The sequence below is a fragment of the Streptomyces sp. NPDC056580 genome (assembly GCF_042793175.1).
Taxonomy (GTDB): domain Bacteria; phylum Actinomycetota; class Actinomycetes; order Streptomycetales; family Streptomycetaceae; genus Streptomyces.
Genome location: NZ_JBHTVE010000006.1, coordinates 55,728 through 109,496, shown reverse-complemented (window position 1 = coordinate 109,496; position 53,769 = coordinate 55,728). Strand labels below are relative to the sequence as shown.

The following is a 53,769-nucleotide window of genomic DNA, read 5'->3' as shown; positions in this document are numbered from 1 at the left end:
CTTCCCCCCCCAGGAGACCAAAATGGCGGTACAGCTCAATACGCTGGCGCGGGAGACGCGCGAACAGGTCTTCGCGCTGCCGCCCTTCGCCGGGGCCGTCTCGGCCGTGCGCCGGCGGGTGAACGCCGTCCTCGCGGACTGGGAGGTCTCCCCGTCGGTCGTCGAGGACGCGCTGCTGGTGGTGTCGGAACTGCTGACCAACGCCATCGTGCACGCGCTGCCACCGGCGGTGCTGCGGCTCTCCTGGACGCCCGGCGGCGGGCCCGGCGTGCTGCGGGTGGAGGTCACCGACGCGGGACCGGTCCGGCCCGCGGGGCAGTCGCCCGCGTGGGCCGACCCGGACGAGCACGGGCGGGGCGAGGGCATCGTGCACGCCCTGGCCACCCGGCACGGCATGGACGTCCGTCCCGGCCGCTTCACGCGCTGGGCCGACCTCGTGGCGGCCTGACCACCGCCGTCAGCGCGATCCGCCGCGGCAGCCGGCGGCCACGGGCCGGGCGCCGGACCTCTCGCTGACATCGGCGCCCTCCGCGGCCGGCGCGCGCCCGCCGTCCGCCCGCCCGCTCCCGTCGGCCTGATCGGCGCACCGCCTGCGGAGCAGCAGCAGAGCCGCGTCGTCGTGCAGTCGGCCGCCTACGTGGCTCAGCAGGTCGTCGTGGACCGCCGAGAGGGTGCGGGCCGGATCCTCGGACACGTGCCGCGCCACCCCTTCGGCCAGCGGGTAGAACTCACGCGCGTGATCGCGGGCCTCGGTGACCCCGTCGGTGTAGAGCAGCAGCTGGTCGCCGTCCGCGAAGGGCAGCAGGTGCAGTTCAGGGTGCTCGCCGGACAGCGCGCGCAGCCCGAGGGGCGGCGCGGGGCGGGCGGGCTCCACCGGCTCCACTCCCCCGGACGCGGGGATCAGCAGCGGCGGCGCGTGCCCGCAGTTGACGACCTCGAGTTGCCCGGGCCGCCGGCAGCCCACGACCACGGCGGTGACGAAGTCGTCCGGCCCGAGGTTGCGCGCCAGGCTGCGCTCGATCCTGCCGACGACGGCCAGCAGCCCGGGCTCGTCGCAGGCGGCCTCGCGGAAGACACCGAGGACCAGGGCGGCGGTGCTCACCGCGGGCAGCCCCTTGCCGCGCACGTCGCCGACGATCAGCCGGACCCTGCTGAGCAGCCGTGTCGGCCGGTGGCCGCCGCCGTGCCCCCGGCGCCGGCTCGGGTTCTGTCCGGATTCGCTCACCTGTCGCGCAGTCCTCACCTGTACGGGTTGCTTCCCAGCCCTGTTCTCGCCTTCCAGGAGAACGGGCGCGGCGGGGCGGCCACAAGGAGCGGATTTTCAGATAGTGAGCGACAGGCCGCGAGTGACGTGGTCCGCGGCCGGCATCAGCCGGGCCCCGATCTCCGGCAGCCGGGGGAGCCGCTCCGCCGGCAGGGAGACGCCGAGTGAGCCGAGGACGTCCCCGCTGTAGACGGGCACGGCGACGCACACGGTGCCCAGCGCGTACTCCTCGCGGTCGGTGACGGCCGGGGCGAGCGGGGAGGAGTCGAGCTGTCTGAGCAGTTCGGCCAGGCTGGTGACGGTCCGCGGCGTAAGGTCCGCGAGGCCGTGCCGGGAGAGGTACTCGCGGCGGGCGTCGTCGTCCAGTTCACGCAGTACGCACTTGCCCAGGGCGGTGGCGTGGCCCGCGTCCTCGAAGCCCACCCACAGCTCGGCCCGGGGCGCGCGCGGGCCGTCGACAATCTCGGCGACCCTGATCTCGCCGTCCTCGTAGAAGGTGAGGTAGGCGGCGCCCGCGAGTTCGTCGCGCAGCGCGGCCAGGGTCGGCCGGACCCGGTTGAGCAGCGCCTGTGCGCGGCCGGTGGCGTGCAGCGTCTGCAGTCTGTCGCCCAGCACGAAGCCGCCGTCGTCGAGCTTGCGCAGGTACCCGTCGTGCACCAGCGTCCTCAGCAGGTGGTAGGCGGTGGCGAGGGGCAGGCCGGTCTCCCGGGCCAGTTGCTTGGCGGGCGCGCCGTTCTGGTGCGCGCCGACCGCCTCGAGGAGCCGGAACGCGCGCTGCACGGACGTGATCAGGGTGGGGCTGTCGGGGGCGCGCATAGCACCAGCGTGCGCCGGGCGCCCGGCACGGGCAAGACTCGCCCCGGGCGCCGGGCGGTCAGCCGGCCGCGGCCACGCGGATGGACAGATCGTTGTCGAGTGTGTAATAGGCCCGCAGTGCGGTGGAGCCCGCCCGTGCGGCAGGGTGGACGAACGAGGCCTTGCGGTCCGCCACGTCGTCCAGCAACCGGGCGACCCGGACCGCGGGCGCGTCGGCGTCCGGGTGGACGAAGACGTCCCAGACGCCGCCCTCGGCCGGGGTTCCGGCGGCCAGGTCCGCATGGTCCACGGTGAAGCCGAAGCCCCGGCGGTCGCCGTCGGCCACCGGCCGGACGTCCCGCTCGGGGCCGCCGCTCCCCCGCATCCGCAGGCGGACGACGGCGCCGTCCAGGAGCGTGGCGCCGTGCAGCCGGGCGGTGACCGTCGTCGAACGGTCGCCGACGTCGATCCGGCCGGCCTCCGCGTGGGCCGGACGCAGCCAGGCCCGTACCGCGAGATACCCCTCCTTGGTCGCGTACGGGATCCGCACCGCCACCGGCGACGGCCGGTCCCTGAGGTGCCCGTCGACGAGGGCCCGCAGGTCGCGCAGGCCGGACCGCAGCCGTACCGGTGCGTCGTCGTCGGGATCGCGCAGCAGGAAGGCGTCCCAGCGTCCCTCCTCCAGGGCGGGCATCGGCTCCAGGACGGCACGCGACGGCCCGTCGGCCACGGCTTCGAGGGCGAGGACGCGCCGGGCGGTGACGGGTTCGCCGTTCCTGGGCCGCAGCCGCAGCAGGAGGTGCGGACGGGGGGCCGCCGCGGGCGGCGGCAGTTCGAGGACGATGCGGCCCTCGGCGTCCACGACGCAGTTCACGCGCGCTCCGGCGCCGCTTCCCGTGGTCACCGCTGCCCCCCGCGCAGAGTCCGCAGCATCCGCCCGGAGGCGGTGCTGGCGATGTCGCGAGCCGCGAACCCGTGGCTCACCATGCTCCGCCGCACGTCCCGCCGCGTCCCCCTGCGGCTGCGCCCCGCGGCCCGGGCCGCCACGGCCTCCGCCAGCAGGCCCTCCGCACGCGCCACCACGCTCCCGGGAGCGAAGCGCCGGGCGTTCTCGGCGGCCGCCCGTCCCATGGCCCGGCGGCGTTCGTCGTCGCGGACCAGCTCCAGCAGCGCCGAGCCCAGCCGGTCCCGGTCCCCGACCGGCACCAGCCGGCCGTCCACCCCGTCCTGGATGATCTCGGCCGGACCGTAGGGGCAGTCGGTGCTCACGACCGGCAGGCCGCAGCGCATGGCCTCCACGATGGTCATGCCGAACGGTTCGAAGGAGGACGTGGACACCCCGATGGACGCCTTCACCCACTCCGCCTCCATGGGCGCGGCGGGGCCCATCAGGAAGGCGTTGTTGCTGAGCCCGAGCCGCTCGATGCGGGCCCGCAGCGCGTCCCGCTGCTCGCCCGCCCCGTAGATGCGCAGGTGCCAGTCGGGGTGCTCGCTGGCGACCCGGGCGAACGCCTGGATGAGCAGGTCGTAGCGCTTCACCGGGACCAGCCGGCCGGCCGCCACGATCATCTTCGCGCGTCCGTCGGCGGGCGCGAGCACCGGATCGGGCACGCTGTTCGGCAGGGCCTCGACGCGGACGCCGGGCAGGTGCATCCGGCGCCGGTAGTCGCGGGCGTCCGCCTCGGTGACCGTGGTGAGGACGTCGAGACGCCGGTAGGCCCGGCGCAGCGCGGTGCGCAGCCGTGGCGGGTGGTTGTCCAGCGTGAGGTGTTCCTGGCCGACGCGCAGCACCCGCTCGGGCGCCTGCAGCGCGAGGTGCACGTTGAGTCCCGGCCGGGTGCCGATGACCACGTCGGCGTCGGTGGCCGCCAGGCACTCGGCGATCCGCTCGTCCGTCAGGCGGCTGTACTGGCGGTAGCGGTACTCGGCGGCGGGGAACACCTTCGCGGGTGTCCGGTGCGACGCGTGGTCCTTCTCCTGCCGCAGATCGACCAGCGGCCGCAGCCTCACCCGGGGGTCGGGGGTGAGCTGGGGGCGCTTGCGGTGCCGCAACACGGAGACGATCTCCACGTCGTGCCGCTCGGCCAGTGCCTGGGCCAGGTTGAACGTCGTGGTGATCGTCCCCCCGATCCCGTAGGCGTTGTGGAGCAGGAAAGAGATCTTCATGCCGGTGCAGACGTCGGCGACTCCCCGGCAGTTGTGCGCTGTTACCAGTTCGTGTCTCCGGGAGCGGGGCGGCGCGCCCGATGGCCGAGGGGGTGGAACATGCCGCTGTGTGGAGCAATCACCGGTGCGCCGCGGCCCGGCACACCAGGCTGGGCCGTCGGGATCGTGTGACGGGAGTGGCGAGTGCGCGGGGTGAAGCACGGACGTGCCGGTCACAGGCCGGGGGACGGCACCGTCTCGCGGATCGGGCCACCGGTGGCCCCGGCGTGGATGCGCTGGCTGCCGGTCATGTTCGTCGCGGCCGTGCTGCTGCTCGAGCCCTTCACCCCCGTGCAGTGGCCGGTGAGTTTCGTGCTGATCGCCCTGCCGTTGGCGACCGCGTTCGCCCACCGGCCCGCCGGCGTGGTCGCCGCCGCCGCGTTCGCCGTGTTCCTGGAGGCGGTGCTGGCCGGCACCCCGTGCTGCGCGGGCCGGGACGTGGGCTACCTGTGGGAGCGGCACTACGTGGCCGCGTACGTGTGCACCGCTCTGGTCGGCGCCCTCGGCACGATCCTGGCCGCGCACCGCGTCCGCCGTGAGCGCACCCTGGCGGACGTGCGCTTCGTGGCCGACATCGCGCAGCGGGTGCTGCTCCGGCCGGTGCCGCACCGGATCGGCGACCTGTGCCTGGAGAGCCTGTACCTCTCCGCGGCGGCGGAGGCGCGCATCGGCGGCGACCTGTACGAGGCCGTGCCCACCCGGTTCGGTGTCCGGCTGATCGTCGGCGACGTCCGCGGCAAGGGGCTGCTGGCCGTGGAGACCGCGGCCGCCCTGCTCGGCGCGTTCCGCGAGGCGGCGCACGACGAGCCCGATCTGCCCGCCCTGGCGGCCCGGGTGGAGACGAGCATGAGCCGCAGGGCGACGCAGCTCGGCGGCGGCGAGGCCGGCGAGCGGTTCGTCACGGCCGTGTTCGCCGAGGTGCCGCAGGGGGGCCGGGTCGTCCGCGTCGTCAACTGCGGCCACCCTCCGCCGCTGCTCATCCTTCCCGGTGAGGTGCGCGAGCTGGACCGGGGGCGGTCGGCGCCGCCGCTGAACCTCGGCGTGCTGGTCGGGGACGCGTACCACGTCGACGCCTACCGGTTCCGGCCCGGTGACCAGCTCCTGCTGTACACGGACGGCGTCACGGAGACGCGGAACGCGGACGGCTCCTTCTACCCGCTGACCGAGCGCCTGAGCCAGTGGGGCCCGCTGCCGCCCCGGGAGCTGCTGGACCGGCTCCATCACGACCTGCTGGCCTACAGCGACAACCGGCTGCAGGACGACACCGCGGCGCTGGCCGCGTGTCTGCTCGCCGGCGAGCCGCCCGCGGGCGGACCCGGGGCGGGCGAGCCGGGGGCGGGCGAGCCGGGGGCGGAGGAGCCGGGGGCGGAGGAGCCGGGGGCGGGCGAGCCGTAGGGAGCGGCGGCGGCCGGGCGGGGCCGGTGGTGCGGTCAGAACGCCGTGTGGGCGAACCAGTGGTCGAGGAGAGCGGTCTCGCCCGTGACGGCGAAGGCGGGATCCTTGCGGGACGTGCGGCCGTACAGCAGGAGCAGCAGATCCGCCGCCCGCCCCTGTACGGCCGCCGTGCACGGGCCGGGCCGCGCGGCGCCGCCGTCCGCGGGCGGCAGCGGACACAAGCCGTCCGGGCCGAGCCGCACCCGCCATTCCTCGCCGGAGTCCGCGCACCGGAACGCGACGGTCTCGCCGTCGCCGCGCAACTCCCGCACGCCGGGGGCGAAGAGGCCCGCGTGGGGCAGGTTGACGAGGAACTCGTCGACCCCGTCCGCCGCCGGCACGCGGCCGATGTCCGGCTCCCGGCCGACGGCGCGCTCCGCGTCCACCCGGTGCACGAGTGTCTCGAACAGCATCCGGCGGGCCCAGAACCGGGCGTGCGGGTCCGCGCCCCAGGTCCACATCGGCGCCTCGGGGTCGGTGTCGCGCAGCACGGCCGCCACCGCGGGCACCCCGGCCGCCACCCAGCCGGGATACGCGGCCGGGCTGTCCGGCAGCCCAAGCTCCACGTCCCGGGAGCGTGGCGGCTCCTGGACCAGCCGGGTCAGCAACGCGCAGAACCAGCGCTGCAGCCCGCCCACGTGCCGGGCGAGGTCGGCCAGGGTCCAGCCGGGGCACGAGGGCACCGCGCTCGTGGGGTCGGCGCCGTCGACCGCCTCGGCGAAGCGCAGCGTCTCGCGCGCGATCTCCTCGACGTAGGTGTCGTACGGCAGCGGGTGCCCCGCCCTGCTCGTGATCTCCATCGGCCGCGCCCGTCGTCGTTGCGGAATCCGTCGCGTCCAGTGTGGACGCTGGAGTCCGCTCGAAGGCAAGCCGGGCGGACGGCCGCCGGTCAGCCGAGTCCGAGCACGCTCATGGTGCGCTCGGCCATGCGCTGTTCGCCCAGGGCGTTGGGGTGCACCGGGACGATGTTCTGCCCGAACAGCAGGGGTTCGATCCACCGGGTGCCGGCGGCCTGGCAGGCGTCGTGGCCCGTGGACGCCTGCGCGAAGTCCACGTACACGGCCCCCGTCTCCTCGGCGGCGCGCCGTACGACGGCGTTGAGGTGGGCCTGTATGGCGTGCAGGTAGGGCACGTCCCCCGAGGCGAGCGGCAGTCTGTCGAAGCAGGACGGATCGGCGGTGGCGGGCGTGATCCAGGGGTAGCCGAGCACCGCCACCCGGGCCCCCGGCGCCTTGGCACGGACGCTGCCCAGGGCCTGCTTCAGGGCGGGGTAGGTGTTCGCGTCGATCGCGTCGTCGAAGGAGGTCCCGTACTTGTCCTTGCAGGGGCTGCCCTGTCCGCCGCTGAGGACGCCGGCGGTGCCGCAGGACACGATGGCGTTGATGAAGGTGCCGTTGTCGTTGCCGCCGATCGTCAGGGTCACCAGGTCGGTGTCGGTGGTGACCGCGTTCGCCTGCGGCGCGACCCAGGGGTACTGGGAGGCGGTGAAGTCCTTGGTCTGGGCGGCGCCGCAGGTGACGTCGGTGAGGCGGGCGCCCGTGCGGGACGCGAGGACGTGCGGGTAGTTGGCGGTGGAGCGCAGGCAGAGCGGGCTGGAGAGGTCGACCGGGAGGACGCCCGAGGCGGCGCTGTAACTGTCGCCGAGGGCCGCGTACTTCAGCGGCGTGGCGGCCTGGGCGGTGGTACCGGTGAGGCCGAGCGCCAGAGCACCGGCGGCGGCTGTTGTCGCGGTCATGACACGGCGCAGTGCGGACATGGGCATCTGCTCCCTCTTCTCGGTGGGGGCGCGTGGGGCGCGAGGGGAGCGCGCGGGCACAGCGGTGCCCCGCGGGCTTGGTTCACGAGAACGGTGCGGCTCGAGCAGGGCGAAGCGCCGGCCGGCGGAGCGCGGGCTCGAACGCGCACGTCGACGGCCGTGCAGAACCGGTCACAGGATTACCTGATGGTTCTACTGATAGGTAATGTGCGGGCGCCGCAGCGGCGAGTCAACTATGTTGACGGAACTTCTTGAAACACTCACGTATCCCGATCATCCAGCCGGTCAGCGGCCGTTTCACGCCCTGTCGGCGCAGCGGTCGCCGAGAGCCCGGGAAGCCGGACGGGGCGCCGCCTAAGCTGTGCCGCATGCTGCAGACCGGTTCCGGTTCCACCACCCGTGACGCCATCCACGAGGCAGCCGCCCGGCTGTTCCGGGACCAGGGGTTCGCCAGGACCACCGTCCGCCGGATCGCCGCGGCCGCCGGGACCGACCCGGCGCTGGTGATCCGTCACTTCAAGAGCAAGGAACTGCTGTTCCTGGAGACGATGCACCTGGCCATCGACAACGAGCCGCTGTTCGACGTGCCGCTGGAGCAGCTCGGCGAACGGCTCGCCGAACTCCTCCTCGACCTGGACGGCACCGCCCGCGGCATCTTCCTGGCCCTGGTGCACGGCAGCGGTGAGCCGCAGATCCTCGACCGGCTGCGCGAGACCCACGAGAAGACGCTCATCGCACCCCTGCGCGACCGGCTGCGCGGACCCGACGCCGACCTGCGCGCCCGGCTGGCGGCGGCGATGTCGGGCGGCCTGCTCTACGGCCTGTGGGTGGCCCGGGACGAGGGCCTGCTGCGCACCGACCGCAAGGAACTCATCAGGCGCTACGGCGCGCTCCTGCAGGAGGTCCTGACCCCGCGCGAATGAACCGCCCCCCGTACACGCTGCCCCACACGTACACCGCAGGCATAAGCCCGCACGCATAAGCCCGCACCCGTACGCCCGCACGTCTGCGCCCGCACGTCTGCGCCCGGCGAGCGGTGCTCAGTTGCCCGCGGGCCCTGCCGCACCGGGCGTGTAGTCGCTTATCTCGTATTGGACCTCGTCGTCGACGGCGTCGGCCGACCAGTCCACGGTGATGCGGCGCGGGTACCCGGCGGAGGCGTACTGTGCGTCGGCCCGGTCCGCGCCCTCGCGCCGCGCCCGCTCCAGTTCCCGCAGCAGCGTGCCGATCGTGGGCACGAGCGTGGGCGAGCGCCGGACGGCGGCGCGGCTCTCCGCGTCCAGACCGGCCGCGCGCACCACCTTCCCCGCCCGCACACTCACGCGGAACGAGCCGGTCAGCGCCCGTTCCCCACCGGTCGAGCGCAGCGTGTAGGTGTAGGCGGACGGCTCCCGCCAGGCGTTGGTCAGCGCCGGATGGGTGGACACGGTGTGCCCCTGGCAGGCGGCGACCGCGCAGACCAGGCCCGCGATCGACGCGAGGCGCGGCAGCGGGTAGCGGGATGTGGGGCGTACGGATGTCATGGGACACCTCTCACTTCGTCGGCTGTCCCTCCTTCGACGCCGGTGGGGGGCCGGACGTTCGCCCGAGGTCCGCAACGTCCTCGTCACCGGTCGGAGGCCCGGGAGAGGATGCGGCTCACCCGGGCGCCCGCGGCCGCGACGAGCAGGACCGCGCACCCGGCGAACACCAGCCCGGCGTCGCGCAGTCCCAGCGCCGACGTCAGCGCGCCCACCCCGACGACCGGCAGGGAGATGCCCACGTAGGCGACGACGAAGAACGCCGAGATGGTGGCGCCCTGGTGGGCCTCCGGCGCCGCCGAGCTGACCTCGCTCAGGCCCGCCCGGAACGCCATGCCCTGGCCGGCGCCGCCGGTCAGCGCGCCGGCGAGCAGCAACGGGAAGGAGGTCAGCAGCAGGGACAGCGCGATCAGGACGAGTCCGGCGACGAGCACCGCGCAGCCCCAGGGCAGGGCGCGGCGGGCGCCGATCCGGCCCATGAGCAGCTGTCCGCCGGTGGAGGCGCAGAACACGCAGAAGACGACGGCGCCGGCGACGGCCAGGTTGCGCTCCCCCAGCGTCTGGCTGAGAAAGGCCGGGGCGACCGCGGTGAACAGCCCGAGCATGGAGAAGCCCGCGAACGCGGCGAGGGCGCACGGCGCGAACACTCCGCGCACCTCCGGCGGCACGGTCATCCCCTGCGGCCGCAGCGACCCTCTCGGGTGGGTGCGGTGCACGGTCTCCGGAAGCACGCAGACGACAGCGGCCGCCGCCGCGAGCAGCACCAGGTGGACCGCGAACGGCAGCTTCAGCGGCTGCGGCGCGTACTCGGCCAGGATGCCGGACAGCAGGGGCCCGAGCCCCAGCCCGCCCATGTTGGCGGCGGTCGCCGCGAACCCGGCCCGGGCCTGCCGTCCCTTCGGCGCCAGTTCGAGGACGGCCGCGGTGCCCGTGCCGCTCAGCAGACCGGCCGAGAAGCCCGACAGCACCCGGCCCGCGTACAGCAGCGGCAGCCCGTCCTCGGTGAGGAAGCACACCGCGCTGAGCGCCGCCAGGCCCAGCGCCGCCAGCAGCACCGGCCGCCGCCCCAGCACGTCGGAGAAGCCGCCGGCGATCAGCAGGGCGGCGATGACGCCCACCGCGTAGGCGGCGAACACCACCGTCACGACGAGTTCGGAGAAGCCGAGCTGCTGCCGGTACAGCCCGTACAGCGGTGTGGGCAGGGTGGTGCCGAGCATTCCGACGGCGAAGACGGCCGCCGCGGCCAGGTAACCCGGCCGCCGCCGGCCCGTCCGCCGGTCCTGCCCGCGGCCTTCTGTGGCGTCACTGATCACACTCAACCTTAGGCGCCCGGCGCCCGGCGGCCGCGTACCGGGGACCGTCCGTCGGGCACGAGGCGCTTTTCCGGCCACCGGGACCGGCCGGGCGCGCAGGTCCTGCGGGCCCTAGGCGGAGTCCCGGACCACCAGTTCGGGGTCGAAGACGACCGAGGTGGGGGTGGTGCGGGTGCCGTGGATGTGCTCGTCGAGCAGCCGGGCCATGTCGGCCGCCATGTCCTCCACCGGCTGGCGGACGGTGGTGAGCGCGGGCCGGCAGGTGGCGGCGACGGTGGAGTCGTCGAAGCCGACCACCGCGACGTCCCCGGGCACCCGGCGGCCGTGCTCGCGCAGCACCTGGCAGGCGCCCTGGGCCATCAGGTCGTTCGCCGCGAACACTCCGTCCAGGTCGGGGTGTTCGGCCAGCAGGTCGGTCATCGCGGCGACTCCGCTGTCCAGCGTGAAGCCGCCCTCGGCCACGGGCACGTAGGGGTGGCCGTGGCGGGCCAGGGTGTCGCGGAAGCCGGCCAGCCGCTCCTGGCTGGCCGCGACCGCCAGCGGGCCGCAGATCGTGGCCAGTCTGCGCCGGCCGCGGGAGAGCAGGTGCTCCGCGGCGAGCCGGCCGCCGTCCCGGTGGGCCAGGTCGACATAGCTGAGCGGGACCGGGCGCGAGGGGCGGGCGAAGAGCACCGCGGGCAGCCGGGCCTCGGCCAGCAGGGCGGGCAGCGGGTCGTCGGCGTGGCTGGAGACGACCAGGGCGCCGTCGGCCCGGCCCTGCCGCAGATAGGTCAGCACCTCCTGGCGGGCCTCGGCGGACTCGGCGAACATCAGCACCGGGTGCACCGAGCGGGGCCGCAGCCTGCCCACGATCCCGGCGACCACCCGCCCGAAGAAGGGGTCGGCGAACACCCGGGCGGCGAAGGCCGCCTGGGCCTCGCCGGAGGTCTCCCCGGCGCCGGACACGACCAGGGCGACGGTCTCCGCCCGCCGGGTGACGAGGGAGCGGGCGGCCCGGTTGGGCGCGTACCCGGTCCGTTCGATGGCGCGGCGGACCGTCTCCTGGATCGCCGGGTCCACGTTGCGCACGCCGTTGACGACCCGGGAGACGGTCGCCCGGGAGACGCCGGCCTCCCGGGCGACGTCCTCGAGCGTCGGGGCCTGTCTGCTCATCCCCGCACCCTAACGGGCCGGCGGCCCGCGCGGATAGAGCGCTCTCCGCCGCCGCCCGGCACTCAGGCCCGGCCGGCCACGGCCACCTCCAGGCTCAGCGGCAGGTCGCCGGCCGAGCGTCCCGCGAGCACCAGGCAGGGCCCGGGTTCCGTCCGCCAGCCTCCCGCGGCGGCGTCCCAGTGGCACAGGGCGCGCGCCGGGACGCGCACCTGGGCGGCCACGGTCTCCCCGGGCCGGGCCCGCACCGCCGCCCAGCCGGCGAGCCACCGCTGCGGGTGGTCGACCTCGGTCGGGCGGGGGCGGGCGAGGTAGATCTGCACGACCTCCCGCCCGGCTCGTGTGCCGGTGTTGCGCAGCCGCACCCGTACCGTGAGGTCGTCCCCCGCCACCGTCCGGACCGGGCCGGACAGATCCTCGTACGCCCAGGTGGTGTAGCCCAGTCCGTGCCCGAACCAGTACGCGGGTGTGCGCCCGGCGCGGAGCCAGCCGCGGTGGCCGACGTGCACGCCCTCGTCGTAGCGGAGCCGGCCCGAGTGCGGCCCGGTGCGGGCGACGGGGGCGTCGGCGAGCACGGCGGGCCAGGTGGTGGGCAGCCGCCCGCCGGGCTCGGTCCGGCCCAGCAGCACGTCGGCCAGGCCGCCGCCGCCCTCCTGGCCGGGGAACCAGGCGAGCAGCAGGGCGCCGACCTCGTCCCGCCAGGGCAGTTCCACCGGTCCGCCGCTGTTGACCACTGCGACGGTGCGCGGGTTGGCCCGGGCGACCGCGCGGACCAGGGCGTCCTGTTCGGGGCCGAGCGAGAGGTGTGTGCGGTCGCGTCCCTCGGACTCGTGCTGCTCTCCGGTGCCGACCACCACCACCGCCGCGTCCGCCTCGCGCGCCGCCCGGGTCGCGGCCGCGAGGGCCGCGGCTGCGCCGGGCGCGGGGGGCTCGGCGCCGACGACGGTGGCCCGGCCGGTGCCGGGGGCGAGTTCCCGGCGGGCGACCAGCAGCGGAGTGGTGCCGGCGGTCAGCCCGGCCGTGACCACCTGGGTGGGCGGGCTCACGTGGACGACGGCCGGGTCGTCGGTCGCCGGGGCGAACACGCCGTCCAGCAGCGGCAGTCCGTCCAGGCGCAGGCCGAGACGCCCGAATCCGGCGATGCCGATGCGCCAGGTCCCGGAGGTGCGGGGGTGCAGTCGCGCGCTGATCTCCACGGTGTGCGCACCGGGCGGCAGCGGGGGTTCCAACTGCCGTCCGCCGCGCCGGTGTTCCGCGTACAGCTCGGCGCCTGCGGAGTCCAGGACGCGGAGCAGCACACCGGGGGCGGCGGTGCGCGGATCGCTGCACAGGGTCATGTCCAGGGGCGGTGGCGGGCCGTCCGGAGCCGGACCGGGTACGTGGACGACCCGGGCCCGGCCGCGCAGGCCGGCCCGCACACCGTCCAGCAGCGAGACCTCGTCCTGCGGGAAGACGCCGGCGCTGCCGCCACCCTGGGTGCGGGTGCGGGCGGCGGGAGCGCCGATGACGGCGACCGTGCCGAGGCGTCCGGGATCGAGCGGCAGGACGCCCCGGTTGGTCAGCAGTACGGCTCCGGCCGCGACCGCCCGGCGGGCCAGGACCCGCGCCTGCCGGGACCGCAGCAACGGCCGGGCCTGGCGGTCCGGGCGGTCCGGGCCGCCGAGGACGCCGCACCACGCGGCCAGCCGCAGCAGCCGGCGCACCTTTCCGGTCACGTCCCGCTCCTCGACCTCCCCCGCCTCCACGGCCCGCGCCAGCGACTCGCCCCACTCCCCCGCCGGGCCGGGCATCTGGAGGTCGAGTCCGGCGCGTGCGGTGTCCCGGGTGCCGCGTACGGCGCCCCAGTCGGAGACGACGACGCCGTCGAACCCCCACTCGTCCTTCAGCGGCGTGGTCAGCAGTTCGTGGGCGGTCATGGTGGTGCCGTTCACCCGGTTGTACCCGGCCATGACCAGCCGGACGCCGGCCGCCACCGCCGCCTCGAACGGCGCGAGGTGCACCTCGCGCAGCGTCCGCTCGCCGATCGAGGCGTCGGCGGTCAGCCGGTCCGTCTCGGCGTCGTTCGCCACGTAGTGCTTGGCCGTGGCGGCGACGCCGTGCGCCTGGATGCCCCGGACGAGGGCGGCCCCGGTCCGTGCGGTCAGCAGCGGGTCCTCCGAGAAGCACTCGAAGTGCCGCCCGGCCAGGGGGCTGCGGTGCAGATTGAGGTTCGGCGCGAGGACCACGTGCACGCCCTTGCGCCGGGCCTCGGAGGCGAGGAGGCCGCCGAGTTCCTCGACCAGTGGTTCGTCCCAGGTGGCGGCGAGCGCGGTGGCCGAGGGCAGCAGGACGGAGGTGTCGCGTTCGTCCCACCCCTCCCCGCGCACGCCCGCCGGGCCGTCCGACATCACCAACTGGCCCAGTGCGACCGATGGTTCGGCCACCGTGCGCCAGGTGGTGGCGCCGGTCAGCAGGCGGACCGCGGCCCGCAGGGTCAGCTTGCCGAGCAGCCGGTCGAGTTCGTCCTCGTCGGCCATCCTCACCCCTTCGTGTCGCCGACCGTCGCGGTCAGCCGTAGACGCCGAACTCGTACAGCGAGTAGCCCCAGCCGGTGCCGCGCGCCGTGCCGTCGACGCGGACGTAGCGGCCGGTTCCGGTGACGTCGAGGTCGTCGACGCCGCCGTTGCCGTCCGCCACGGTGCGCACGGTGCGCCAGTTCTGCCCGTCGTCCGAGGTCCGCACGGTGTACGCCTTGGCGTACGAGGCCTCCCAGAGCAACTGGACGTGCCGGAAGGCGGTGCGGGCGCCGAGGTCGACCTGGATCCACTGCGGATCGCTCCAGTCGCTGGCCCAGCGGGTCTTCTGGTCACCGTCGCCCGCGTTGCCGGCCGGGCACGGGCAGTCCCCGTAACCCGCCTGGTAGGAGGAGGCGGTGGCGGGCTTGCCGAGGGCGAGGTTCGTGCCGTCCGGGGTGGGCGGCACGACCCGTACGGACCGGGTCTCGACTCCGACGTTGCCGTGGCCGTCGGTCACCTTGACGTACATCTTCCAGACGCCGGGCCGGTCGGGCGCGGTGACCCTGAGGCGGCCGCCGCCGAGGTCGGTGAAGGGCAGCGGGGTGAGTTCCTTGCTCTTGTCGATGTACATGCTGTTGTCCAGCACCTCGTAGGAGAGCGGGTCCCCGTCCGGGTCGGCGGCCCGCACGGCGAGGGTCAGGTCCCGGCCCGCCGGCACCCGGCCGGCGTCGCCCTCGACGGTGAACCCGGAGACCACCGGCGGGGTGTTGTCGTGGGAGGTGTCGCCGCCGTACGCCTTCTTCACCGCGTAGTACGACAGCCGCCTCTGGCCGGCGGGCAGCAGGTTGAACCAGATGCCGCCGAAGTCGTACTCGGTGCCGTAGTGGAACATGGTGGCGCCGAGGGCGACTCCCCGGTGTCCCGTGACGCAGTCCCAGGCCCGGGTGTACCCGTCGGCCTTGGCCCGGTCGCCGGGCTCCAGGGGCACGCCGTTCGCGTCGTCCGGCACCTCCCACTCACCGGCCGGACCGGTCTCGGTGACGATGTACGGCTTGGTGTAACCGCCCTGCTCCCACGCGGACTTCACGTCGCAGACGGCGTTGTAGGAGTTGACGGCGTACAGGTCGAGGTCGGGCGCGTTCCTCTTGAAGTACGGCCAGGCGCCGACCCAGGCGTCGGTGGAGGTGACCGGGTGAGCCGGGTCGACGGCGTGGATCCGCTTCGCCACGTCGTTCACGAAGGCCGTGTAGGCGTCGCGCTGGCGTTCCAGTTCGGTTCCGCTGTAGCAGTTCTGCAGTCCGAGCACCGACTCGTTGCCGACGTCCCACATGAGGACGCCGGGGTTGTCCTTGTAGGTCTGCACCCACTTGGGGAACTCGTCGAGCATCTGGTTCTTGTACGCGGTGTCGGTGAGGTAGTTCACGCAGCCGCCGCTGCCCGGTCCGCCGCCAGGCTGCAGCCAGAACCCGGCGATGACCTTGATGCCGTGCGCGGCGGCCGAGTCGAACAGCGGCTTGCTGCCGGCATCGGTCCCCCAGGTGCGGATGGTGTTGACGCCCATGGACTTCAGGTCGGGCAGGTACCGGTCGGCGTCGGCGATGGACGGCCCCCAGGTCAGGCCCTTGATCTGGTACGGCTTTCCGTCCACGGTCAGCTGCCAGGCGCCCTGGCCGCCGGTCACCTTCACGACGCTGCCGGCCGCGTGGGCCTGCGCGGCCGGCAGGGCGGTGAGGGCGCCGGCGGCCAGCAGGCCGGCGGTGAGGGGCGCGGCGAGTCGGCGCGCGCGGGTGCGGGGTGGTGGGGTCATGGTGGTGGGGTCTTCCGGTGTGGGGGGTCAGGGAAGGCGGTAGTCGGCGCCTAGGGCCGCGCCCGCTTCCGGGTGCGTCTCGTCGTAGCCGCGGGCGTCGCACTGGAGTCCGCCGACGACGCAGTGGTCGACCAGCGCCTTGAGCGTGCGGTCGTCCCAGGCGTTGAAGAAGTCGTAGTGGAAGCTGTGGCCCGGCCCGCTGGCCAGCCGCACCTTCGACATGTCTCCGTTGACCGGGAACGCCATCTTGAACTCGATCATCGGCAGCGCCACCGGGTGGTCGGCGGGGCAGACGTTGTCGTTCGTGCCGGGCTTCACCACCGGGTAGGCCATGTGGCTCTTGTGGTCGGGGGTGTCCAGGTACCGGCCGTCCCAGCAACTGGGCGCCTGGAAACGGATGTTGAGCTGGACGTCGGGCCGGGCGGGGCAGTTCGCCGGGAACTCGGTGTTGAAGAAGCTGTCGCCGCACTCCCAGCCCTCGACGAAGCCCGGGTGGTGGCGGAACTCGTCGGCGCTCTGCATGGGGCTGCCGACGACGAACCTCAGCCCCTTGGGGAAGGGCCGGACGCTGGTGTAGTCGGTGACGCCGGCCTTGTAGTAGATGACCTGCGGGCCGACCGGCAGGACGGGCTTGTCCCCGTTGTAGAGGGTGGGCATCCAGTACCCGGAGAGGTCACCGGGGGCCTTGCAGGTGGTGCCGCCCGCGCTCAGGGTCGCGGTCGTGCTGCCGGCGTTCGTGGTGGTGTTGCCCATGAACGTGTGGTCGTGGGACTTGCCGGGCTGCTGCGGATAGACGATCGGGTCGTCGGGCCGGGTGTGGCTGACCGCGCAGTTCGCCTGGAACTCGTGGAAGTAGCGGTGCGGTGGGTTCTGCGTCGACGGGGTGACGCCGGTGACCGGCGGGTCGGCGGGGATGTAGCCGTCGCCGTCGGGGTCCTCGGGTGAGGACGCGGTGGACAGCGCCATGGTGTGGCCGGTGTGGACGACGGTCGCGGACGGCGTGGACGACGCCGCGACGCCGCTGAGTCCGAGCGGGGTCAGCAGCAGGGCGGAGGTGACGAGCGCGCCCGAGAGGATCTTCGATCTCCGTGACATGCGGGCTCCTCGGAGGGAGGTGGGGGCTGAGGCCGTGCGGAGCGGGAGAGCGCTCTCCCACCGCTGGAGTGTTGGGGCGGCGGGGGAAGGTGTCAAGGGAACCGGCCAAAGGATCAGCAGCGGGCTTTCGCTCACTTCTCGAAGGCGCGGGTGAGCATGTGACGGTCACTCAGAGGGCTTGTGGGGAAATCCCGTCACAACTCTTGACGCACCGTTCACGCCAATGAAGCATCCAACGTCGAGAGAGCGCTCCCAAGCCCCACTTCGTTCACTTCCTGAACCAGGAGAGCCGCGCATGCCCCCCGCCACCCCCGACATCCCCTCCTCCCCCTCCTCCCCGGTCGGCCGCCGGGCCGTGCTCGGCGCCGCGGCGGCGGCCGTGCCCGTGCTGGCCGGCGCCGCCGCCCCGGCCGGCGCCGCCGCCCGCGGGCGCCGGTCCCCGCGCGCCCTTCCCGGTGGCGGCGACCTCGGTCCGAACGTGCTCGTCTTCGACCCGGCGACGCCCGGCATCCAGGCCAAGCTGGACGAGGTCTTCGCGAAGCAGGAGTCCGCCCAGTTCGGCGACGGCCGCTACGCGCTGCTGTTCAAGCCCGGCACCTACCACGGCCTGAACGCCCAGATCGGCTTCTACACCTCCGTCGCGGGCCTCGGCCTCTCCCCCGACGACACGACCATCAACGGCGACGTGACAGTCGACGCCGGCTGGTTCGACGGCAACGCGACGCAGAACTTCTGGCGTTCGGCGGAGAACCTCGCCCTCGTCCCCGCGAACGGCACCAACCGGTGGGCGGTCGCCCAGGCGGCGCCGTTCCGCCGGATGCACGTACGGGGCGGGCTGAACCTGGCGCCGTCCGGCTACGGCTGGGCGAGCGGCGGCTACATCGCCGACAGCCGGATCGACGGCCAGGTCGGGCCCTACTCGCAGCAGCAGTGGTACACCCGGGACAGCGTCGTCGGCAGCTGGCTCAACGGCGTGTGGAACATGGTGTTCTCGGGTGTCCAGGGCGCCCCGGCACAGGGCTTCCCCAACCCGGTGTACACCACGCTGGACACCACCCCGGTCTCCCGCGAGAAGCCGTTCCTGTACGTCGGCGACGGCGAGTTCCGGGTCTTCGTGCCGGAGAAGCGCACCAACGCCCGCGGGGTGACCTGGGGCAACGGCACACCGAGGGGCACCTCCCTGCCGCTGTCCCGGTTCTACGTGGCCAAGCCGGGCGTCAGCGCGGCCACCCTCAACCAGGCGCTCGCGCAGGGCCTGCACCTGCTGCTCACGCCGGGCGTCTACCACGTGGACCGGCCGATCCAGGTCGACCGCCCCAACACCGTGGTACTGGGCCTGGGTTACGCCACCCTGGTGCCCGACAACGGGGCCACGGCGGTGAAGGTCGCCGACGTCGACGGCGTGCGGCTCGCCGGCTTCCTCGTCGACGCGGGACCGGTCAACTCCCGCACCCTGCTGGAGATAGGCCCGGCGGGCGCCGCCAAGGACCACTCGGCCAATCCGACCACGGTGCAGGACGTCTTCGTGCGCATCGGCGGCGCGGGCGCCGGCAAGGCGACCACCAGCATGGTGATCAACAGCAGGCACACCATCGTCGACCACACCTGGGTGTGGCGCGCGGACCACGGCACCGGCGTCGGCTGGGAGACCAACCGGGCCGACTACGGGGTGGTGGTCAACGGCGACGACGTGCTCTGCACCGGCCTGTTCGTGGAGCACTTCAACAAGTACGACGTGCAGTGGAACGGCCAGCGGGGCCGCACGATCTTCTTCCAGAACGAGAAGGCGTACGACGCCCCGAACCAGGCCGCCGTACAGAACGGCGCCGTCAAGGGATACGCGGCCTACAAGGTCGGCGACGACGTCACCGCGCACGAGGGCTGGGGCCTGGGCAGCTACTGCTACTACAACGTCGACCCGGGCATCGTCCAGCACCACGGCTTCTCCGCGCCGAACCGTCCTGGCGTCAAGTTCCACGACCTGCTGGTGGTCTCGCTCGGCGGCAACGGGCAGTACGAGCACGTGATCAACGAGACGGGGGCCCCGACCTCGGGCACGTCGACGACGCCGTCCACGGTGGTGTCGTACCCGTAGGACCGCGGCGCGCGGGGGCCGTGGCGCTACAGGTCGAACTCCACGTGTTCGAGGTCGGTGAACTCCACCTCAAGGCCGTGGGCGCGGCGGCCGCTGTCGCGGAAGTAGACCTCGCCCAGGGCCTCGGCGGCGATCTGCCGCAGCCGGTCCTCGCCGGCCCCCGCGTCCCGCGCCTCGAAGAGCCGGGCCGCGTGGTGCGGGGGCAGGGCGAGGGTGAGGTGGCGCAGCCGGGCGTCGTCCGTCGAGCCGGGCGCGGCCGTGTAGCCGAACCGCGCGCGGGTGTCGATGACGATGCCGGTGCTGGTGGTCGCGGCCCGCTTCGCCCTGGCCCGGACCTGCGGCTGCCAGCGCCTGGCGACCTCGCGTTCCAGGCGCTGCGCCAGGTCCGGCCGCGGCCGCCTGATCTGGTCCTTGACATAGCGTTCCACGGTGCGCCGGGTGACGCCGAGCAGTTGGGCGACCCGCGCGGTGCTGCCCCTGTGCTGCCTGACCAGGTAGCGCATCCTCGCCCCCGCGGACCTGGGGAGGGGGCGGGTGAACGCCCCCCGCACCGCCTTGTCGAGCCCTTCGCCGACCGTGTCCATCGGTCCCCCCGCCCCTACTGTCCGTCGTCGTGGGCGGTGACCATGGTGCCGGCGCAGGCGCCGCGGAGCCGCTCGCACCGGGCGTCCGGATACCTGCCCTTGTGCCGGCGCACCCAGGCCTCCGGCGGGGCGACGGCGTCGAGCAGCTCGGTCATGCGGCACCTCCTGCCCCGAACCCTAGCGTCAACCGCACGTTCGGCGTACCTATCGCGTCCATGGCGCGTTCAACGGGACGGCGCGGCCGGTCCGGGCGTACGCCACACGAACACCTCGTTGCCCGGTACGCGCGCCGAGAAGCGGCCCTCCGGCGAGCGGGACCGCAACAGCTCGCGCAGGTCGGCCTCGAAGGCCCCGAGGTGTTCGCCGAAGAGCCCGGGAGCGGAGGACGACATCGACAAGACCCAGGCGACGACGTCGTCCACGTCCCGTTCCAGCGCCTGCCCGCCGGGCACCACGTGCCGCTCGGGCCCGAGGAACCCGGCGCGGGCCAGCACCGCCGCCTCGCCGCTGGGCGTCCCGCGCGGCAGCACCCCGCGCCCGGCACGGCGTACCGGGCCCAGGTACTCCTTGACCAGTTCGACGACGGCCGGGTGGGGCACCGCCGGGTACGGCAGGCCCTCGACGCCGCGCCGCTCGCCCTTCAGGTCCGACACGTGCACCAGCGCCCCGCCGGGCTCCAGCATCCGGTGCACGGTGGCGGCCACCAGGTCGCGGTCCATCCAGTGGAAGGACTGGGCGAAGACGGCGACGCCGAACGTCCCGAGCCCCGCAGGGAGGTCCTCCGCCCGCAGCCGCACCCACCGTGCCCGGCCGGCCGCCTCCCCGCAGGCGGCCCGGCGTGCGGCCTCGGCGATCATCCCGGGGTCGGGATCGACCCCGACCACCTCGGCGAACAGGTGCGACAGGGGCAGCGTCAGGGTGCCGGGTCCGCAGCCCACGTCCAGGAGCCGTCCGGTCCCGTCCGGGGCGAGCAGCTCGGCCAGCCGCGGCACCAGGGCAGGGGCGTAGGGCGGCCGGCCCCGCCCGTAGTGGACCGCGGTTCCCGCGAACAGGGTCTCGTCCCAGGTCCAGCCCTCGGCCACGGCGGCCTCCTCTCCCCCGCCGGCTCCGTCCGGAGCCGATCATGTCAGGGCACGCGTTCGGGTAGGGTTCGTCATGAGGCCGGAGGTCCGTGTCGCGGCGGACGCCGGCGAGGACACCGGGCGTCCAGGCGGACCCTTCCGCGCGCCGGGGCGCCGCTCGACGGTAGGTTGATCGCCATGAGTGACAACGTGTACTTCGACATCACGATCGACGACGAGCCGGCCGGCCGGATCGTCTTCAAGCTGTTCGACGACGTGGTCCCCAAGACCACCAGGAACTTCCGCGAGCTGGCCACCGGCCAGAACGGTTTCGGTTACGCCGGCTCCTCCTTCCACCGCATCATCCCGCAGTTCATGCTGCAGGGCGGCGACTTCACCCGGGGCAACGGCACCGGCGGCAAGAGCATCTACGGCGAGAAGTTCGAGGACGAGAACTTCGACCTCAAGCACGACCGTCCTTACCTGCTGAGCATGGCGAACGCGGGCCGGAACACGAACGGTTCGCAGTTCTTCGTCACGACGATCGTCACCGACTGGCTCGACGGCAAGCACGTCGTCTTCGGCGAGGTCGTCGAGGGCCAGGACCTGGTGAAGCGCATCGAGTCGCTCGGCAGCCGCAGCGGCACGCCGAGCGCGAAGGTCACGATCGCCGAGAGCGGAACGGTCTAGCGGGCGCCCCGGGCGGACACGCCGGTGACACCGCCCCCGTCCGGCCCGGGCCGATGAGCGGCCGTGCCCGGTCGCGGGCCCGGCCCGCTCCGCTGCGCTTCGACGGCTGGATCGCGGGAGCCGGGACGTCGTCCGGCACTCGGCTGGTGCTCGGGCACTGGCTCCGCTCGCCCTTCGGCCCGTTCAGCGACGTGATGCTCGAACGGGCCGACGGCCACCGCCTGCTGCTGGCCCCCACCCCGGAGACGGCCCGGTTCATCGGCGGCACCTACACCTTCGACGAGGTGCGGGTCGTGTCCGTACGGGTGCGTGCGGACGATCGCTGCTGGACCGTGGACGCGGAGCCGCTGCTCCGGATGAGTCTCACCGTCGGGCGGCGCGGTGCGACGGGGCTGCTGCTCAGGGCGGTCCCTGGCGCGCTGGCCGCGTCGCCCGCGTGGACCGCCGTGACGGATCCGCTCGCCCGCCTGCTGCTGGGGGTGCGCACGCGCGGGAGCGCCGGCGGGGGCAGGCGCGAATGGTACGGAGCGCGTGATCAGCGGGCCCTGACCGCGGCGACGGCCACCTTCGAGGGACGGGACCTCGGTGCGCTCGCGCCGGTCGCACCGCCCGTGCGCTTCGGTTTCGGCTCCACGCCCCGCCGGCCGTCCCTCGTCCGCGTGACCACCACGGTCCGCGAGACGGCGCGGCCCACCGCCCCGTGACGGTGCACGACCGGGCGGGGCGGGCGCCTCCCGGCGCCGCCCTGCGGTGTGTACTCCCGTACGCGGCGGGGACCCGGCAGCCGGACCCGGGCAGCAGCCCACCGGAGGGGGTCCGTGCGGACCGGCTCGTTCCGTCGGATCATGGCAGACCAGGGGCTCGGCAGGTGCCGTCCGTCGAGGGCGGGCGCAGGGCCGCCGGACGGCGGAGAGCCCGGGTGCGCGAGCACGGGAGGGACCCGTGAGGCAGTGGCGGCGCGGCCTCCACCGCGCTTGGGAGTGGCTCGGCGTGCGCGCGCTGTTCCGGCGCGGGCGGGACCTGGAGCTGATGCACCGGGCGATGGGGTTCGCCACGCTGGCCCTGGTGACGCTCGCCCCGCTGCTGATCGTGGTCGCCGCCGGCGATCCGCTGGTCCGGGGCGGCTTCGCCTCGTGGCTCACCGACGGCATGGGCCTGTCCGGGCCGTCCGCCGACGCCCTCACCGGCATCATCAGTCCGCCGCGCAAGGTCATCGGCACCACCAGCGTGCTGAGCCTGGTGCTGCTTGCGGTGTTCGGGGTGTCGTTCGCCGGCAGTGTGCAGAACGGTTACGAGCGGATCTGGAGTCTCGCGTCCGGCCCCTGGCACCGGGTCTGGCGGCAGGCGACCTGGCTCGTGGTGATGACCGGCTACCTCTACCAGGAGGTGCAGACCCGGCCCGCGCTGCACGGGGTGCCACGGGTCCTGACGTCCGTGCTGAGCGGCGTGCTGTTCTTCTGGTGGGGCCAGCGGTTCCTGCTGGGCGGCCAGGTCACCTGGCGCCGCCTGCTGCCGGGCGCGATCGGCACCGTGGTCGGTCTGGCCGGGCTGCGCGCCTTCTCGCACCTGGTGTTCACCCCGCTCATCGTCACCAACGCGCTGACCTACGGGGCGATGGGGACGGTGCTGGTGGTCGAGTCATGGCTGATCGGGGTGGGCTTCGTGGTGTACGGGGGCGCGCTGTTCGGCCGCTGGTTCTGCGAGCACCACTGGATGCCGTCCCACGACGAGTGAGGGCCCCGCCCATCAGCGCCGGGGCTCCGCGGCGAGCAGGTCCGGCCAGTCCTGGGCCGCCGCCCAGTCGGCGAAGGTGTGCCAGCCGACCTCGGGGTGGGCCCGGCGCAGGGCGGTGACGTCGACGTCGAGGCCGGTGGTGCCGAAGTACCCGAACATCGCCGCGAGGTCGTGCGAATGCGTGCGGACCTGGGACAGGGGCACCTCGCGGTGCGCGACCGGGAGACCGGCGGCCGTGGTCAGCACCGCGGCGATGCCGGCGGCGGTGAGTTCGTCGGAGGCGATGTCGACGCGGCGGCCGGTGAACTCGGCGGGGCGCGTGAGGGCCAGGGCCGCGAAGACGCCGATGTCCTCGGCGGGGATCAGTGTCAGGGGGCGGTCGGCCGGCATGGGCCAGGCGAAGGTGTTCTCGCGCAGGCCCTCCAGCGTCCAGCCGGAAGCGAAGTTGTCCATGAAGGCCGCCGGCGCCACGACGGTCCAGGGAACGCCCGTCGTGCGCAGGTGACGCTCGATCTCGGCCTTGCTGTCGTAGTGCGGTATGCCCGTGCGGCGGTCGGCGTGCGCCGCCGAGGTGAACACGACGTGCCCGAGCCGGGCGTCCGCGGCCGCGTCCAGCAGGGTCCTGCCCTGGCGCACCTCGGTCGCGGTGTCGGTGCCGAACGGGGTGGTCACCGCGAAGAGGGAGTCGGCGCCCGCGAGGGCCGCGTCCAGGGAGGGGCGGTCGTCGAGGTCGGCGCGGCGTACGTCGGCGCCGAGCCGGTGCAGGGCCCGGGCCGCCGGTGCGGCCGGGGTGCGGGTGAGGGCGCGGACGTGGTGTCCGGCCGCGAGCAGCGCGCGGGCGGTGGCACCGCCCTGGGCGCCGGTCGCGCCGGTGACGGCGATGGTGAGCATGGCTGGGCTCCTTGGGTGAGTCGGGGTCGTGGGGCGCGCGGAGGGGCGCACGGGAAGGCCGGGAGGCGCGGAGAGACCGAGCGGCGCATGGTGAGCGGCGCGGCGCAGTGGCTGCGCCACGCAGAAAGATACCTTGAATTCGCTGCGCCGTGCAGCCGATTTGGCCGAGGGCCACCGCCTCCGGCTGCCGGGTCCGGCCTTCAGGGTTCGCGGTGTTCGTGCGCCGCCCGCTCCAGGGCCTCCGCCTCGGCCTCGGCGATGCGGGTCTCGGCGGCCACGTCCACGGAGCGCGTCAGCCACCAGTACAGCAGCGCGGACACGGGCAGCCCGACGAACAGCGAGATGTCGGCGCCGCCCAGCGCCTCGGCGGCGGGGCCGACGTACAGCTTGCCGACGGAGAAGAACGGGATCATGACGGCGAAGCCGACGAGGTAGGCGATGATGCCGTGCCAGCCCCAGCGGCCGTAGATACCGTGCGGGTTGAAGATCTCGGCGATGGCGTAGTGGCCGCGGCGCACGACGTAGTAGTCCATGAGGTTCACCGCGGTCCACGGGATGAACAGGTAGAGCACCACCAGCAGGAAGTCGTTGAAGTTCTGCAGGAAGTTGGCGGTCGCGGCGAGCGCACCGACCAGCGAGAGCGCCGCGGTCAGCCCGATGGTCAGCAGCCGCACGCCGAGGGTGGGCCGCACCCGCCGGAACGAGTCAATGGCGCTGATCAGAGTCAGTGAACCGCCGTACATGTTCAGCGCGGTGACGGAGATCAAGCCCAGCGAGGCGAAGAGCAGCACGATCGCGCCGAATCCGTCGAAGATCTTGTCGCCGGCGGCGTTGATGGACCGGATGGTCTCGAAGTCCTTGCCGGCCCAGGCTGCCAGCAGCGCGCCGAGCACCATCAGCCAGATGCCGCCGAGCGCGGAGCCGAAGTAGGTCCAGTAGAAGGTCTTGCGGACGGTCACGTCCGGCGGCAGGTACCGGGAGTAGTCCGAGACGTAGATGGCCCAGCTGATCTGGTAGCCGGCGACCACGCCGAACTGCGCCAGGAACGGGGTCCACCGGAAGCCGCCGAGGTCGAAGGAGCCGGGCGGGTAGTGCAGGGTGACCAGGACGCCGACGGTGAAGACGCCGAAGACGACGAGGAAGGTGTAGGTCAGGAAGCGCTCCGCCTTGTGGATGATGTCGTAGCCCACCAGCGCGATCACGAGCGCCACCACGGTGACCACGACCACCCACAGCCGGACGCCGCCGTGCAGCGTGGTGTGCAGGGCGTCGGCGGCGAGGCTGCTGTTGAAGACGTTGAACCCCGCGTACTGCACATAGGCGAAGAGCCACACCAGCAGGGCGCCGCGGTAGCCGAACTGGGGCCGCGACTGGATCATCTGCGGCAGTCCGAGCTGGGGCCCCTGGGCCGAGTGGAAGGCCATGAAGAAGGTGCCGATGACGGTGCCCACGACGATGGCCAGCAGCGACCAGATCAGGTTGCCGCCCTGGGTGATGCTGATCAGCCCCACCGCCAGGGTGGCGATCTGCGCGTTGGACATGAACCACAGCGGACCCAGGTGCCAGAGCCTGCCGTGGCGCTCGTCCAGGGGGACGTAGTCGATCGAACGGACCTCGAGACCGGACACCCTGGACTCGCCTGATGTGCTCATGACGCCTCCCGGACCAGGCACGCCTCCTGGTCTCATTCTGCGCCCATCACGATCTGTTGCCCTGCTCACAAATCGCCCCGAAAGGGCCTTTTCGTGGCATCGGTCACTTCACCGGACCGTCCTTCTGACTACGTTCACACCGTCGTGTCCCTGTCCCCCGCACCGCCGAGGCCCCTCACCATGCCGTTCCGATCCTTCCTCTCGCCGCGCCCGGGCAAGCGCGCGGCCGCCTGCGGCGCGCTCACCGTGGCCGCCGCGACGCTGCTTGCCTCCGGCGTCCTCGCCCCGGCGTCCGCCGCCGCGGCCACCCCGGCCGCCGCCGGCCCGGCGGACTTCCCCGCCTCGGTCGGCGCGCACGGCAAGGCACGGGTGACCGCCGCGGTCCTCGACCTCGACCTGCCGGGCCGCGCGCCCACCGTGTTCGGCGAGGAGACCCCCTACGACACGGCCAGCATCATCAAGGTCGACATCCTGGCCGCGCTGCTGCTCAAGGCGCAGGACTCGGGGCGCGCGCTGTCCGACGGGGAACGCGCGCAGACCAAGAAGATGATCGAGCACAGCGACAACGCGGCGGCCAACGCCCTGTGGCGGAGCATCGGCCTCGCCCCGGGCCTGAAGGCGGCGAACAAGCGGCTCGGGCTCACCGAGACCGTGGGCGGCCCCGGCGGCAAGTGGGGCCTGACCCGGACCACGTCCGCCGACCAGATACGGCTGCTGCGCGCGGTGTTCGACACCGGGCAGGCCACGAAGCCGGGTTCCGCCCCGGCGCTCGACGCCGCGTCCCGCGCCTACGTACGCGGCCTGATGAGCAACGTCGCCGACGACCAGTCCTGGGGCGTGTCGGCGGCCGGCGGCGCCGGAACGGCCCTGAAGAACGGCTGGCTCCAGCGCGACACGACCGACCTGTGGGACGTCAACAGCGTCGGCCGGATCACGGCGGGCGGACACCACTACCTGGTCGCGGTCCTGTCGGACGGCAACAAGACCATGAAGGACGGCGTCTCGCTGGTGGAACGGGCGGCCCGGGCCGCTGTGTCCACCGCGACGGCCGGCGCTTCCTGACCGCACGACGCGGCGGCGGGAGGGAGGCGGGGGCGCCGTCAGGCGTCGCGAGTGCCGCGAGTGCCGTGGCCGGAGCCGCCGCGGGTCCTGGGGCCGTTGGCCGGGGCCGCCTCCAGGCGCCGCGAGTGCCGTGACCGGGGCCGCCGTCAGGCGCTGCGAGTGCCGTGGCCGGAGCCGCCTCCAGGCGCCGCGAGTGCCGTGGCCAGGGCCGCCGCGCCGTGCCGGTGCGCATGGCCCGGCGGGCGCCGCGAGCACCGCGGGTCCCGTGGCCGGAGCCGCCTCCAGGCACCGCGAGTGCCGTGACCGGGGCCGCCGCGCCGTGCCGGTGCGCATGGCCCGGCGCGGCGCCCGCCGGGCCGCGGCGGCGGACCGGCGCCCGCCGTCACAGGTCCCGCCGGGGCTCCGCGCACGCGCCGCGGCCAGGGCTACGCCGGGTCCGCGGCCGGTGCGTCGACGGGGACGCCCAGCCGGTCGGCCACCGAGGTGAGCGCCGCGCCCAGGGGCAGCGCGACGCGGGTGCGGGCATGGCGGTCGCCCCGGGTGGGGTCCCGGTTGACGATCAGCACCGGCTTCTCCGCCTGGGCCGCCTGGCGGACGAACCGCAGCCCGGACATCACCGTCAGGGAGGAGCCCAGGACCAGCAGCGAGGAGGCCTCGCGGACCAGGGCGCGGCAGTGCTCGACCCGCAGCGGCGGGACGGCCTCGCCGAAGAACACGACGTCCGGTTTGAGGATGCCGCCGCAGACCGTGCAGGGCAGCACCCGGAAGTCGCCGACCTGGTCGTCGGTGAGGTCGGCGTCGCCGTCCGGGTTGATGCCCGCGGCCACCGGATCGAAGCCCGGGTTGGCCTCCTCCAGCCGCCGGGCGAGTTCGCGGCGGGGACTGAAGGCGCCGCAGGAGAGGCAGACGACCCGGTCCAGGCTGCCGTGGAGTTCCACCACGTCCTCGGTGCCGGCGGCCTGGTGCAGGCGGTCGACGTTCTGGGTGATGACGCCCGAGAGCAGCCCGTGCCGTTCGAACGCGGCCACCGCCCGGTGCCCGGCATTGGGCCGGGCGCGGCCGAAGGTGCGCCAGCCGAGGTGGCTGCGCGCCCAGTACCGGCGCCTGGCCCGGGGGTCCGCGGTGAACTCCTGGTAGGTCATGGGGGTGTGCCGGGTCAGGCTGCCGCCCTCGCCCCGGTAGTCGGGGATGCCCGATTCGGTGGAGATGCCCGCCCCGCTGAGCACCAGCACACCGCCGGCGCTCAGCGCGTCGGCGACCGGCTCCAGGTCCGTGGTGCCCGGCGGCAGGTCGTCCGCGGGGGTCCAGCTCAGGGTGGGGCGCATGCGCATGCCGTCAGGGTACGGAACCGGCCCGGCGCGCCACCGCGTCAGCCGTCCGGCGTTCACCTCCTCCGTCGCGGCGACCATGCCGGGTCCGTTCCAGCCGGTGTACAACGCCCCGCCTTCGTGCAGTCCAGGCGGTCGTCCTCGGCGTTGGTCAGCGGGTCGTAGCCGTTCTCCGCGAACTGCCTGGCCAGTGCGTATCCGATTCCGCTGGAAGCCCCGGTCACCAGGGCGAGTGGCCTGTTCTCGTTCATGCCGGTGCGGGTGACCACGCCGGTCGCCGCCCAACCGCCGGAGGCGCCCGGAGGCGCCCCGGATGGGCCCTCCTCCGGCGGCCCCGCCCGGGACGCGGGCGCCGGACCGGGTTCCCGTGGTCCCGTACTCGTGGCCCGGGGAGCGGCGGGCGTCGGATCGGCTCGGTCAGGCGTGCGCCGGACCCGTGACGAGGGCGCGGCGAGGGGCGGCGGGACACGGCCGGGCGGCGCGGGAGGTGCCGGCCGGGATTCCCGGCGAGGATGGACTCCGGGGCCAACCGGCTGGGAGGCGGGTATGACGGTGAACCGTGTCGGTCTGGTCGTGCACGGCGGACGGGCGGAGGCCGTGGCCGCCGCGAGCGCCGTGCGCGAATGGTGCGCCGAGCACGCGGTGGCCTGCGCCGACATCGACGTGTGGCGGGAAGGCGAGCGGCACAGCGCCCGGGAGGAGGTCGACGCGGCCGGCGATCCGGACCTGATCGTCACCCTGGGCGGCGACGGGACGTTCCTGCGCGGCGCCCGGCTGGCGGCCGAGAACGACGCCCTCGTCCTGGGCGTGGACCTCGGGCGGGTGGGCTTCCTGACCGAGGTGCCCGCGCCCGCGGTGCGAGCCGCGCTGGAGGCCGTGCGGGAGGAGAGGATCACGGTCGAGAACCGGATGCTGCTCACCATGCGGGCGTCGTGCCGGCTGGAGGTGCCCGCGCACATGGAGGCGCTGGTGCGCTACGGCCGCGGCCCGATGCTGCCGCCGCCACGGGTGCGCTCGGAGTGCGAGACCGGTGACGACTGGGGGATCGCCCTGAACGTCATGGCCCTGAACGACGTGGTGCTGGAGAAGCTGACCCGGGACCGGCAGGTGTCGGTCGGCGTCTACCTCGCGGGCCGGCTGCTGGCCGCCTACTCCGCCGACGCACTGCTGGTCGCCACGCCGACGGGCTCGACCGCGTACAGCTTCGCCGCGGGCGGCCCGGTGGTGTCGCCCCGCGCGGAGGGTCTGATCTTCACTCCGGTCGCCCCGCACATGACGTTCAACCGGTCGGTCGTGGCGGCCCCGGACGAGCCCATCGCGCTGCGCGTGCTGGAACGGTCCGGGCAGGCCGCCGTCAGCATCGACGGCCAGGTCCGCGGGGTGCTCGACCCCGGGGACTGGATCGGCGTGTACGCCGCTCCACGCCGGCTCAAGGCGGTCCGGCTGGGCCCGATGGACTTCTACGGCCGGCTGCGGGAGCGCATGAGGCTCACAGACGCCCCGGCAGCGCTCGCCGACGGCGACGCCGCGCCGCTGTGGCCGGTGCGCACACCGCCGCCGGGCGACCTCGCGCACCTCGCCATGCCCACCGCCCCGCACCGGGCGCCGCCCCTGACCTGACGCTCTGGGCCGGCCCGCGCGGTCTCCCCGCCCCGTCGTGCAACCATTCGCCATATCCGCATGTCTCACCCCATAACAGCATGGCGTGACCAAGGGGGACATCATGCGGAGAACAGGAATCATCGCGACAGTTCTCGTCCTGGCGGGCGCCGGACTGGGCGGCGCGGCGACGGCGGCGGACGCGGCTCCGGCGGCCGCCGCGCGGGCCACGGCCTGTCCGACCGGCTGGGGCAGCGGAGCCAAGGGCGGCCCGGCCACCGGGGCGGTGCCGCTGAAGAACGTCAGGACGGGGCGGCACGACTGCTACGACCGCATCGTGTTCGACGTGCCCGGCGGCGGCCGGGCCGTCCGCTACCACGTCGCGTACGTCGAACGGCTGCGGCAGAGCACCACCGGGCGCACCATCCCGGTCGCCGGCGGGGCCGTGCTCGACATCCGTGTCGGCGCGCCGAGCTACGACCCGGCGACCGGCGCGGTCACGTACCCGGGGCGTGTGGGCCGCACCCTGCCGGGCGTCGACGTGCGCGGGTACCGCACCTTCCGGGACACCCGGTTCGCCGGGAGCTTCGAGGGCGAGACGCAGGTGGGTCTCGGCGTGCGGGCCCGGCTGCCGTTCCGGGTCCAGCAGGCGGCGGGCCGGCTCGTGGTCGACGTGGCCCACAACTGGACGGGCGCCCGCTGAGCGGGTCCTGCGGGTCCCGGCCCGTGTCACATCTGGGAGCGGGTGGCGCCGAAGTGCGTCTCGTGGTTCCAGACGTGGCGGCAGGACGGGCACTGCAGGTGCAGCAGGCTGCCGGTGTTGGAGAGCAGGTAGCGCCAGTGCCCGCGGCACGGGCGCCCCTGCTCGCAGGTGGCGCAGCCGCGGCGGTCGTCGCAGTTGGGGCAGGCCACCCAGGCACGGCGGCCGATGTCGGCCTGCGGATCAAGCGGCAGCATCGCCGCCACCGCGCCGGGGCAGCACACCGGCCGCGATCAGCTCCTCGTAGAGGCGCTGCTGCTCGGCGTCGAGGCCGGAGTACAGCAGGTCGTACGCCTCCTGCTCGCCGTGCAGGGCCGCCACCGGGTCCCAGCCGGCGCCCAGTGCGGCCACGGTGTGGGTGCGCCGGAGCATCTCGTGGGAGCTGAGGTCGACGGTGAACTCGACGAGCCGGGCGGCGCCGGGCCGGTCCGCCGGGGGCCGGCCGGCCCCCGCGGACTCGTCCGGTTCGGACTTTTCGAGAGGTTCGCCGGGTTCGCCGGGAAGGATGGGGCCATGGGGGGACATGTGTCCGAACGTAGATACGCCCGGGCCGCCGGGGCAAGAGCGGGTGGGAAGCGGGTGGGAGAAGTCACAGGGTCAGCGGGCGATGAGACCGGTGAACCGCTCGGTGTCGATGTTGCCGCCCGAGGCGATGACGCCGATCCGTCGCGGCGGGTCGTCGACGCGCCCGGCCATGAGAGCCGCGAGGGCGCTCGCGCCGCTCGGTTCGAGGACGATCTTCAGGCGTTCGAAGGCGAACCGCATGGCGTGGACGATCTCCTCGTCGCTGACGACGGAGACGGCGTCGACCAGGCGCTGGTTGATGGGGAAGGTGATCTCGCCGGGCGTGGCCAGGGCCTGGCCGTCGGCGATGGTGCGGGGCACGGGGATGGTGACGCGCGCGCCGCCGGCCAGGGAGAGCCTGGTGTCGTCGCCCGCTTCGGGCTCCACGCCGACCACGCGGATGCCCGGGTGCAGCGCCTTGGCCGCGGTGGCGCTGCCCGCGATGAGGCCGCCGCCGCCGACCGGCACCACCAGCGCGTCGAGCGCCCCGGTGTCCTGGAGGAGTTCGAGGGCCGCGGTGCCCTGGCCGGCGATGACGTGCGGGTGGTCGTAGGGCGGGATCAGGGTCAGGCCCCGGTCCTCGGCCAGGGCCTCGCCGAGGGCGGTGCGGTCCTGGGTGTAGCGGTCGTAGGTGACGACCTCGGCGCCGTACCCGGCGGTGGCCGCCAGTTTGGAGCGGGGGGCGTCCTCGGGCATCAGGATGACGGCGGTGGTCCCCAGCTCGCGGGCGGCCAGCGCGGTGGCCTGGGCGTGGTTGCCCGACGAGTAGGCGGCGATGCCCTTGGCCAGTTGCCCGGGCGAGAGCCGGGCGGCGGCGTTGTAGGCGCCGCGGAACTTAAAGGCGCCGACCCGCTGGAAGTTCTCGCACTTGACGAACACCTCGGCGCCGACGACCGAGTTCAGCGTGCGGGAGGTGAGCACGGGGGTGCGATGGGCGATGCCCTGGAGGCGTGCGGCGGCCTCCCGGACGTCGTCGAACGATACGGGCGATGCGTCGGCCATGTCGGGTCCTTGTGACGGGAGGGGCGGGGCGGCGGGTCGCCGGCCGGCGGGCCGGCGGGGTGCGGTCACCAGCCGGTGACGCGGTTCCAGACGGCCTGGATCCCGGGCGCGGGACCGGCGGTCCGGCTGCTGTCGACGACGTGGTAGCCGCGGTGCTGGGCGGCGGTTGCGCAGGCGTGGTTGGGCAGGACGCGCAGGCGGGTGCCGACGGGCAGGTCGGGCAGGGGGGCGCCGTCGCGGGCGGTGAGGGTGCCGTGCTCCTGGCTGGCGGCGGTCATGACGAGCCCGGGCACGAGCCGTCCGTCGAGGCCGGCGACCAGGCCGTAGCCCTGGTCCTGGGGCTGTGCGGAGGTGCCGCGGTCCCGGGACATGGCCATCCAGCCGCCGTCGGTGATGATCCAGCCGTACTCGGGGCGGTGGCCGATGACGGTGACGACGACCGACAGGGCGAGGTCGTCCAGTTCGCAGACGCCGAGGCCGGCCATGACGAGGTCGAAGAAGACGTAGTTCCCGGCGCGCAGTTCGGTGACGCCGGTGAGGTCCTCGGCGGCGTGGGCGGTGGGAGTGGAGCCGACACTGACGACGGGCACGGGCAGGCCGGCGGCGCGCAGCCGGCCGGCCGCCGCGACGGCGGCGTCGCGTTCCCGCCCGGCGGCCAGGCGCCGCTCCTCGGGGGTGTGGGCGAAGTACGACTCGCCCGCGTGGGTCAGCACCCCGTCGAGGCAGCCCGCGTCGTGCAGGGCACGGCCGATGCCGACCAGTTCCGGGGCGTCGGGCCGCAGGCCGCCGCGGTGGCCGTCGCAGTCGATCTCGATCTGGGCGGGAAGGCCGATGCCGGTCTCCCGGGCGGCATCGACCACGGCCCTCGCCTGTCCGGCGCTGTCGAGCAGGACGCGCAGGGTGACGCCGCGCCGCCGCAGCGCGAAGGCCCGGGGCAGCTTGTGGGGGTCGATGCCTACGGCGTAGGTGATGTCGGTGTGGCCGCCGTCTGCGAACGCCTCGGCCTCGGCGAGGGTGGAGACGGTGACGGGGCCGGGCGTGCCCGGGTGCGCGAGCGCGGCGACGTCCAGGCTCTTGGCCGTCTTGACGTGCGGGCGCAGGGCCACGCCGAGGCGTTCGGCGTGCCGGGCGAGCCGCTCGATGTTGCGCCGCACCCGGTGCACGTCGACGACCGCGAACGGGGTGTCGGGGTCGGCCAGCGTCCGGGCGGGCGGGGCGGTGGGCGCCGGAGCCGTCTGCGGCCCCGGGGCCCCGTCGGCGAGCGCGGCGGTCCGCTCCTCGGTGCTGTGCGGCAGACGGCGGTCCGCGGCGGTCATGGGCGGCCTCTCACCTGGTGTAGTTGTAGACGGTGGCGCGGGAGACGCCGAGCAGGTCGGCGATGCTCTGGGCGGCGTCGCGCGAGTCGAAGTAGCCCTCGGCGTGCAGGTGCCGCACGAGTTCCCTCTTGGCGTCCCGGCTCAGCGAACGCGGGGTCCCGCCGCGCTCGGCGGCGAGTGACTCGACCGCCCCGCGCAGCTCGCGGGCGTTGCGGTCGCGCAGTGTCTCCAGCGGGGGGTCGCGGTGGTCGGTGTCGGTGGCGACGAGCCTGGACAGGGCCAGCGTGACGGGTGACAGCACGGAGACGTCGAGGTTCAGGCAGAGGGCGGCGATGTAGTCGCCGGCGCTGTTCTTGATGCCGATCGAGGTGCTCTTCGCCGGGCGGCCGTCGGGGAACCGGTTGGGGTAGTTCTGGATGACGCCGGGGTAGTCCGGGTCGGCGATCCGGGCCAGGCCCAGCTCGGTCGCGGAGTCCCCGGTCCGGCGGCCGGAGAGGTTGTTCTCGATCGTCCTGATGGCGTGCCGGGGGTCGCGCAGGTCGTGCAGGACCACTTCGCACAGGCCCGGGAACATGCGCCCGAGGGCGACGGCGATCTTCTCGGCCTCCCGGATGAGGTGTTCGTCCGGGTCGGCGGCCGCGGACGCCGCCGACCCGGCACGGCGCACCGGCTCCGCGCCGTCCGTCACGTGATCCATCGGCCCCTCCCCGTATATGGACTCGAAATCCAACTCTGGACGGAAAGGCTAACCCGGGAGCCCGCCGGCGTCCAGAGCCGGATCGCCGGGACGGGCCGCGGGGACGGGCGCCCGAGGTGGCCGGGGTGGAGCGGCGGCCGGACACTACTGGTGGACGGGCCTTTCCCGTGGTCTGCTGGAGGTAGCGGGAAGGACTCCTTGGAGACGCGGGGAAGCGGCTCGCGGCCGTGCACCGCGCAATCAGGATCCACGAGAAGCGGATGGCGTCCTTCCCGCCCTCATGCGCCCTTCCCGGCCCCCGCGGCCGGGCCGAAGGGCCCACGGGCGGGGCCCGAGCGGCCCGTGGTGCCGAGGCCCCGGGAGGCCCACGCTGGCACCAGACGCCACGAAGGGAGCCGGGGCCATGACCTCCGCCACCACCACCTTGAACGCCGCTCTGCCCGCCGAGCACCGTGAATCCCTGATGCGGGCGGCCCGCGAGGTCTCGTTCGCGAGCGGTGCCCGCCTGTTCGAGGAAGGCCGGCGGGCCGACCGCTTCTGGATCGTGCGCACCGGCACCGTGGCCCTGGACCTGAGGGTGCCCGGCCGCCGTCCCGCCGTCATCGAGTCGCTCGGCCACGGCGACCTGGTCGGCTGGTCCTGGCACTTCCCGCCGCACATCTGGCAGTTGGGCGCCGAGGCGCTGAGTCCCGTGCGGGCCTGGGAGTTCGACGCCGGGACCGTCCTGGACATGTGCGCCGAGGACCCGGAGTTCGGCCGGGCGATCGCGGTCTGGGTGGGGCGGGTGGTCGCGCAGCGGCTGCACGCGTCCCGGATCCGGCTGCTCGACCTCTACGCCCCCTACGGCAGCGGCGGCCTGGTCTGACCGCCCGGCCCGGCGGGGAGGACCCCGAGGAGGACACCATGACAGGCAGCCCGTACCGGGTAAGCGACGTGATGACGCGGGCGGTCGTCGCGGTCGGCCGCAGGGCACCGTTCAGGGAGATCGTCGAGCGCATGGAGGAGTGGAAGGTCAGCGCGCTGCCCGTGCTGGAGGGGGACGGCCGGGTGATCGGCCTGGTCTCCGAGGCCGATCTGCTGCCCAAGGAGGAGTTCCGGGACAGCGACCCGGACCGGCTCACCCAGCTGCGCCGCCTGCCCGACCTGGCCAAGGCCGGAGGGGTGACGGCGGACGAGGTGATGAGCGCCCCGGCGGTCACCGTCCACGCCGACGCCACGCTCGCCGAGGCGGCGCGGATCATGGCCCTGCGGCACGTCAAGCGGCTGCCCGTGGTGAACGCCGAGGGAGTACTCGAGGGCGTCGTCAGCCGCTCGGACCTGCTGAAGGTGTTCCTGCGCCCGGACGACGACCTCGCCGACGAGATCCGGCGCGACGTCGTCGACGTCCTCTTCCCGGCCCCGGTCGAGCCGGTGCACATCACGGTCTCGGACGGCGTCGCCATCCTGACCGGCCGGGTCGCCGACGCGGCCCGCATCCCCCTGGCGATCGGCATGGTCCGGGCCGTCGAGGGCGTGGTGAGCGTGGAGTCCCACCTCACCGCGGCCGAGGGCTGACGCCAGGCCGCTCCGACAGGGCCCCGCCCCCGAGCCGTGGTGAGCGTGGAGTCCCACCTCACCGCGGCCGAGGGCTGACATCAGGCGGGTCCGACAGGGCCCCCGAGCGGCCACGCCTCCAGGCGCCTCTCCCCCGCCCTCACCCCCGTCCCCCGCTGAACTTGCGCCACTCCGGGCCGACGCGCTTCCACTCCTCGTCCCATTCGGCCAGCCGCCGGCGCAGCAGGGCCGCCTGGAGCAGCCGGCCGCCGCCCCAGACCGCCGCGCCGAAGAGCGGACCGACGAGGATGCCGGTCAGGGCCGCCTGCAGGACCGCCTCCGTCCTGCTCAGGGGCTCCGGGACCACCCGGCCGGCGGTGTCCGCCCACACCGTGAGCCGGGTGCCCGCCAGGGCGTTCGGCAGGACCCTGGCCGTGGCCCGGTGCACCGATCCGCCTGCGTCGGTCCAGCGCACCGTGGCCCGCACCCGGCCGTCGTCGTGTCCGTTCGCGGCGGACGGCGTCTCCGGCTCGACGCCGGTGACCACGGCGGCGACCGGGTGTGCGCGGGCCCGCCGTGCGGCGAGGTCCGAGTCCACCGAGTGCGCCGCCAGCAGCCCCGCGAAGGCGCCGCCGACCAGGACCAGGAACCAGACGCCGAGCACGATCCAGGCCTCGACGGCGTCGCTGTGCCGGCGCAGCGCGTTGTGCCGCCAGCGCCACAGCCGGACGGGGGACTCGTTCGGTCGGGATGGTTTCGCGGGCATCGGGGACGGCCTCCTCTCGGCTCCGCCTGCCGTCGCCGCCGTCAGGCGGGGGCCGCCGGCCGCAGCTCCGGAAGACCGGGGCCCGCGTGCGGGTGGCGGCGCGGGCCGGTCAGGGCGCAGCGCACGTCGACGACACCGGGCACCGAGCGCGCCAGCAGGGTGGCGAGCGGCACCAGCGCGGTGTCGTGCACGCGCCCGGTGAGGGTGACCACCCCGTCGCGCACCTCGACCCGCACCGGCGCCTGCCGGGTGCCGAACAGCCGCACGACCACCTCGCGGGCGACGTCCTCGGCGATGTCCTCGTCGGTGCGCAGGAACACCTTCAGCAGGTCGGAGCGGCTGACGACCCCCCTGAGGGTCCCGTCGGGACCGACGACCGGCAGGTGTTTGACCCTGCGGCGGGCCATGACGCGCGCCGCGTGCGCGAGGGTGGCCCCGGGCGGCACGGTGACGGCCGGGGCGGTCATCAGCTCCGCCGCGGTCACCGCGTCCGCCTTGCGGAGGTCGGCGAGGTGCCGCAGCTGCGCGGACCGGTCCGGGTCGCCCTCGCGGTACTCCTCCTTGGGCAGCAGATCGGCCTCGGAGACCACGCCCACCACCCGGCCGTCGGCGTCCAGCACCGGAAGGGCGCTCACCTGCCACTCCCGCATCGCCTGCGCGATCTCCTTGAAGCCGGCGCCGGTGCGCAGCGCGACGACCGGACAGGTCATCACGTCGTTCACGACCGTCGGAGTGCCGTTCATGGCGCCCTCCGGGGGCTCGGATGCCTTCCTGGGACTTCTTCAGCGTGCGCCCGCGACCCCGCCCGGGGCATGGGCCGAGTGGCCCGTTCCCGCGGCCGGAGCGTCCCTCACGACGGCCGGTCACACGATCGCGAGGGACCTGTGGCCCCCGGTACGGGTCCATCGGCACTACGGACGCCGGCGCGGCATGGGCCACAGTGGTCGCAGGAGCGGCACCGATCCCCCGCGGTGTCGCTCCGTCGTCCGCGCCCGGCGCCCGGCCGCGGTCGCGGGGGCGTCGCCGGCCCGCCTCACACGGTGATCCGGCGTCCGGTGATGGTGAACGGGTCGATGCGCACCCACACGCTCCGGACGCCTCCCGCCCAGGGCAGGCTGTACGCCCGCTCCGCCAGCCGGAGCTGCTCGTGCCGGTCGGTGACCGCGTGGGCGGGCCCGCGCACCAGGACGCTCCAGCCCTGGCTGAACGCCTCGTCGATGCGGTCCACTTCGAACGCCACCTGGAGTCCGGCGGCCAGCGAGGGGGTCGCGCCGCGCGCGGTCCGGAAGACGATCGCGCCGTCCACGACGGTGTAGTTCACCGGCACGATCAGCGGGCCCGACGCCGTGGGCACCGCGAGCCGCCCGACGCCGTGCATGGCCAGCAGGGTGCGGCACTCGCTCGGGCGCAGTCTGCTGAACTCCGGTGCGCGTGCGGCCCGTCCGGTGCCGGGCGGCAGGTCGACGCCGCCGCCAGTGAGTTCGTTGACGGTGGTCTCCAGCGCCTCGGCCAGGTTCATCAGGGCGCCGGTGCCCGGCGCGGCGCCGGGGTGCTCCTCCAGGTACCTGAGATAGCTGGCCGCCATTCCGGCGCGGGCCGCGGCCTGCCGCCGGGTCAGGCCGAGCTGCAGCCGCCGGGCGGCCAGCCGCCGGCCGAGGTCGCCCAGCGCCGTACGGGTCTCCGCCTCCGGGGCGTCGGTGACCGCTCCCGCGGAGAGGCCCGCCGCCGTGCCCGCCCTTGTCCTGCCGGTCATGGTCCCTCGCCTCCGTCTCGCTTCGTGCTCAGGCCGCGGGGACGGCCAGTTCCGCGTGCTGCTCCCCGCCGAGCACCACCTTGAGCGCGCCGGTCTCGGCGGCCCGGGAGAAGATGTCGTAGGCCTCCTCCATCTGCTGCAACGGGAAGGTGTGGGTGACCAGTCCACCGGTCGGCAGCCGGCCGGCCGCGGCCATCCGCAGCAGCGTCGGGGTGGAACGGGTGTCCACCAGGCCGGTGGTGATGGTCACGTTCCTGATCCACAGGTCCTCGAGGTGCAGGGTCGCGGGCCGTCCGTGCACGCCGACGTTGGCGACGTGCCCGCCCGGACGGACGACGCGGGTGCACAGCTCGAAGCTCTCCGGGACGCCGACCGCCTCGACCGCCACGTCCGCGCCCAGCCCGTCGGTCAGGTCGTCCACCAGTTGCCGGGGCGCCTCCCGCGCGTCGGCCACCGCGTCGGCGCCGAACCGCCTGGCCGCCTCGAGCCGGGCCGGCGCCAGGTCGACGGCGATGATCCGCTCCGGCGAGAACAGGCGTGCCGTGGTGATCGTCGCGAGGCCGATGGGGCCGGCGCCGACGACCACGACGGTGTCTCCAGGGCGGACCCGCCCGTTGAGGACGCCGACCTCGTAGGAGGTCGGGAAGATGTCCGCCAGCAGTACGGCGTCCTCGCTGCGTACGGCGCCGGGCAGCGGGTGCACGGACAGGTCGGCGTGGGGCACGCGGACGTACTCCGCCTGGGTGCCGTCGATCAGGTGGCCGAGGATCCAGCCCCCGCCGTCGCGGCACTGGCCGTAGCAGCCGTCCCGGCAGAAGCGGCACCGGCCGCAGGAGGTGATGCAGGAGATCAGCACCCGGTCGCCTGGCCGCACGGTGTTCACGTCGCTGCCGGTCTCGACGACCTCGCCGACCGCCTCGTGGCCGAGCACCGTGCCGGGGCGCACCTCGGGCACGTCGCCCCTGAGGATGTGCAGGTCCGTCCCGCAGATGGTCACGGCGCCGACCCGCACGATCACGTCGGTCGGCTCCTTGATCGCCGGGTCCGGCACGTCCTGCCAGGAGGCCTGCCCGGGACCGTGGAAGACGTAGCCCTTCATGACGCTCCTCACCTCTTCGGTCTGCCGCGGCGCCAGGGCGTCCGGCGGGTGCGCGGGCGTGGGCCTGACTCCGGCGCGGCGCCGGAAGTGCCCCGCATGTTCAGCTTGTGCGGTGGGCGGGGGTCACGCTTGGGCCGACCGGCCCTCGCCACCGGCCGGAAGGCGTCCGTCCGGATCCCGCGCGGGCCCGCCGGCACGCCGACCCATACCGGCCCCGTCCGCGCCCACGCCGGTCCCTGTCCGGGCCCCGCCCCGCCCGGCCCCGCACGGTGCCGTCTCCTGCCGTCGCCCGACCCTGTCGTGCCCGCGCCGGGCCCGTTCCCCGCCCCGTGGGCCCCGTCGGCCCCGGGATGGGGCCGACCGGCCCTACCGCCCACGCCCCGGAAGGCGTTTGTCTCGTTGCATGCCCGAGAACCGCACGACGTCCGGCCCGCGCCCCGCGCCCAGCGAGGGCGGCGGCACGACCGTCGTGGCCCTGGACGGGGAGATAGACGTGTTGTCCGTGGACGCGCTGGCGCAGCGGCTCGACGCGCTCACCGCGGGCCCGCGCCCCGATCTGGTGCTCGATCTGCGCCCGGCCACCTTCATCGACTGCGCCGGGCTGGGCGTCCTGTGCCGGGCGCGGAACCGGGCTCTGGCCCGCCGGGGCCGGCTGCGGCTGGTCGCCGAGAGCACGAGCTTCACGCGCCTGCTGCGCCTGTCCGGCCTGGGCGGAGTCTTCGAGGTGCACCGGGGGCTGCCCTAGCCGCCCCCGGCCCGCCGCCGCGCCCGGGGCACGGAACCGGGGCACGGAACCGAGTCCCTCCTGGAGTCACCATGTACGGCACCCCGCACATCGTCAGCGACGTCATGACGCACACGGTCGCCGCCGTCGGCCGCCGGGCCCCGTTCAAGGAGATCGTGGAGATGATGCAGGACTGGCGGGTCAGCGCCCTTCCGGTGATCGAGGGCGAGGGCCGGGTCGTCGGTGTCGTCTCCGAGGCCGACCTGCTGCCCACGGAGGAACTCCGGGACGATCCCGCGGAGGAGTACACCCGGCTGCGCCGCCCCGCCGACATGGCCAAGGCAGGCGCGCTCAGCGCCGGTGACCTGATGACCGAGCCGGCCGTGACCGTGCGCGCCGACGCCACCCTGGCCGAGGCCGCCCGGGCGATGGCGCGGACCGGGGTCAAGCGGCTGCCGGTGGTCGACGAACTCGGGCTGCTGCAGGGCGTGGTGAGCCGCGCCGACCTGCTCAAGGTCTTCCTGCGCGGGGACGAGGAGATCGCCGAGCAGGTCCGGAGGGAGATCGTGTCCTACCTGTTCCCGCCGCCTTCGTCGTCCCTGCACGTGGTGGTCGAGGACGGCGTCGTGACGCTCGTCGGCCGGGTGCGCGACAGGGCCCTGGTGCCGGTGGCCGCCCGGCTGATCAGGGCCGTGGAGGGGGTGGTCGACGTACGGTTCGACCTGCCGCCGGGAGGCCGGGACGCGGTGGCCGGGCAGGGCGCCGCCACCGAGTGACCGCGTGGGCGGGGCCTACTTGGGCCCGGGGCCCACCAGCACGACCGGACAGTCGCGTGCTGCGGCACGTGCCGGCTGACGGAGCCGGGCGGGGCCCGGGCGAAGCCGCCCTGCCCCGGCTGCCGACGACCAGCGCCTCGGCTCCCTCGGCGGCCCGCAGCAGCACCTCGGCGGGGTTGCCGTGCGCCACGTGGGTCAGCACCGAGCGGGCCACGTCCGCGCCGAGCACGTCGGTGACTTCCCGCCGCATCCGGTCACGGGCCTCGTCCCGGTCGATGTCCATGTCCACCACCGGCCCCGACCAGCCTGACCTCCACGGTGCGCGAGAGGCACCGCACCGCCAGAGGTGAGCGCCCTACCGGATGGCGGTAGGCGGCAGTTGCGCGGGGCTGACCAGCTCGCCCAGGACCTCGGCCATGAACTGGACCAGCCAGCGCTGCGAAGGACTGCGGGACGCCTCGTGGCGGGCGTAGAGCGCGATCTCGATCGGCTCGGTGTCGAACGGCAGCCGGACCAGCCGCAGCCGGTGGGAGGCGGTGAACACCTCGCCGACGTACTCGGGGACGATCGCGATCAGGTCGGTCCGCTCCAGCAGGTACGGCAGCACCGAGAAGCGGGTGGCGTCCACGGCCAGGCGGTCCAGCAGCCCGTGGGCGGCGAGCAGCGACCTGGGCGCGACGTGCCCGCTGGGCCCGTACACCGACGCGTGCTGCTCGGCGGCCAGTTGGGCCAGGGTGACGCCGGCGCCGCGGATGCGCGGATGGTCGGCGGCGACCACGCCGACGTAGCGCTCGTGGAACAGCGGGATGCGCACGGTGCGGTGCGAGGTCAGCACCGGTGTGGCCACGAAGGCGTCGAGTTCGCCGCGGCGGAGCTGGCTCTCGGCGTCGTCCACGTCAAGGGAGCGCACGGCGAACGACACCCGGGGCGCGCGCTCGCGCGCGGCCGCCACCAGGCGCGGCAGCAGCGTCACCTCGCCCAGGTCGGAGAAGGAGACGGTGAAGCGGCCGCCCATGGCCGCGGGGTCGAAGTCGTCGGACTGGCGGATCGCCCCGTCGATGTCGGCGAGGGCGCGCTGCAGCGGCTCGTACAGGCGGCGGGCGCCGGCGGTGGGGGTGAGGCCGCGGCCGGTGCGGCGGAAGAGCTCGTCGCCGAAGTGGCGGCGCAGCTTGCCCAGGCTGTAGCTGACGGTCGGCTGGGTGACGTGCAGGGTCTCGGCGGTGGCCGTGACGCTGCCGGTCTCGTAGAGCAGCACGAAGACGCGGGCGAGGTTCAGGTCGAAGCTGCTCATATCGACGGAGTCTATATCGCGGCCGGGCAACATCTATTGGTGACCATGTCGCCAGCTCCTTAGCGTGTGCTGCGTCACTTCCGAAGGGAACAGCACCCGTGCCATCCGTGCGTCATGTCGCCCATGAGTTCCTGCGTCGTCAGGGGCTCACCACCGTCTTCGGCAACCCCGGCTCCAACGAGCTGCCCTTCCTCGCCGACCTCCCGGACGGGTTCCGCTACGTCCTGGGCCTGCACGAGGGGGCCGTGGTGGGCATGGCCGACGGCTACGCCCAGGCGACCGGCCGTCCCGTCCTGGTCAACCTGCACGCCGCGTCCGGCTCCGGCAACGCCATGGGCGCGCTGACGAACGCGGTGGCCTCGCGCACGCCCCTGGTGGTCGTGGCCGGCCAGCAGGTGCGGCCGGCCATCGGGCCGGAGGCCAACCTCGCCAACGTCGACGCCTCCGCGCTGATGCGGCCGCTGGTCGGCTGGGCCGCCGAGCCGGCGTGCGCGCAGGACGTGCCGCGCGCGCTCGCCCAGGCGGTCTTCGAGGCTGGACTGCAGCGGCGGCCCACCTACCTCTCCGTGCCGTACGACGACTGGGCGGCCGACGCGGGCGAGAACTCCCTGGCGGTGCTGGACCGCCGGGTGGAGCGGGCGGGCGTGCCCGGCGGGGAGCAGGGCCGCCGGCTGGCCGAGGCGGTCGCGGCGGCGCGGCGGCCGGCACTGGTGCTGGGCGGCGACATCGACTCGGCCGGGCTCTTCCACGACGCGGTGCGCCTCGCCGAGCGGCTGGGCGGTCCGGTGTGGGCGGCGCCGTCGCAGTTCCGGCTGCCGTTCCCCAACCGCCACCCGCTGTTCCGCGGGGTGCTGCCGGCCGGCATCGAGCCGGTGTCCCGGGCCTTCGAGGGCCACGACCTGGTGCTGGTGCTCGGCGCCCCGGTGTTCCGGTACCACGAGTACCTTCCCGGACGGTACCTGCCGGAGGGCACCCGGCTGATCCAGGTGACCGAGGACGCCCCGGCCGCGGCGCGGGCGCCGATGGGCGAGGCGCTGGTGGCCGATCCGGCTGCGGTGATCGAGCTGCTGCTGAAGGCGCTGGACGCGCCCGCGGCGCCCACGGGCGCGTTCCGTCCGGCGCCCGAGCCGGCGTCCGCCGAAGGGCCGCGCCTGCACCCCGAGCAGGTGTTCGCGGCCCTGCGGGACGAGCTGCCCGGCGACACCGCCTACGTCGTGGAGTCGACGTCGACGAACGCCGCGTGGTGGCGCCAGATGGACCTGCGCGAGCCCGGCTCGTACTACTTCCCGGCGGCCGGCGGCCTCGGCTTCGGGCTGCCCGGCGCGGTCGGGGTCGCCATGGCCCAGCCCGGCCGCCCGGTCGTCGGTGTGATCGGGGACGGCTCGGCCAACTACGGCATCACCGCCCTGTGGACCGCCGCGCGGCACCGGGTCCCGCTCACCGTGGTGCTGCTGCGCAACGGGACGTACGGGGCGCTGCGCTGGTTCAGCGGTCTGCTCGGCGTGCCGGACGCGCCGGGCCTGGACATCCCGGGCCTGGACTTCACCCGCATCGCGGAGGGCTACGGGGTGCCGGCCCGGCACGTCGGCGGCGCGGACGAGCTGCGGGCCGTGCTGGCCGAGCGGCCGGACGGACCCCGGCTCGTCCAGGTCGACACCGCGCTGACGACGCCCTCCTGACCACCCCCCGCCCGAACGCCCGAACCCCTCTCAGAGAACTCGCCGCCCGACAGGCGGCGGAAGGGAAACCGATGACATTCCTGGACAGCGCCGTCTGGGGCGAGAAGTTCCACAGCGACGGCTGGCGGGACGCCGCCGCCGGGCGGCCGGTGACCGAGCCCGCGACCGGGGACCGGCTCGGCACCGTGGGCCTGGCCACCGCCGAGGACGTAGCCCGGGCCGCGGCCCGGGCCGCCGAGGCCCAGCGGACCTGGGCGGCCACCCCGGCCGCGGAACGGGCGGCCGTGCTGCGCCGCGCCGGCGAGCTGTTCACCGAGCACGCCGCCGAGATCGAGGACTGGCTGGTGCGCGAGGCCGGTTCGGTGCGCTCCAAGGCGTCGTTCGAAGTGGGGCTGGCCCTGGGCGAGTGCTTCGAGTGCGCGGCGCTGCCGACGCACCCGCAGGGCGAGGTGCTGGCCTCCGAGGAGGCCCGCTGGTCGTTCGCCCGGCGCCGGCCGGCCGGTGTCGTCAGCGTGATCGCGCCGTTCAACTTCCCGCTCATCCTCGGGCTGCGCTCGGTGGCGCCCGCGCTGGCCCTGGGCAACGCGGTCCTGCTGAAGCCGGACCCGCGCACCGCGGTGAGCGGCGGCGTCGTCATCGCCCGCGTCTTCGAGGAGGCCGGGCTGCCCCCGGGCCTGCTGCATCTGCTCCCGGGCGACGCGTCGGTCGGCCGGGCCGTCGTCGAGGCGCCCGAGGTGCGGGTCGTCTCCTTCACCGGCTCCACCCCGGTCGGCCGGGCGATCGGCGAGCAGGCGGGCCGGCTGCTCAAGCGGGCCCACCTCGAACTCGGCGGCAACAACGCCCTGGTGGTGCTGCCGGGCGCGGACGTGCGCAAGGCGGCCGCGGCCGGCGCGTTCGGCTCGTACCTGCACCAGGGGCAGATCTGCATGACGACCGGCCGCCACATCGTGCACGAGTCGCTGCTCGAGGAGTACGCGGCGGTGCTTGCCGCGAAGGCGGACGCGCTGCCCGTGGGCGACCCGGCCCGGGAGGACGTGGCGCTGGGCCCGATCATCGACCGGCGGCAGCTCGAGCGGGTGCACGGCATCGTCACCGAGAGCGTGGCGGCGGGCGCGAAGCTGGCCGCGGGCGGCGAGATCGTGGGCGCCGGGTACCGCGCCACCGTGCTGACCGGCCTCACCCCGGACATGCCGGCCTGGCGCGAGGAGATCTTCGGTCCGGTTGCGCCCGTCATCGGCTTCTCCACGCCCGAGGAGGCCGCGCGGATCGTCAACGACTGCGAGTACGGGCTCTCCGTCGGCATCCTCGGTGACGTGGGCACGGCGATGAAGCTCGCCGACCGGATCGACTCCGGCAAGATCCACATCAACGAGCAGACGGTCGCCGACGAGCCGCACGCCCCGTTCGGCGGGGTCAAGGCGTCCGGCACCGGGTCCCGGTTCGGCGGAGCCGCCGCCAACATCGAGGCCTTCACCGAGACCCAGTGGGTCACCGTACGGCCGGACATAGCCGACTACCCGTTCTGATCCCCGTGTGCCGGTCCCGCCGGACCTCCGCGCCGGCGCACCGGCCTCCGCTCGCCCACCTCCGTCTCCCGTAGCCGCTCTGGGGGGAATGTCTCCATGACATCCGTCGTCTCTTCCGACGCGTCCGACGCGTCCAACACCTCCGCGGGCACCGGCGCCGCCGGCCGCAACGTCTGGACGGTGGTCCTGTGCTGGATCACCGTCATGCTCGAGGGGTACGACCTCGTCGTCCTCGGCGCCATCATCCCGACCCTGATCAAGACCAAGCACCTCGGCATCACCGCCGGGGACGCCACCACCATCGCCACGCTCTCGCTGGTCGGCGTCGCCATCGGCGCGGTGCTGGTCGGTCCGCTCGCCGACCGGCTCGGACGGCGTCTGCTGCTCATCGGGTCCGTGGTGCTGTTCTCCGTCTTCACCCTGCTGGTCCCGCTCGCCTCCTCGGTGGCGATGTTCGCCGTGCTGCGGCTGATCGCCGGGGTGGGTCTCGGCGCCTGCATGCCGGTGTCGCTGACGATGATGGCCGAGCACATGCCCGCCAGACGCCGGGCACGCGCCAGCACGCTGACGATGACCGGCTACCACACCGGCGCCGTGATCACCTCGCTGCTGGCACTGCAGGTGACCGACAACTGGCAGGTGCTCTTCTACGTCCTCGGCGCGGCCGGGCTCGTGGTGGCGGTCGTCCAGTGGTTCCGGCTGCCGGAGTCGGAGGCGTTCGTGCGCGCCCGCGAGGCCACCGGGTCCCAGCGCGTGCCGTTCACCGAGCTGCTCAAGCCGGCCTACCTGCGGGCGGGCATCGGCATCTGGGTCGCCTCCTTCATGGGCCTGCTGCTGGTCTACGGCCTCAACACCTGGCTGCCCAAGCTGATGAACGAGGCCGGCTACCCCGTCCCCACGGCCGTCACCCAGCTCCTGATCCTCAACGCCGGCGGCGTGGCCGGGCTGGTGCTGGGCGGCTTCGTCGCCGACCGGCGGGGCATCAAGCCGGTCACCCTCGGCTGGTTCGCGGTCTCGGTGGTGATGCTGGCCTGCCTCAGCGTCAGGATGCACAGCGACCTGCTGCTCGACACCGTGGTCTTCCTGACGGGTGTGTTCGTCTTCTCGGCGCAGGTGCTCGTCTACGCCTACGTGACCGGCTTCTACCCGGCCGCCGTCCGCGGCACCGCCCTCGGCTCGGCCTCCGGCATCGGCCGCATGGGGTCGATCGTCGGCCCGACGATCACCGGCGCCCTGGTCGCCGCCGGGGTCGGTCACCCGTGGGGCTTCTACTTCTTCGCCGCCGTGGCCGTCCTCGGCTTCTTGGCCGTGCTCACGCTGCCGGGCCGGGCCCCCGCCGCCGCTGCCGGGCCGGCCGAGGCGGAGGCCGTCCAGCCGGCCGTCTGACCGGCCCGCGGGCGCGCGTCCGCACCGTACGACCGCGGCACGGGCCGGACACGGCCCGTGCCGCGGTCGTGTCCGGCCCGTGCCGCTGGGAGAGCGGGACGCGTCCGGCTGGTGCAGCCTGGGTGTGCAGGCCACCACTGGACAGGGAGCGGAGGATGCCGGCGGAGGTCGATCACGCGGCGCTGTTCGCCGCCACCCCGAGCCCGTACCTCGTCCTGGGTGCGGACCTGGTGATCGTGGACGTCAACCGGGCGTACCTGGAGGCGACCGGGCGGACCCGGGACGACCTGATCGGGCAGCACGTCTTCCAGGCGTTCCCGGACAACCCGAACGACCCGGAGGCCGACGGGACGCGCAACCTCGGCGCCTCACTGCACCGGGTGCTGTCCACCCGCGAGCAGGACACGATGGCGCTGCAGAAGTACGACATCCCCGTCGTGCGCCGGCCGGGGGAGTTCGAGGAGCGCTGGTGGTCCCCCGTGAACACCCCCGTGCTGGGGCCGGACGGGCAGGTGGCGTGGATCATCCACCGGGTCGAGGACGTGACCGCCTTCGTCAAGGCCTACCAGGCCGGTGACCCCACCCGGATCCGGGTCGGCATGCCCCTGGAGGCCGCGCAGACGCTGGAGGCCGAACTGTACGTCCGGGCGCGGGAGCTGCAGCGGCTGAACGAGGAGCTGCGGCAGGCCAACACCAGGGAACGCGCGGTCGCGGTGACGTTGCAGGAGGCCATGCTGTACGCGCCCGACCTCGCCCACCATCCGCACGACGTGGCGGTGCGCTACCTGCCCGCGATCGGTTCGCTCAACGTGTGCGGGGACTGGTACGACGTGGTCGACATCCCGCCGGACCGGCTCGCCGTGGCGGTCGGCGACGTCATCGGGCACGGCCTGGAGGCCGCCGCGGTGATGGGCATGCTGCGCAGCGCGCTGTCGGCGGCCATCCGGGCCCTGGAGCGGCCCGCGCAGGCCCTTGAGGTGCTGGGGCTGTACGCCCGCTCGATCGAGGGGGCCCTGGGCACGACGGCGGTGAAGGCGATCGTCGACCGGCGCAGCCAGCTCATCACCTACAGCTGTGCCGGGCACCCGCCGCCCGTGCTGGCGCACCCGGACGGCCGCATGGAACTGCTCGACCTCGCCACCGACCCGCCGCTCGGCGCCCGGCCCATACACGTGCCGCGGCCCCAGGCCAGCATCCAGTACACGCCCGGCGACACCCTGGTGCTGTACACCGACGGGCTCATCGAACGCCGCAAGGAGGACATCGACGCCGGGATCGACCGGCTGAAGGGGGCGCTGGTGGAGTGCGGCAGCCTGGGCGCCGAGCGGCTCGCGGACACGCTGCTGAACAGACTGGGGGTGGCGGGGGGCGGCCGGGACGACGTCGCCCTGGTCGTCGTCCGGCTGTGAGGGCGCCGCCGGGACGCGCGGCACGGGCGCCGGTTCAGGGCAGCGTCGGGACAGCGGTCCGGGCCCGCGCCGCGGCGGAACGCGGACCGTCCGTACCCCGCGAGCGCGTTGGCGTGCGGGAACGCTGCGCCGGGCTCGCGCGGTGTGTCCAAGGGCGGGCGTGGCACTATCGTTTCCCCCTCTGACACGACCCGGAGAAAGGATGTCGGTGTGGCGATGAAGGCCTTGCGTGCGGCGTTGGAAGCGGTCTACGTACGGCGCCTGAACCGCAAGCTGGAGGGCCTGCCCCGGCCGCGGCACGTGGCGATCATGCTGGACGGCAACCGCCGCTGGGCCCGGGGCGCGGGACACAGCGACGTCCGCGAGGGCTACCGCGTCGGCGGCGCCAAGGTCACGGACTTCCTGCACTGGTGCACCGACGCCGGGATCAGCCACGTCACGCTGTGGATGCTGTCCGACGACAACCTCCACCGGCCCGCCGACGAACTCGGCCCGCTGCTCGGCATAATCGAGGAGACGGTCCAGCGGATCTGCGCTCCCGGGGAGCCCTGGGAGATCGAGATCATCGGCGCCCTGGACCTGCTGCCCGGGAACACCGCCCGCGTGCTGAAGGAGGCCGCGTCGGGCACCGTCGGCCGGGGCGGGCTCAAGGTCGACGTCGCCGTGGGCTACGGCGGCCGCCGGGAGATCGTCGACGCCGTCCGGGCGGCCTTCGACAAGCACATCGGCGCGGGCGGCGATCCCCGGGACCTGGCCGCGGAGTTCGACCTGGAGCACATCAGCGACAACCTGTACTCGCCGGCCGGTCACGACACCGACTTCATCATCCGCACCTCCGGCGAACAGCGGCTGTCCGGCTTCCTGTTGTGGCAGTCCGCCTATGCGGAGGTGCACTTCGTCGACGTCCTGTGGCCGGCCTTCCGCCAGATCGACCTGCTGCGCGCCCTGCGTTCGTACGCGGACCGGGACCGCCGCTACGGCCGCTGACCCGACTCGGCCGCGCCCGGGCCGTCGTTGGACCGTCCGGCCCTGGTCGCCTAGCGTGCGGCGCATGACAGAGCGACGCGCGATCCTCAGCGGTTCCGCCTTCGAGGAGCAGATCGGCTACGCCCGCGCCGTGGTGGACGGCGACCTGGTGCACGTGTCCGGGACGACCGGGTTCGACTACACCACGATGACCATCTCCGAGGACGTGGTGGCGCAGGCCGAACAGTGCCTGCGCAACATAGAGGCCGCGCTGGCCGCGGCCGGCTGCGGCTTCCCCGATGTGGTGCGGGTGCGCTATCTCCTGCCCGAGCGCGCGGACTTCGAGCCGTGCTGGCCGGTGCTGCGGCGGGCCTTCGGCGAGGTCCGCCCGGCCGCGACGATGCTCGTGTGCGGCCTGGCAGACCCCCGCATGAGGATCGAGATCGAGGTGTACGCGCGCCGCCCGTCCGCTGTGTGACGGATCGTCGGACCGGGTGGGGACGGACCGGTCACCCGGGCGGCGGACGGCCGTTGCCCACCTGGCGTTTCCTCGTTGTCCCGGAAGCACCCCGGAATTGTCCTTGATCGGTAACAGCGGGAGCCTCCGGCCGCCCCCGCCCGTCCTGTCAGGTGCACGGGGACACCGACACGGCAGGAACGGGGCGGGACATGGCACGGCACGGCGGGCGGGGATGGTACGGCCGGGTGGTCGCGGCGGCGCTCGGGGTGACGGCGGTGGCCGCCGCGACCTCGGTGTGGACCGCGCAGGCCGGTCCCGCGGGCGGGCAGCAGGCCGTGGCGAAGCCCGCCGTCCGGAAGGCCGCCCCGGTCGCCGCCGGCATCGTCCACGCCTCCGACGGCGGCGAGCACGCGGTCAACATCACCATCGACGACGGCCCGGACCCGGCCTGGACCCCGCAGGTGCTGCGGGTGCTGCGGGACAACGGCGTGAAGGCGACCTTCTGCATGGTCGGGCCGCAGGCCGAGGCCCACCCGGACCTGGTCGAGCAGGTGGTGGCGGCCGGGCACCGGCTGTGCGACCACACGGTGTCGCACGACACCACGATGGACAAGAAGCCGCAGTCCTACCAGTCCGAGCAGATCGTCAACGCCGAACGCCAGATCACCAAGGCGTCCGGCGGTGTGCACCCGATGTACTACCGCGCCCCCGGCGGCGCCTTCACCCCCTACAGCCGGCACCTCGCGGCCTCCCACGGCATGCGGCCGCTCGGCTGGAACGTCGACTCCAAGGACTTCGAGCGGCCCGGCGCCGAGGCCATCGTCGCCACCGTCCAGCGGGAACTGCCCAACGGCCCCACCCTGCTCTTCCACGACGCCGGCGGCGACCGCTCGCAGACGGTGGCCGCCCTGCGGACCCTGCTCCCCTGGCTGAAGCAGCAGGGCTACTCCTTCGGCTTCCCGGTGCGCTGACCTGAACGGGGGCGAGTCGGCCGGCGCGCGGGGCGCCGGTGCCGGCCGGCCCGGTGTCAGCCCGGTGTCACCGCGCCGTCAGCGGCCCCTGTAACTGTTGTGCCTGTGAACGGCGCGGGAGACCGGGCCGGGAACAGGGAGAGGTGCCCGGAGCGGCTGATCGGGGACCATGAGCACGTCTCGAGGTCGGACCCCTTGGGTCCACGCAGGTTCGAATCCTGCCCTCTCCGCCGGGAAAACCGCTGGCGACCGCACACGCGCCCTGCTGGGATGGCCGGATGCAGGATGTGGCGCCGACGACCGTGGACCGGGGCGGGTACCCGGACGCGCCGACCCCCTGGGAGCGGGAGGGCTGGCGCCGTGCGGCCCTCGGCTGGGTGGCGGACGGGCTCACCGCTCACGGGCTGCGCGTGTCCGGCGCCCTCCGGGTACGGCTGCGGCCGTGGTCCGTGCTGGTCCGGGTGCCCGTGGCGGACCACGGGGCCGCCACGGGCCGGGGGGCCGTCTGGTTCAAGGCGAACCCGCCGTCCAGCGCCTTCGAGGGCGCCCTCACCGCCGCGCTGGCCCGCTGGGTGCCGCGGCACGTGCTGGCCCCGCTGGCGGTCGACGCCGGCCGCGGCTGGTCGCTGCTGCCCGACGGGGGCGCCCTCTTCAGGGACGTGCTCCAGCGGGAGCCGGTCGGGCCGGAGGCCTGGGAGGGCCTGCTGCGCCAGTACGCGAGCATGCAGCGCGAACTGCTCCCCCGCGTGCGGGAACTGGAGCGGCTGGGCGTACCGAGTGCCCGCACCGCGGAACTCCCGCGCGTCTTCGACGAGTCGGTGGCCGGCAGCCCGGCGCTGCGGCCGGACGAACGCGCCCGGCTGACGGCGCTCAGGCCCCGGCTGGAGGACTGGTGCGGCGAACTCGCGGCCCTGGGCGTGCCCGACTCGCTCGACCATGTCGACCTGCACGACGGCCAGTTGTTCAACCCGGCACCCGGCCGGTTCACCTTCTTCGACTGGGGCGACGCGGCCGTCTCCCACCCGTTCTGCAGTCTGCGGGTCCCGGCCCGCAGGGCCTCGGACCGGTACGGGCCGGACGTGCTGCCGCGGCTGCGCGACGCCTACCTGGAGCCGTGGACGGGAGCCGGCCGCACGGCGGCGGAACTCCGGCGCGCGGTGGACCTCGCCTGGCGGCTGAGCGCCCTGGGCCGGGCCCGCGCCTGGGGCCGCCTGTTCCCGTCCGCCGCCGCGGCCGCTCCCCTCACGGCGCGGAGCGCCCGCTCGCTGCTGGAACTCGCCGAGGAGCCCCCGCTGTAGCCGGGGCGACTGACGTGCCGCCCCGGTCAGGGCAGCGGGGTGCCGCCGGTCGCGTTGAGGATCTCGGCCGTGACGAAGCTCGCCTGGTCCGAGGCCAGGTACACGTAGGCCGGGGCGAGTTCGGCGGGCTGGGCCGGGCGGCCGAGCGGGCTCTGCTTGCCGAACTCGGCCGTGTCGGGCATCGTCGCCGGGATCAGCGGCGTCCACACGGGGCCGGGCGCCACCGCGTTGACCCGGATGCCGCGCTCGGCGACCATCTGGGCCAGACCCTGCGTGAAGGTGACGATCGCTCCCTTGCTCATGGCGTAGTCGAGCAGGTGCGGGCTCGGCTTGTACGCCTGGACGGAGGTGGTGTTGATGACGCTGCCCCCGGCCGGGATGTGCGGAAGGGCGAACTTGGTGAGCCAGAACATGCCGTAGAGGTTCGTCCGCATCACCCGGTCGAACTGCTCGGTGCTGATCGCCTCGATGCCGTCCGGCTGGGACATCTGGTAGGCGGCGTTGTTCACGAGGACGTCGATGTGCCCGAACTCGTCGACCGCCCGCCCGATCAGCGCGCGGCAGTTGTCCTCGTCCCTGATGTCGCAGGACACGGCGACCGCCTTGCGGCCCGCGTCCTCGACGAGCCGGGCCGTCTCACGCGCGTCGTCCGCCTCCTCGGCGAGGTGGGTGAACAGCACGTCCGCGCCCTCGCGGGCGAAGGCCAGGGCCACCGCGCGGCCGATGCCGGAGTCACCGCCCGTGATCACGGTCTTGAAGCCGCGGAGGCGGTCGGCGCCCCGGTAGGAGTCCTCGCCGTGGTCCGGCGGGGGGTCCATCGGGCCGGTCCAGCCTGGGTGCGGCTGGTCCTGGGAGGGGAAGTCCGGGCGGGCGTGCCGGGTGGTCGGGTCGGGCTGCGGGCTCTGTTCGGCGGTCACGTCTGGCCTCCGTGGTATCGGGCGGGCGGGACAGCCGCCCGAGTTCCCCGATCATCCCCGCCGCAAGCCCCCTGCCTGCGAGAACGTTGAACCGCCGGCCCCGGCCGTACCCGCCCCCCGGTGCGCTCAGGTCTGGGCGGCCCGGTGCTCCGGGGTGCGCAGCAGCTCCCTGCGGGCGTTGTTGCAGATGCGCAGCAGGTGCTTGGACACCGCGCAGGGCACGGTGTCGGCGCGGCACTGGCGGCACGTTTGCATGTGGTGCTCGTACGTCAGGCGCGCGTTCTCGAAGGCTTCAGAAGACATGGACGACATGGACTTCTCCGGGCAGAGCACGCCCCTCGGACGTGCGAAGTTGACTGGCGGGTAACACCCGCGGAGAAGATCATCACGTTACTAGCGGTAGCGGAAAATCGCCGTCGCCGGCCGGGGCGGACTCCCCCGTGCTGCGTGCGCCCCGGCCGGCGTGGGCCGGCCAGGGAGTGACGACCTGGCCGCCGAAGGTCACCACGAGGCTGCCGTCCGAGGCGAAGGACCAGCCGAGGGCGCCGGAGCAGGACGCGCACCGGGAGCCGTCGGCGCCGGTCCAGAACTGGTTGGGGCCGTCCGCGTCACCGACCGTCTTGTCGTTGGACCCGCCGCTGGAGAAGCCGCGGGAGGTGGAGCTCCGGAACACCGAGGTGCCCTTGTCGAACGAGTAGTCGCGCTCGGCGTTGTCGATGCCGACGTTGCCGGCGATCTGCATCGAACCGGGGTTGCCGTTGCAGGTGAACCCGTGGTGGCCGTCGCGGTAGGCGATGCCGTGCCGGACCACGTGGTCGACCGCGACGCCGTCGCTGAGCGCCTGCCCGGGCGAGGTCCTCGACTTCGGCGCTGAGAGAGCCCGGCCGCCCTACTCGCCGGGAGCCAGAGCGGCGGCCAGCACCTCGGCCGCTCTGCGGATCAGCCCGTTGTCGACGGGCGCGTCCTCGGTGTCCTTCGTGGACAGCACGGTGAGCAGCACGGGCGTCTGCCGGGTCGTCCAGGCGACGCCGATGTCGTTGGCGGTCGCGTAGGACCCGGTGCCGGTCTTGTCCGCGAGGACCCAGCCCGGGGGCAGTCCGGCGCCGAACCGCTGGCTGCTGGTGGTGTTGCCCTTCAGCCAGGTGACGAGCTGCTCGCGGTCGGCGCGGGCCAGGGCCCGCCCGAGGGTCAGCCGCTCGAAGCTCTCCCCGAGGGCTCGCGGTGTGCTGGTGTCCCGAGGGTCGCCGGGGACGGCGGTGTTCAGGTCGGTCTCCCAGCGGTCGAGCCGGCTCACCCGGTCACCGAGCGACCGGAAGAACCGGGTGAGCCCCTGCGGACCGCCGATCT

Annotated in this window: 52 protein-coding genes and 3 pseudogenes (1 of these 55 cut by a window edge); 23 read left to right on the top strand and 32 right to left on the bottom strand. The window is 74.2% G+C overall.

The genetic code is table 11. The annotated features are described in order from the left end of the window. Nucleotides 1-22 precede the first annotated feature (22 nt). Nucleotides 23-448 carry an ATP-binding protein gene (locus ACFQ9Z_RS14310; RefSeq protein ID WP_383016136.1) on the top strand — a complete coding sequence of 142 codons (426 nt, stop codon included), beginning with the start codon at nt 23-25 and terminating at the stop codon, nt 446-448. Nucleotides 449-457: 9 nt separating this feature from the next. On the opposite strand, the pseudogene ACFQ9Z_RS14305 reads toward ACFQ9Z_RS14310, so the two are convergent. From ACFQ9Z_RS14305 to ACFQ9Z_RS14290, 4 genes and pseudogenes are all read right to left on the bottom strand, one after another. Continuing rightward, nucleotides 458-1,147 (bottom strand): annotated as a pseudogene (locus tag ACFQ9Z_RS14305) (PP2C family protein-serine/threonine phosphatase); the annotation flags it as partial. A gap of 174 nt (nt 1,148-1,321) precedes the next feature. Beyond that, the gene (locus ACFQ9Z_RS14300) at nt 1,322-2,080 is read right to left on the bottom strand and encodes an IclR family transcriptional regulator (RefSeq protein ID WP_383016133.1); all 759 of its coding nucleotides are present in this window, start codon (nt 2,078-2,080) and stop codon (nt 1,322-1,324) included. A 58-nt stretch (nt 2,081-2,138) separates the two neighbouring features. Further along, nucleotides 2,139-2,963: a transferase gene (locus ACFQ9Z_RS14295; protein WP_383016130.1), complete on the bottom strand. Its 825-nt coding sequence runs from the start codon at nt 2,961-2,963 to the stop codon at nt 2,139-2,141. After that, entirely contained in the window at nt 2,960-4,225 is a 1,266-nt protein-coding gene (locus ACFQ9Z_RS14290) for a glycosyltransferase family 4 protein (protein WP_383016127.1), read from the bottom strand. Before ACFQ9Z_RS14290 ends, ACFQ9Z_RS14295 begins: the two co-directional genes overlap by 4 nt. A 270-nt stretch (nt 4,226-4,495) precedes the next feature. On the opposite strand from ACFQ9Z_RS14290, the gene ACFQ9Z_RS14285 reads away from it, so the two are divergent. Continuing rightward, nucleotides 4,496-5,659 (top strand): PP2C family protein-serine/threonine phosphatase, encoded by a 1,164-nt coding sequence (locus ACFQ9Z_RS14285; RefSeq protein ID WP_383017141.1) that lies wholly within the window; start codon nt 4,496-4,498, stop codon nt 5,657-5,659. A gap of 35 nt (nt 5,660-5,694) precedes the next feature. Here ACFQ9Z_RS14285 and ACFQ9Z_RS14280 read toward each other — a convergent pair whose 3' ends face one another. Next, nucleotides 5,695-6,498 (bottom strand): maleylpyruvate isomerase family mycothiol-dependent enzyme, encoded by an 804-nt coding sequence (locus tag ACFQ9Z_RS14280; protein WP_383016124.1) that lies wholly within the window; start codon nt 6,496-6,498, stop codon nt 5,695-5,697. 89 nt (nt 6,499-6,587) lie between these two features. Then, nucleotides 6,588-7,460, bottom strand: a complete 873-nt coding sequence (locus ACFQ9Z_RS14275) for an SGNH/GDSL hydrolase family protein (protein WP_383016121.1) — start codon at nt 7,458-7,460, stop codon at nt 6,588-6,590. A gap of 362 nt (nt 7,461-7,822) precedes the next feature. Between ACFQ9Z_RS14275 and ACFQ9Z_RS14270 the strand changes: the two genes are divergently transcribed. After that, nucleotides 7,823-8,377 (top strand): TetR/AcrR family transcriptional regulator, encoded by a 555-nt coding sequence (locus tag ACFQ9Z_RS14270; protein WP_383016118.1) that lies wholly within the window; start codon nt 7,823-7,825, stop codon nt 8,375-8,377. Between the two features lie 117 nt (nt 8,378-8,494). Here the strand turns inward: ACFQ9Z_RS14270 and ACFQ9Z_RS14265 are convergent, their stop codons facing one another. The 6 genes from ACFQ9Z_RS14265 to ACFQ9Z_RS14240 all read right to left on the bottom strand — a co-directional run bounded on the left by ACFQ9Z_RS14265 (nt 8,495) and on the right by ACFQ9Z_RS14240 (nt 16,833). Beyond that, complete coding sequence (locus ACFQ9Z_RS14265) at nt 8,495-8,977, bottom strand: DUF6174 domain-containing protein (RefSeq protein ID WP_383016115.1); 483 nt, start codon at nt 8,975-8,977, stop codon at nt 8,495-8,497. Nucleotides 8,978-9,060: 83 nt separating this feature from the next. After that, complete coding sequence (locus ACFQ9Z_RS14260; RefSeq protein WP_383016112.1) at nt 9,061-10,287, bottom strand: MFS transporter; 1,227 nt, start codon at nt 10,285-10,287, stop codon at nt 9,061-9,063. A gap of 111 nt (nt 10,288-10,398) precedes the next feature. After that, nucleotides 10,399-11,439: a LacI family DNA-binding transcriptional regulator gene (locus tag ACFQ9Z_RS14255; protein WP_383016107.1), complete on the bottom strand. Its 1,041-nt coding sequence runs from the start codon at nt 11,437-11,439 to the stop codon at nt 10,399-10,401. 62 nt (nt 11,440-11,501) lie between these two features. Further along, the gene (locus ACFQ9Z_RS14250) at nt 11,502-13,952 is read right to left on the bottom strand and encodes a glycoside hydrolase family 3 C-terminal domain-containing protein (RefSeq protein ID WP_383016103.1); all 2,451 of its coding nucleotides are present in this window, start codon (nt 13,950-13,952) and stop codon (nt 11,502-11,504) included. Nucleotides 13,953-13,983: 31 nt separating this feature from the next. Beyond that, entirely contained in the window at nt 13,984-15,738 is a 1,755-nt protein-coding gene (locus ACFQ9Z_RS14245; protein ID WP_383016100.1) for a discoidin domain-containing protein, read from the bottom strand. Nucleotides 15,739-15,765: 27 nt separating this feature from the next. Then, entirely contained in the window at nt 15,766-16,833 is a 1,068-nt protein-coding gene (locus tag ACFQ9Z_RS14240) for a DUF1996 domain-containing protein (RefSeq protein ID WP_383016097.1), read from the bottom strand. A 295-nt stretch (nt 16,834-17,128) separates the two neighbouring features. Here ACFQ9Z_RS14240 and ACFQ9Z_RS14235 point away from each other — a divergent pair, with 295 nt between their 5' ends. Beyond that, nucleotides 17,129-18,928 carry a coagulation factor 5/8 type domain-containing protein gene (locus ACFQ9Z_RS14235; protein WP_383016094.1) on the top strand — a complete coding sequence of 600 codons (1,800 nt, stop codon included), beginning with the start codon at nt 17,129-17,131 and terminating at the stop codon, nt 18,926-18,928. 26 nt (nt 18,929-18,954) lie between these two features. Here ACFQ9Z_RS14235 and tpg read toward each other — a convergent pair whose 3' ends face one another. From tpg to ACFQ9Z_RS14220, 3 genes are all read right to left on the bottom strand, one after another. Continuing rightward, a complete protein-coding gene (tpg, locus tag ACFQ9Z_RS14230; RefSeq protein WP_383016091.1) occupies nt 18,955-19,512 on the bottom strand; it encodes a telomere-protecting terminal protein Tpg in 558 nt (185 codons plus the stop codon). A 14-nt stretch (nt 19,513-19,526) separates the two neighbouring features. After that, entirely contained in the window at nt 19,527-19,667 is a 141-nt protein-coding gene (locus ACFQ9Z_RS14225; protein WP_383016088.1) for a hypothetical protein, read from the bottom strand. Nucleotides 19,668-19,736: 69 nt separating this feature from the next. Beyond that, nucleotides 19,737-20,594, bottom strand: coding sequence for a class I SAM-dependent methyltransferase (locus ACFQ9Z_RS14220; protein WP_383016085.1), 858 nt, complete (start codon nt 20,592-20,594; stop codon nt 19,737-19,739). 177 nt (nt 20,595-20,771) lie between these two features. Here ACFQ9Z_RS14220 and ACFQ9Z_RS14215 point away from each other — a divergent pair, with 177 nt between their 5' ends. From ACFQ9Z_RS14215 to ACFQ9Z_RS14205, 3 genes are all read left to right on the top strand, one after another. Beyond that, entirely contained in the window at nt 20,772-21,263 is a 492-nt protein-coding gene (locus tag ACFQ9Z_RS14215) for a peptidylprolyl isomerase (protein WP_383016082.1), read from the top strand. A gap of 53 nt (nt 21,264-21,316) precedes the next feature. After that, complete coding sequence (locus ACFQ9Z_RS14210; RefSeq protein ID WP_383016079.1) at nt 21,317-21,967, top strand: hypothetical protein; 651 nt, start codon at nt 21,317-21,319, stop codon at nt 21,965-21,967. A 238-nt stretch (nt 21,968-22,205) separates the two neighbouring features. Next, a complete protein-coding gene (locus ACFQ9Z_RS14205) occupies nt 22,206-22,997 on the top strand; it encodes a ribonuclease BN (protein ID WP_383016076.1) in 792 nt (263 codons plus the stop codon). A 12-nt stretch (nt 22,998-23,009) separates the two neighbouring features. On the opposite strand, the gene ACFQ9Z_RS14200 is transcribed toward ACFQ9Z_RS14205, so the two are convergent. After that, nucleotides 23,010-23,888 carry an NmrA/HSCARG family protein gene (locus tag ACFQ9Z_RS14200; RefSeq protein ID WP_383016073.1) on the bottom strand — a complete coding sequence of 293 codons (879 nt, stop codon included), beginning with the start codon at nt 23,886-23,888 and terminating at the stop codon, nt 23,010-23,012. 200 nt (nt 23,889-24,088) lie between these two features. Further along, complete coding sequence (locus ACFQ9Z_RS14195) at nt 24,089-25,540, bottom strand: purine-cytosine permease family protein (protein WP_383016070.1); 1,452 nt, start codon at nt 25,538-25,540, stop codon at nt 24,089-24,091. 180 nt (nt 25,541-25,720) lie between these two features. Here ACFQ9Z_RS14195 and ACFQ9Z_RS14190 point away from each other — a divergent pair, with 180 nt between their 5' ends. Continuing rightward, nucleotides 25,721-26,602, top strand: coding sequence for a serine hydrolase (locus tag ACFQ9Z_RS14190; protein ID WP_383016067.1), 882 nt, complete (start codon nt 25,721-25,723; stop codon nt 26,600-26,602). Nucleotides 26,603-27,027: 425 nt separating this feature from the next. Here ACFQ9Z_RS14190 and ACFQ9Z_RS14185 read toward each other — a convergent pair whose 3' ends face one another. After that, the gene (locus ACFQ9Z_RS14185) at nt 27,028-27,933 is read right to left on the bottom strand and encodes an NAD-dependent protein deacetylase (RefSeq protein WP_383016062.1); all 906 of its coding nucleotides are present in this window, start codon (nt 27,931-27,933) and stop codon (nt 27,028-27,030) included. Nucleotides 27,934-28,476: 543 nt separating this feature from the next. Between ACFQ9Z_RS14185 and ACFQ9Z_RS14180 the strand changes: the two genes are divergently transcribed. Then, on the top strand, nt 28,477-29,550 hold the full coding sequence (locus ACFQ9Z_RS14180; RefSeq protein WP_383016055.1) for an NAD(+)/NADH kinase: 1,074 nt from the start codon (nt 28,477-28,479) through the stop codon (nt 29,548-29,550). Nucleotides 29,551-29,653: 103 nt separating this feature from the next. Further along, the gene (locus ACFQ9Z_RS14175) at nt 29,654-30,232 is read left to right on the top strand and encodes a hypothetical protein (RefSeq protein ID WP_383016052.1); all 579 of its coding nucleotides are present in this window, start codon (nt 29,654-29,656) and stop codon (nt 30,230-30,232) included. 26 nt (nt 30,233-30,258) lie between these two features. On the opposite strand, the gene ACFQ9Z_RS14170 is transcribed toward ACFQ9Z_RS14175, so the two are convergent. The 5 genes from ACFQ9Z_RS14170 to ACFQ9Z_RS14150 all read right to left on the bottom strand — a co-directional run bounded on the left by ACFQ9Z_RS14170 (nt 30,259) and on the right by ACFQ9Z_RS14150 (nt 33,868). Then, nucleotides 30,259-30,486, bottom strand: coding sequence for a hypothetical protein (locus ACFQ9Z_RS14170; protein WP_143633568.1), 228 nt, complete (start codon nt 30,484-30,486; stop codon nt 30,259-30,261). Beyond that, nucleotides 30,473-30,814 carry a DUF6400 family protein gene (locus tag ACFQ9Z_RS14165; RefSeq protein WP_383016047.1) on the bottom strand — a complete coding sequence of 114 codons (342 nt, stop codon included), beginning with the start codon at nt 30,812-30,814 and terminating at the stop codon, nt 30,473-30,475. Before ACFQ9Z_RS14165 ends, ACFQ9Z_RS14170 begins: the two co-directional genes overlap by 14 nt. Nucleotides 30,815-30,886: 72 nt before the next feature. Next, a complete protein-coding gene (locus ACFQ9Z_RS14160) occupies nt 30,887-31,855 on the bottom strand; it encodes a threo-3-hydroxy-L-aspartate ammonia-lyase (protein WP_383016044.1) in 969 nt (322 codons plus the stop codon). A gap of 65 nt (nt 31,856-31,920) precedes the next feature. Next, nucleotides 31,921-33,171: an alanine racemase gene (locus ACFQ9Z_RS14155; protein WP_383016041.1), complete on the bottom strand. Its 1,251-nt coding sequence runs from the start codon at nt 33,169-33,171 to the stop codon at nt 31,921-31,923. 10 nt (nt 33,172-33,181) lie between these two features. Further along, a complete protein-coding gene (locus ACFQ9Z_RS14150; protein WP_383016038.1) occupies nt 33,182-33,868 on the bottom strand; it encodes a transcriptional regulator in 687 nt (228 codons plus the stop codon). 403 nt (nt 33,869-34,271) lie between these two features. On the opposite strand from ACFQ9Z_RS14150, the gene ACFQ9Z_RS14145 reads away from it, so the two are divergent. Together ACFQ9Z_RS14145 and ACFQ9Z_RS14140 are read left to right on the top strand one after the other, a co-directional pair. Continuing rightward, nucleotides 34,272-34,733, top strand: a complete 462-nt coding sequence (locus ACFQ9Z_RS14145; RefSeq protein ID WP_383016035.1) for a cyclic nucleotide-binding domain-containing protein — start codon at nt 34,272-34,274, stop codon at nt 34,731-34,733. Nucleotides 34,734-34,771: 38 nt separating this feature from the next. Beyond that, a complete protein-coding gene (locus ACFQ9Z_RS14140) occupies nt 34,772-35,422 on the top strand; it encodes a CBS domain-containing protein (protein WP_383016032.1) in 651 nt (216 codons plus the stop codon). Nucleotides 35,423-35,561: 139 nt separating this feature from the next. Here the strand turns inward: ACFQ9Z_RS14140 and ACFQ9Z_RS14135 are convergent, their stop codons facing one another. The 4 genes from ACFQ9Z_RS14135 to ACFQ9Z_RS14120 form a co-directional block, all read right to left on the bottom strand. Then, nucleotides 35,562-36,167, bottom strand: a complete 606-nt coding sequence (locus ACFQ9Z_RS14135) for a hypothetical protein (RefSeq protein WP_383016028.1) — start codon at nt 36,165-36,167, stop codon at nt 35,562-35,564. A 41-nt stretch (nt 36,168-36,208) separates the two neighbouring features. After that, nucleotides 36,209-36,910 (bottom strand): CBS domain-containing protein, encoded by a 702-nt coding sequence (locus ACFQ9Z_RS14130; RefSeq protein WP_383016025.1) that lies wholly within the window; start codon nt 36,908-36,910, stop codon nt 36,209-36,211. 290 nt (nt 36,911-37,200) lie between these two features. Next, the gene (locus tag ACFQ9Z_RS14125) at nt 37,201-37,920 is read right to left on the bottom strand and encodes a pyridoxamine 5'-phosphate oxidase family protein (protein WP_383016022.1); all 720 of its coding nucleotides are present in this window, start codon (nt 37,918-37,920) and stop codon (nt 37,201-37,203) included. A 28-nt stretch (nt 37,921-37,948) separates the two neighbouring features. After that, the gene (locus tag ACFQ9Z_RS14120; RefSeq protein WP_383016020.1) at nt 37,949-39,019 is read right to left on the bottom strand and encodes a zinc-dependent alcohol dehydrogenase family protein; all 1,071 of its coding nucleotides are present in this window, start codon (nt 39,017-39,019) and stop codon (nt 37,949-37,951) included. 403 nt (nt 39,020-39,422) lie between these two features. Between ACFQ9Z_RS14120 and ACFQ9Z_RS14115 the strand changes: the two genes are divergently transcribed. Both ACFQ9Z_RS14115 and ACFQ9Z_RS14110 read left to right on the top strand, forming a co-directional pair. Continuing rightward, a complete protein-coding gene (locus ACFQ9Z_RS14115; protein WP_383016017.1) occupies nt 39,423-39,764 on the top strand; it encodes an STAS domain-containing protein in 342 nt (113 codons plus the stop codon). 71 nt (nt 39,765-39,835) lie between these two features. Next, nucleotides 39,836-40,519: a CBS domain-containing protein gene (locus ACFQ9Z_RS14110; protein ID WP_383016014.1), complete on the top strand. Its 684-nt coding sequence runs from the start codon at nt 39,836-39,838 to the stop codon at nt 40,517-40,519. A 355-nt stretch (nt 40,520-40,874) separates the two neighbouring features. On the opposite strand, the gene ACFQ9Z_RS14105 is transcribed toward ACFQ9Z_RS14110, so the two are convergent. Further along, entirely contained in the window at nt 40,875-41,810 is a 936-nt protein-coding gene (locus ACFQ9Z_RS14105; RefSeq protein ID WP_383016011.1) for a LysR substrate-binding domain-containing protein, read from the bottom strand. 98 nt (nt 41,811-41,908) lie between these two features. On the opposite strand from ACFQ9Z_RS14105, the gene mdlC reads away from it, so the two are divergent. The 9 genes and pseudogenes from mdlC (at nt 41,909) to ACFQ9Z_RS14060 (ending at nt 51,505) form a co-directional block, all read left to right on the top strand. After that, a complete protein-coding gene (gene mdlC / locus ACFQ9Z_RS14100) occupies nt 41,909-43,489 on the top strand; it encodes a benzoylformate decarboxylase (RefSeq protein WP_383016008.1) in 1,581 nt (526 codons plus the stop codon). A gap of 71 nt (nt 43,490-43,560) precedes the next feature. Continuing rightward, the gene (locus ACFQ9Z_RS14095) at nt 43,561-45,015 is read left to right on the top strand and encodes an aldehyde dehydrogenase family protein (protein WP_383016005.1); all 1,455 of its coding nucleotides are present in this window, start codon (nt 43,561-43,563) and stop codon (nt 45,013-45,015) included. Nucleotides 45,016-45,111: 96 nt separating this feature from the next. Next, nucleotides 45,112-46,401, top strand: a complete 1,290-nt coding sequence (locus ACFQ9Z_RS14090; RefSeq protein ID WP_383016002.1) for an MFS transporter — start codon at nt 45,112-45,114, stop codon at nt 46,399-46,401. 155 nt (nt 46,402-46,556) lie between these two features. After that, nucleotides 46,557-47,810: a PP2C family protein-serine/threonine phosphatase gene (locus ACFQ9Z_RS14085; protein ID WP_383015999.1), complete on the top strand. Its 1,254-nt coding sequence runs from the start codon at nt 46,557-46,559 to the stop codon at nt 47,808-47,810. Between the two features lie 216 nt (nt 47,811-48,026). After that, nucleotides 48,027-48,797: an isoprenyl transferase gene (locus ACFQ9Z_RS14080; protein ID WP_383015996.1), complete on the top strand. Its 771-nt coding sequence runs from the start codon at nt 48,027-48,029 to the stop codon at nt 48,795-48,797. Between the two features lie 64 nt (nt 48,798-48,861). Further along, nucleotides 48,862-49,254: a RidA family protein gene (locus ACFQ9Z_RS14075; protein WP_383015993.1), complete on the top strand. Its 393-nt coding sequence runs from the start codon at nt 48,862-48,864 to the stop codon at nt 49,252-49,254. A gap of 191 nt (nt 49,255-49,445) precedes the next feature. Next, a complete protein-coding gene (locus ACFQ9Z_RS14070) occupies nt 49,446-50,207 on the top strand; it encodes a polysaccharide deacetylase family protein (RefSeq protein ID WP_383015990.1) in 762 nt (253 codons plus the stop codon). A 137-nt stretch (nt 50,208-50,344) separates the two neighbouring features. Then, a pseudogene (locus tag ACFQ9Z_RS14065) lies at nt 50,345-50,437 on the top strand. Between the two features lie 48 nt (nt 50,438-50,485). Further along, entirely contained in the window at nt 50,486-51,505 is a 1,020-nt protein-coding gene (locus ACFQ9Z_RS14060; RefSeq protein WP_383015987.1) for an aminoglycoside phosphotransferase family protein, read from the top strand. A 26-nt stretch (nt 51,506-51,531) separates the two neighbouring features. Here the strand turns inward: ACFQ9Z_RS14060 and ACFQ9Z_RS14055 are convergent, their stop codons facing one another. The 4 genes and pseudogenes from ACFQ9Z_RS14055 to bla form a co-directional block, all read right to left on the bottom strand. Beyond that, on the bottom strand, nt 51,532-52,422 hold the full coding sequence (locus tag ACFQ9Z_RS14055) for an SDR family oxidoreductase (protein ID WP_383015984.1): 891 nt from the start codon (nt 52,420-52,422) through the stop codon (nt 51,532-51,534). A gap of 126 nt (nt 52,423-52,548) precedes the next feature. After that, entirely contained in the window at nt 52,549-52,725 is a 177-nt protein-coding gene (locus tag ACFQ9Z_RS14050) for a hypothetical protein (protein WP_383015981.1), read from the bottom strand. Nucleotides 52,726-52,897: 172 nt separating this feature from the next. After that, a pseudogene (locus ACFQ9Z_RS14045) lies at nt 52,898-53,254 on the bottom strand (right-handed parallel beta-helix repeat-containing protein); the annotation flags it as partial. 57 nt (nt 53,255-53,311) lie between these two features. Beyond that, nucleotides 53,312-53,769 carry the 3' end of a class A beta-lactamase gene (gene bla, locus ACFQ9Z_RS14040; RefSeq protein WP_383015978.1) on the bottom strand. The gene runs 463 nt beyond the window's last position, so only the last 458 of its 921 coding nucleotides appear in the window; its start codon lies off the right edge, out of view; it ends in the stop codon at nt 53,312-53,314.

Excerpts from the sequence above, each read along its gene's own strand:
- ACFQ9Z_RS14245 (WP_383016100.1), bottom strand. The coding sequence starts at position 15,738 with ATGACCCCACCACCCCGCACCCGCGCGCGCCGACTCGCCGCGCCCCTC.
- ACFQ9Z_RS14255 (WP_383016107.1), bottom strand. The coding sequence starts at position 11,439 with ATGAGCAGACAGGCCCCGACGCTCGAGGACGTCGCCCGGGAGGCCGGC.
- ACFQ9Z_RS14175 (WP_383016052.1), top strand. The coding sequence starts at position 29,654 with ATGCGGAGAACAGGAATCATCGCGACAGTTCTCGTCCTGGCGGGCGCC.
- ACFQ9Z_RS14085 (WP_383015999.1), top strand. The coding sequence starts at position 46,557 with ATGCCGGCGGAGGTCGATCACGCGGCGCTGTTCGCCGCCACCCCGAGC.
- tpg (WP_383016091.1), bottom strand. The coding sequence starts at position 19,512 with ATGGACACGGTCGGCGAAGGGCTCGACAAGGCGGTGCGGGGGGCGTTC.
- ACFQ9Z_RS14285 (WP_383017141.1), top strand. The coding sequence starts at position 4,496 with ATGCGCTGGCTGCCGGTCATGTTCGTCGCGGCCGTGCTGCTGCTCGAG.
- ACFQ9Z_RS14130 (WP_383016025.1), bottom strand. The coding sequence starts at position 36,910 with ATGAACGGCACTCCGACGGTCGTGAACGACGTGATGACCTGTCCGGTC.
- ACFQ9Z_RS14280 (WP_383016124.1), bottom strand. The coding sequence starts at position 6,498 with ATGGAGATCACGAGCAGGGCGGGGCACCCGCTGCCGTACGACACCTAC.
- ACFQ9Z_RS14310 (WP_383016136.1), top strand. The coding sequence starts at position 23 with ATGGCGGTACAGCTCAATACGCTGGCGCGGGAGACGCGCGAACAGGTC.
- ACFQ9Z_RS14115 (WP_383016017.1), top strand. The coding sequence starts at position 39,423 with ATGCCCGAGAACCGCACGACGTCCGGCCCGCGCCCCGCGCCCAGCGAG.
- ACFQ9Z_RS14120 (WP_383016020.1), bottom strand. The coding sequence starts at position 39,019 with ATGAAGGGCTACGTCTTCCACGGTCCCGGGCAGGCCTCCTGGCAGGAC.
- ACFQ9Z_RS14165 (WP_383016047.1), bottom strand. The coding sequence starts at position 30,814 with ATGTCCCCCCATGGCCCCATCCTTCCCGGCGAACCCGGCGAACCTCTC.
- ACFQ9Z_RS14095 (WP_383016005.1), top strand. The coding sequence starts at position 43,561 with ATGACATTCCTGGACAGCGCCGTCTGGGGCGAGAAGTTCCACAGCGAC.
- ACFQ9Z_RS14080 (WP_383015996.1), top strand. The coding sequence starts at position 48,027 with ATGAAGGCCTTGCGTGCGGCGTTGGAAGCGGTCTACGTACGGCGCCTG.
- ACFQ9Z_RS14150 (WP_383016038.1), bottom strand. The coding sequence starts at position 33,868 with ATGGATCACGTGACGGACGGCGCGGAGCCGGTGCGCCGTGCCGGGTCG.
- ACFQ9Z_RS14210 (WP_383016079.1), top strand. The coding sequence starts at position 21,317 with ATGAGCGGCCGTGCCCGGTCGCGGGCCCGGCCCGCTCCGCTGCGCTTC.
- ACFQ9Z_RS14185 (WP_383016062.1), bottom strand. The coding sequence starts at position 27,933 with ATGCGCATGCGCCCCACCCTGAGCTGGACCCCCGCGGACGACCTGCCG.
- ACFQ9Z_RS14145 (WP_383016035.1), top strand. The coding sequence starts at position 34,272 with ATGACCTCCGCCACCACCACCTTGAACGCCGCTCTGCCCGCCGAGCAC.
- ACFQ9Z_RS14225 (WP_383016088.1), bottom strand. The coding sequence starts at position 19,667 with ATGACCGAGCTGCTCGACGCCGTCGCCCCGCCGGAGGCCTGGGTGCGC.
- ACFQ9Z_RS14235 (WP_383016094.1), top strand. The coding sequence starts at position 17,129 with ATGCCCCCCGCCACCCCCGACATCCCCTCCTCCCCCTCCTCCCCGGTC.
- ACFQ9Z_RS14110 (WP_383016014.1), top strand. The coding sequence starts at position 39,836 with ATGTACGGCACCCCGCACATCGTCAGCGACGTCATGACGCACACGGTC.
- ACFQ9Z_RS14270 (WP_383016118.1), top strand. The coding sequence starts at position 7,823 with ATGCTGCAGACCGGTTCCGGTTCCACCACCCGTGACGCCATCCACGAG.
- ACFQ9Z_RS14170 (WP_143633568.1), bottom strand. The coding sequence starts at position 30,486 with ATGCTGCCGCTTGATCCGCAGGCCGACATCGGCCGCCGTGCCTGGGTG.
- ACFQ9Z_RS14275 (WP_383016121.1), bottom strand. The coding sequence starts at position 7,460 with ATGCCCATGTCCGCACTGCGCCGTGTCATGACCGCGACAACAGCCGCC.
- ACFQ9Z_RS14190 (WP_383016067.1), top strand. The coding sequence starts at position 25,721 with ATGCCGTTCCGATCCTTCCTCTCGCCGCGCCCGGGCAAGCGCGCGGCC.
- ACFQ9Z_RS14200 (WP_383016073.1), bottom strand. The coding sequence starts at position 23,888 with ATGCTCACCATCGCCGTCACCGGCGCGACCGGCGCCCAGGGCGGTGCC.
- ACFQ9Z_RS14105 (WP_383016011.1), bottom strand. The coding sequence starts at position 41,810 with ATGAGCAGCTTCGACCTGAACCTCGCCCGCGTCTTCGTGCTGCTCTAC.
- ACFQ9Z_RS14050 (WP_383015981.1), bottom strand. The coding sequence starts at position 52,725 with ATGTCTTCTGAAGCCTTCGAGAACGCGCGCCTGACGTACGAGCACCAC.
- ACFQ9Z_RS14300 (WP_383016133.1), bottom strand. The coding sequence starts at position 2,080 with ATGCGCGCCCCCGACAGCCCCACCCTGATCACGTCCGTGCAGCGCGCG.
- ACFQ9Z_RS14160 (WP_383016044.1), bottom strand. The coding sequence starts at position 31,855 with ATGGCCGACGCATCGCCCGTATCGTTCGACGACGTCCGGGAGGCCGCC.
- ACFQ9Z_RS14140 (WP_383016032.1), top strand. The coding sequence starts at position 34,772 with ATGACAGGCAGCCCGTACCGGGTAAGCGACGTGATGACGCGGGCGGTC.
- ACFQ9Z_RS14060 (WP_383015987.1), top strand. The coding sequence starts at position 50,486 with ATGCAGGATGTGGCGCCGACGACCGTGGACCGGGGCGGGTACCCGGAC.
- ACFQ9Z_RS14195 (WP_383016070.1), bottom strand. The coding sequence starts at position 25,540 with ATGAGCACATCAGGCGAGTCCAGGGTGTCCGGTCTCGAGGTCCGTTCG.
- ACFQ9Z_RS14265 (WP_383016115.1), bottom strand. The coding sequence starts at position 8,977 with ATGACATCCGTACGCCCCACATCCCGCTACCCGCTGCCGCGCCTCGCG.
- ACFQ9Z_RS14070 (WP_383015990.1), top strand. The coding sequence starts at position 49,446 with ATGGCACGGCACGGCGGGCGGGGATGGTACGGCCGGGTGGTCGCGGCG.
- ACFQ9Z_RS14135 (WP_383016028.1), bottom strand. The coding sequence starts at position 36,167 with ATGCCCGCGAAACCATCCCGACCGAACGAGTCCCCCGTCCGGCTGTGG.
- ACFQ9Z_RS14075 (WP_383015993.1), top strand. The coding sequence starts at position 48,862 with ATGACAGAGCGACGCGCGATCCTCAGCGGTTCCGCCTTCGAGGAGCAG.
- ACFQ9Z_RS14090 (WP_383016002.1), top strand. The coding sequence starts at position 45,112 with ATGACATCCGTCGTCTCTTCCGACGCGTCCGACGCGTCCAACACCTCC.
- ACFQ9Z_RS14155 (WP_383016041.1), bottom strand. The coding sequence starts at position 33,171 with ATGACCGCCGCGGACCGCCGTCTGCCGCACAGCACCGAGGAGCGGACC.
- ACFQ9Z_RS14180 (WP_383016055.1), top strand. The coding sequence starts at position 28,477 with ATGACGGTGAACCGTGTCGGTCTGGTCGTGCACGGCGGACGGGCGGAG.
- ACFQ9Z_RS14250 (WP_383016103.1), bottom strand. The coding sequence starts at position 13,952 with ATGGCCGACGAGGACGAACTCGACCGGCTGCTCGGCAAGCTGACCCTG.
- ACFQ9Z_RS14240 (WP_383016097.1), bottom strand. The coding sequence starts at position 16,833 with ATGTCACGGAGATCGAAGATCCTCTCGGGCGCGCTCGTCACCTCCGCC.
- ACFQ9Z_RS14290 (WP_383016127.1), bottom strand. The coding sequence starts at position 4,225 with ATGAAGATCTCTTTCCTGCTCCACAACGCCTACGGGATCGGGGGGACG.
- ACFQ9Z_RS14215 (WP_383016082.1), top strand. The coding sequence starts at position 20,772 with ATGAGTGACAACGTGTACTTCGACATCACGATCGACGACGAGCCGGCC.
- ACFQ9Z_RS14125 (WP_383016022.1), bottom strand. The coding sequence starts at position 37,920 with ATGACCGGCAGGACAAGGGCGGGCACGGCGGCGGGCCTCTCCGCGGGA.